The organism is Mesorhizobium sp. (assembly GCF_004963255.1).
In the GTDB taxonomy this organism is placed as follows: domain Bacteria; phylum Pseudomonadota; class Alphaproteobacteria; order Rhizobiales; family Rhizobiaceae; genus Mesorhizobium.
The window spans coordinates 1-46,967 of record NZ_SUGA01000019.1 but is presented as its reverse complement, the minus strand read 5'-3'; the positions used below and the strand labels follow the sequence as shown (position 1 = coordinate 46,967).

Here is a 46,967-nt window from a genome sequence, read left to right as displayed (position 1 = left end):
CGGATAAGGGGAAGGCGGCGAAGTAGGGCGCGGGCGAGGGCGGTTGCGATGGAGGAGATCGCGAGGCGGCAGCGGTTTAGTTGAAAAGATTAGTTGCCCCGAAAAGAGATTAGAAACAGCGCGTGCGGCGGAAGGGTTGTCCGCCAGCCTTTCTACGCGTCCAGCTCTAGCGGGGAATGTTTTGGCTGCTCATGCCAGATAACTTGCCTCAGGTCGCGCCAATCGACCGCTTGGCCGCAGAGGGGACACCTATGAAAATGCTCGGTTTCGCACGTCGGCTGCTTTCCGTGTCGGATACCTATGATCGGCGGCCCAAGGTCCGATAATTTTGTCATACGCATTGAACATTCAATTTATCTAAAATGTTCCGGAACTAAATTAGCCGACGTGCCTTGTGGCATCTGTTGGGGTTCCGCGTATGCGTTTGAAGTTCATCCCGCCTTTGATGCCCACATTGGTCGACCGGCCACCAGAGGGTGAGGCGTGGCTTCACGAAGTGAAGTTTGACGGCTACAGATCGCAGATCGTGCGAGACGATGATGGCGTTCGCATTTTCACCCGTCGTGGCCTCGACTGGAGGGCGAAATACCGCGACCTTGCCAATGCGGCTGCGTCACTCAACGTTGGGAGTGCCATCATCGATGGCGAAGTCATTGTCTTAAACGATGCCGGACTTTCCGACTTTGGCGAGTTGCGCAAGGCTATCACTCGCCGGCAGCATGACCTCTATTTCGTCGCCTTTGATTTGCTGCACCTCAACGGCCACGATTTGCGCGACATGCCGCTTGTGGATCGGCGCGACATTCCTCAAGCCATGATCCCGACTGGAGAGCGCATCCAATTCAGCGAAGCACTGCGCGGCACAGGCGCCGCGGTGTTTCATCTTGTCGAGCAGGCTGGCCTTGAAGGCGTCGTGTCGAAACGCAAGGACAGCGTCTACCGCAGCGGTTCTTCGACAGCCTGGCTAAAGGCGAAATGCTACGCCCTGGATGAGTACGAAATTCTCGGCGTCGAACGTGAGGCCGGCAAGCCGGCATTCGCCTTAATGGCAGAACGCGACACCGGACGATATGTCGGCGCGGCGTTCATCACATTGAATCGGGAAATGCGCGAGCGGCTTTGGCAGCGCGTCCAAGAGCATCCCGGCACAGCTCCCAAGGGCATGAAACGACCCGCAACGCAATGGGTCAAGCCGGGCTTGATCGGCCGCGTCAAGCACATGCGCGGCGAGGAAGATCTCCGTCACGCTTCGTTGCAGGATTTTAGAGAAGACGATTAACAGCTTGCATGCCGACCCCTTGTTTTTAGACATTCGTCGGGCGAGTTTAGCGCGATCGGATGGGAGGGTGGCAAAATGCCGGATGCGAAGGCGAATGCGGGGTCGAAGAAGAAATCATGCTTTGTTGTATGTCCGATTGGTGATGAAGGCAGCACCACACGGCGACACGCCGACTGGCTATTTCACGAGATAATCGAACACGTCCTTGAAGCTCATTTCACCAATCAATTTGAATTGATTCGCGCGGATAAGATCGACCAGCCCGGTATGATCGATGCACAAATCATTAGCCACCTTTTGGACGACGACTTAGTGATCGCCGATATGACGGAGTTGAACCCCAACGTCTTCTATGAAATTGGAATAAGGCACATGAAGGAGTTGCCGATAGTGCACATCGTAAAAAAGGGCGGGATCATCCCATTCGATGTGAAATTATTCAGAGCAATCCCTTATGACTATGCCGATCCGACCGAACTTCGTGCGGCCAGAGGCGACTTGCAGCGGGCCTTAACCGCCGTACTGCAACCCGACTACAAGCCAGACAATCCAGTCATTCGAGCTCGCGGCGTCGTAAAGCTAGCCGAAAGTGCTGCGCCCGAAACCGCCGTTATCCAACAGCAGCTTAGCGAAATTTCGAGACGGTTATCGGCGATCGAGAATGATGATGTGCTTTCCATAGCTAGATACGGACAAACTCGTGCTGATATTGAACTAGAAAAATTCCTTTCAAAAAGGCCACCGGGTGGAACTGCGCTTATTGTAGAAACTATGGATTACATAACGGAGGCACAGCTTAGTTCTCTGAATTCCTATTTAAGAGATGTTTGGCGAGACGCCTCGGAAAACGTCGCGATTTACACATTCGGAAATTTGATCCTAATTAAGTTTAACGACTTTATCTCGGATACCCGCCGCAATTCAATGGTGAGCGCAGTAAAATCGCATCCGCATGTTAAGAACATAAAAATTGTTCCGGCGCAAAACGCGTAAAGAGTTTTTGGCTGGACCTCCCACACTCGGGTGCAGGAACGCAACGCAACTGTTGAGCAGCAAACATTTCAAACGGGCGCTGGATTCACAATTCACAACGAATGGCTGGTCGAAAAGGTTGGTCGTTCTGAAAAGCGATTAAAATTCAAGGACCGGGGCGGAGAATGCCTCCGTTCGTTCAGAATCGGTCAAGGATAGACTTGATACCCGCACCTACGATGATGCCGATCGCTCCAACAATGATCTTTTCTATGTTCCTGCGGAAAAATCCTTCGGACGCTCTATAATAAACTGCCTTCCGGATGTAATGTATATAGCCAGCGTTCAAATATATGATAAATGCTATCGAAAATACTACTGGAACAACTTTCGACGTAAAAAATTCAAAGTAAACATCCATCGATGGTGATTTCTTGTCTGAAAGCTTAATTCCAATAAAACTTGCTAGAACGAACCAGTATGGAATTGTGACAATTTTTTGGTTATCCCTTACATAATCTCCAATCGTCTTTCTTGCTCTAAATTCTGCCTCTATTGCCTTCGCGGCGCTGTAGCTATGTTCAGAATTTCCATAAATATTTATCGATTGACCGAAAAATCCATCGAAGTCAATTCCAATATCATCGCATCTTAGGGTTGGATTGCCAACTAAGAGGGCTTTATTCTTTTTGAGGTCGGCCAAATCATCGAAGGCGATGCTCTTGTTTTTTGCCGATACCTTTGAGAATTGTTGCCCTTCAATAATTTGAATTAATTCATCAACCGATAATGCAACCGACCCAAATTTGATCGAATTCGCTCGGGACGGAATTAAACGGACCATTCTGTTGCCTGTGAATCTTGATTCGGGTTGGCACTGTGATCACAATGAGGCACCTTGCCTGCAATGTGCAATCTCTACAACATCACCACCAGCCAAGACGCCATCCGCGAATGGACAGCGCCGGACGATGCTCTGGTGATAGTCGATAAGCCAGCCGCGCGCAGATCAATTTTCGGCAGGGAGCCGACGCTAGCGGGCAACTGCCATTGCTTTAAGCGCCTAGATCACGGAGGGGGAGGATATGTGGTGCCGTACGGTCTGTTTTGGGTTCGCAATCTGCTTGTTTGGCGCGCCGCCGTCTGCATTTGCAGGGATCGCCGTTGAGGGCGTTGTTGACTGTGGGGAATGGGTCAAATCGAGGGCCGAAGGCCAGTCTGCTGTTCTTGAAGGGTATTTGCTCGGCCTAATTAATGGGCTCGCGCTCGCCTCTGGCACAGAGTTTTGGCGGGCTGCCGGCGCCCCTATTAGTAGGGATCAAGCCTTCCTGTGGATGGACAACTATTGCCGTCAATCTCCGTTGTCAGGAATAGTGACCGGTGCGTATCAACTGATGAATTTGCGGACGGAACACCAATTCCAGCAGAGAATATCGCGGTGAGATTTGTCTGTCATTCGCCGCGCCAGACGGGGCTTTTCCGGATCTTGATCTCAACGAGACGGCGCACGTTCATCCGCTCGCGCTCGGCCGCGACCGGCACGATGACATCGCATTCGATGTTGTCGCTTCGACCGCAGCGCTCGCATTTCATCGCACGGTTGAGGCGCCTCACGTCGACATCGCCGAAGACCTGAATGAGGTCGCCGGGATCGTAGTAGCGCCGGCCATGACGGTCATGGCAGTAGCCGCAATCAACCCACACCAACTGCCCGTGCTGGACGGCGGAACTGAGGAACCAGATGGTTGTTCGGCGCTTTGGCGGCTGTTCGGGCATGGGACACGAATAGGAACAAATTCCTTGCCAAGTCAATTCGAGCTTGACAATTTTGTTCCCATTTTGTTCGCTATGGCATCGACCATTAGGAGTCAATGAAATGGACCGCATTGTCAGGCTCGACAGTCGGCAGGAGGCGGCATTGCAAGCCTCCGCCGACAAATTCATTGCCTTCACAAAAGGCCCCCCTGAAGGCGCTAAAGGAAATGATTGTGCTTAATGGACACCTTCAAGAGCGGCTCGATGCGCTGGTCGGAGCGCGGCAACGCCAGTCACACGAGAGCTTAAGAGTGCGTCGGACACCATCGGCGATAATCGCCGTTCCGCGAGCGCCCAGGCTTATTGATGAGTTAAAGCCGCCACTGTTAAGTAAATGATGCCGCCCGCCGACAGGGAGATGAAAAGGAGAAAAACCACCAAAAATATTTGAAGAAGCATCGGCATTTCTCGCCGTGATCCTGTCAGAATTGGTATCAGAGCATCGCCTATCTGATGGACTATAGCCACCATTCTTATGCATATAAAGGCCGCAAAGCATACCGGGGCAACCAGCGGCAGCAGGCGAATAACTAGGTCGTACCATGAGGTATGTTTTTCGATCGCGTACTTTACACCAACGAAGCACGCAATCGCAAACCCAAGGGCAGTTAGGACCATTCGAGCCAAATCAAACCACGGCTTTTCACGGTCCACTACAACTTGGATTGCTTTAGCAATCGTTGGCGAATCACTTTGCTCCATCCGACCACCATTCTAACGAAACAAAGGGCTGCGCGTTAGTTTCCGGAGCGCCGAAGCGGCGTCATTGGGGCAGTCAAGCGATTGCTGGTTAGTAGATTGGTTAGTCGGTCACTAACCGAAAATCGCCAAACCCCACGGTTTCCAAGACATTTTAGGGGTTGACTGGCGGAGGGAGTGTCCGTCCATCACCCTACACCAAACGGGTAGGAAATTCTCCGCGTCCTTTGGCAGTTCCTGGCTCCAATTGTTCCGGTAGATCATCCGTCGATCGTCACCGCGATCCCGCGGTCGATCTAGGGTTCGATGCCGGGACACTATGCCGCCAGCTTGCAGAATAGCTCCCTGATGGTCCTTGGCCGCGATGTCGCGCCTTGCCTTTACCTCCGTCCACAGCCCTGAGCGATCCCCCAGAGGGAGAATCTCGTCCAAGCCGGACGCCTCCCGTCTCCCCCTTAATCCTCATCCTCCACCACAAACGACAGCGCGATCAGGTCGTCGAGGTCGATGCCGCCATGGCCATTGTCCAGCACGTCAGCGACCTTCTGGAAGGCCAGCATGTCATCCATGCTGAGCTTGGCGGCTTTCAGCCTGTCCTGCAAACCCGCCACCCTGCTTTCCAATGTCGTGGTGAGCATGCTTGCCTCCTTTACTGTCCAACGCCGCGTTCCGGATGCCCGGCGTCAGGCACGAGAACATCCCCGGCCCGGTAAGGGCTGAGCGCTTTGTCGTCAGTTCGCCCACCACCTGGGGGCAGGTGGCGGGCGATCCAGCACTGACGATGAAGGGACTGATCGCTCGTCAGCGCAGCCCTAATGGGATCGCCGGGCTTATGTTTCACGTCAGGGACCAATGCGCCGGCGCGCGGGACCTCAGTCCGTATCAGCGGAACCTAATGTTGCCCGCGCGCTTATGGCCACATGAGCAGGCGCGGTCTCGACTTCTTCGACAAATGGATGGCGGAGCATCTGCCGAACGTGCTGACGGACGATCCGGTCGCAGTGAGCGATCTTGCCGACGAGATGATGAAGGCGGCCGCGCGCGAAGGCATCGCGGCCAGCGAGATCGACGAGGAAGTCGACAGCGTCTTCGAAGTGATCTTCGAGGCGCTGCAGCATCGCGAAGGTAGCCTGGGCGAGAGCGATCAGGCCGTCTTCGAATTGCTGGCAGGGCGCCTGGCAAAGGAAGCCGGCATCACCCAGGAACAGGCCGGCGAGCTGATCGAGACGACCGGAACCGACTGGGAAGCGCTGCTTCGCGAGGCGCATTTTGTGAAAAAGCAGGGCGAATGAGCGAGCGTGGCGCGGCGTTCTTTGGCCGATGGATCAACGACAATGTGATGCGTGGCAAGGTCGGCGCGGACATCGTCTCGGTGGCCGAGCTCACGAGCAAGCTGTTCGCCGATGCCAGGGCGGCAGGTATCTCCGAGGAGGAGATCGAAGAGGAGATCGGAAGCGCATACGAAGCGATCCTGGCGGCGATCGTCGGCTCCGAGAAAAACGACAGAGCCTGAGCGTTGCACGGCCGTCCGTGTCTATCCTTCTGTTGTTGCGCAATTCCGGACGGAAAACCGCTCACACTTTTCCTGGAATTGCGCCAGGCGCGGGCACCCAAGATCGCCGCCGGCCGTCAGGAACATTAGCGCGTCCTGAAGGTTCTCCCGGAGAAGTCCCTCGCATCCTAGGTTGGAGCCATGGCTGAGCTGGTATTTGCTTTCGTGTATTATTCCGGGCTGACCGGGCATGACGTGGTGGGCGCCGTGGTGTCCTTGATGGCTGGCCTGCTGCTCTACAACGTCATGCGCGAAGACCGGCCAACCCGGTAAACGATCCGTCCGGGAGCGGCCCGGCCCGAAAGCGGGGAAGCCCACGAGCCCCGCCTTTGTAGGGCTCCCCGGGGGCGCGCGGATCGGCGAACCCAGCGATGGCGGAGGCCGCTCGCTCGCTCGCTACCCCCCAGCCAACCGCGGCAGCAGAAAAATCTCCGCCCCCTCGGGCAGTTCCTTGCTCCACGTATCGCGATAGATCGTCCCGTCGATCGCCACCGCGATGCCACGGTCGATCCAGGGCTCGATGCCGGGATACTGTTCCGCCAGCTTGCGGAACAGCTCCCTGATGTCCTTGGCCTCGATCTCGTGCCTGGCCTTGCCTCCGGCGACGGCGCTGAGCGAGCCCCAAAGGGTGACCTCGACCATTACCCCAGCCTCCTCATAGAGCGGGGGCGTGAGCTGAAAAGCGCTTCGCGCTTTTCAGCATTAGCCTTCCCGTTCCGCGTCCAGCGCCGCCAGAATCCGCGGCGGCGACATCGGGATGTGGGTCATGCGCACGCCCACCGCGTTGGACACCGCGTTGGCGATCGCCGCCAGCGGCGGCACGATCGAGGTCTCGCCAACGCCGCGCACGCCATAGGGGTGGTTGGGGTTGGGGATTTCCAGGATCTGCGTGTCGATCATCGGCAGGTCGGAGCAGACCGGGATGCGGTAGTCGAGGAAGCCCGCATTCTGCAGCCGCCCGTCCTTGCCGTAGATATACTCCTCGTTGAGCGCCCAGCCGATGCCTTGCGCGGCACCGCCCTGGTACTGGCCCTCGACATAGGTCGGGTGCACCGCCTTGCCGGCATCCTGCACCACCGTGTAGCGGATCACGCGAGTCGAGCCGGTCTCGGGGTCGACCTCGACGTCGCAGATATGCGTGGCGAAGGAGACGCCGGCGCCGTCGGCGACGAGCTCGCTATGGCCGGCGATCGGCCCGCCGGTCTTGCCGGAAGCGGCAGCGATCTCCTTCAGCGACAGCGGCGACAGGTTGCCGTATTTCTCGCCCTTGGCGATGGCGTGGCCCTTTTCCCAGTGCACGTCCTCGACCGGGATGTCCCACGTCTGCGCGGCGCGCTCGCGCAGGATCTTGATCGCGTTGCGCGCGGCCGAGATCGTCGCCATCGAGGAGGAGAAGGTGCCGCGGCTGCCGTCGGTCATGTCGTTGTAGCCGAGCGACGAGGTGTCTGCGACGATCGCCTTGACGTGGCTGTAGTCGATGCCGAGCTCTTCCGCCGCCACCAGCGACAGCGAGGCGCGGGAGCCGCCGACATCCACCGTGCCCACGGCCAGCGACACCGAGCCGTCCATGCCGATATTGAGATCCGTGCAGGTCTGGCCGCCGAAATTGAACCAGAAGCCGCAGGCCATGCCGCGTCCCTGGTTGGCTTTCAGCGGCGCCTTCATGTGCGGATGGTGCTTCACCGCTTCCAGCGTCGGCCCGATGCCGATCGGCCCGTAGACCGGGCCATAGGAGGCGCGCGTGCCTTCCTGCGCGGCATTCTTGATGCGGAAGTCCACCGCATCCATGCCGAGCTCCTTGGCGAGCTCGTCGACAGCGCTTTCCACCGCGAAGGCCGCCATCGGCGCGGAAGGGGCGCGATAGGCCGCCGTCTTCGGCCGGTTGACCAGCACTTCGTAGCCCACGGTCTTGACGTTCTCGAGCTTGTAGCAGGCGAAGGCCGTCATCGCGCCGATCTCGGCCCAGGAGCCGGCATAGGGGCCGGAGCTGTAGCGCAGCGTTGCTTCCGCGGCGGTGATGGTGCCGTCCTTCTTGGCGCCGATCTTCACGTCGATCGAGGTGGCGCTGGTCGGGCCCGACGCGCGGAACACCTCGTCGCGGGTCATCACCAGCTTCACGGGGCGGCCAGCCTTGCGGGAGAGGGCCAGCGCCACCGGCTCGGCCCAGACATGGGTCTTGCCGCCAAAGCCGCCGCCGATCTCCGACGAGGTGACGCGCAGCTTCGAGGCTTCGAGCCCCAGCAGCTGGGCGCAGTGCTGGCGGTAGACGAAATGGCCTTGCGTGCAGACCCAAAGGTCCGCCGTGCCGTCGGCATTGACGCTCGCCACGCAGGCATGCGGCTCGATATAGCCCTGATGCGTCTGCTCGGTCTTGAAGGAGCGCTCGACGACGAAATCGGCCTCGGCGAAACCCTTATGCACGTCGCCATGGCCGAACTGCGTGCGCTTGGTGACATTGGAAGGCTTGGCCGGTTTTTCCTCCAGGCCTTCGGTGAAGACCTGGTCGTTGATCAGCGGCGCGTGGTGGTGCGCGGCCTCGTCGACATCGGTGACATGCGGCAGCACCTCATACTCGACCTCGATCAGCTTCAGCGCCTGGCGGGCGATGCGAGCGTCGATCGCCGCCACCGCGGCCACCGCATGGCCGTCATAGAGCGCCTTCTTGCGCGCCATGCAATTGTCGAGGATGTCGTACATGGCGGCGTCGCCGTCGGTGAGGTCCGGCAGGTCCTTGGCCGTGATCACCGCCTTCACGCCGGCGAGCTTCTCCGCCTTGGACGTGTCGATGCTCTTGATCACCGCGTGGGCGTGCGGGCTGCGCAGCACGCGGCCCACCAGCTGGCCGGCCATGTTGAAGTCGGCGCCGTAGCGGGCGCGGCCCGTCACCTTGTCGATGCCGTCGGGGCGGATCGGGCGCGTGCCGACGGAAGCGAACTGGCGTCCTGAAAAGCGCGGATCGAAATTCATGGATCAGGCTCCCTTCATCACGTTCGCCGCGTCCTGGACGGCGCGCACGATCTTGTCATAGCCGGTGCAGCGGCAGAGATTGCCGGCCAGCCCGAAGCGGATTTCCTCCTCGGTGGGCGAGGGGTTCTTCTCCAGCAGGTCCTTGGCCGCGATCAGGAAGCCCGGCGTGCAGACGCCGCATTGCAGCGCCGCGTGCTCCAGGAACTTCTGCTGCAGCGGATGCAGCTGGTCGCCATGCGCCATGCCTTCGATGGTCTCGACCTTGCGGCCTTCCGCTTCCGCGCCCAGCACCAGGCAGGAGCAGACCAGGCGGCCGTCGACGATGACGCTGCAGGCGCCGCAGTCGCCGGTGCCGCAGCCTTCCTTGGCGCCGGTCAGGCCGAGCCGGTCGCGCAGCACTTCCAGCAGCGTCTCGTCGGGCTGGCAGAGATATTCGACGGCATCGCCGTTGATCGTGGTTGATACAGCTACACCGGCCATTATTTGCCTCCCGCACGCTTGTAGGCGATGGCGGCGGCACGCTGTGCCAGCACGCCCGCAACTTTCCGTCTGAATTCGATTGTGCCGCGCTTGTCGTCGATCGGCCGGCAGGCGCCGGAACATATCTTCGCCAGCCGCTCCAGCGTCGCTTCGTCGAGCTTCGAGCCGACCAGCACCTGGCCTGCTTCCTCGACAAGCAGCACCGTCGGTGCCGCGGCACCGAGCGCCACGCGCGCGGTCTTGATCGCGCCGTGATCGTCCAGCGTCAGGTTCACGCCGGCGCTCACCACCGCGATGTCCATCTCGGTGCGCGGAATGAAGCGCAGATAGGCATCGCCGGCATGCTCAGGGCGCTTGTCGAGCAGGATCGCCTCGATGATCTCGCCCTTGGCGAGAGAGGTGCGGCCAGGCCCGGTGGGAACGGTCTCGACGGCGATCGTGCGCTTGCCCGAAGGCCCGGCGACCACCGCCTTGGCGCCGGCCGCCACCAGTGCCGGCACGCTGTCGGCGGCGGGCGAAGCGTTGCACAGATTGCCGGTGATGGTGCAGCGGCCCTGCACCTGCTTGGAGCCGATCAGGTTCGCCGCCTCGACCACGCCCGGCCAGGCCTTGCGCACGGCTTTATTCTCGCCCAGCACCGCGCAGGGCACCGCGGCGCCGATGCGGAATCCGTCAGCCGTTTCCTTGATGTCGGCCAGGCCGCCTATGCGCTTGATGTCGACGATCAGCTCAGGCTCGATGAAGCCGCCCTTCATCCTCACCAGCAAGTCGCTGCCTCCGGCCAGGATGGCGGCCGGTCCTACCGCCTTGGCGAGCTCGCCAACGGCATCTTCTATTGAAAGCGGACGTATGTAACGCATCGTCTCCCCTTGGTGATCGCTTTGTCAGCGACCGTTATAAAGCGTCTGGTTATAATGGCCATCCCGTTCATGCATGTGCGGGTTGGGCCAGAGCCATGCTCCAGATGCGCCCAGAGGCCGGGCCAGGGCGTCGCGGCCTCTTCCTTCGCCCCGTCTCTGCCGCAAACCGCAAAACTGTTATTCGTCCGATGTCCACACCGGCTCGAACGAGACATTGCGCAATCCGGCCTTGCGCACCCGCTCGACGAACACGTCATTGACGAAGACCGGGGAAGCCCGCATCGGCAGCCTGAACACTTCCGCTGTCTCGATCTTCCTCCCGTCGAAGGCGTAGCGCTCGATCGCAAGGATGTCGCCGCCGTCGAAGCGCACGATCTGCGAGCGCGCCTCGTCCAGCGCGTCGATCACATGGGTGACGTTGAGCAGCCAGACCTCCTCGCCGCGCAGCGCGACAAGCTCGCCATAAGGCCGCAACGCCGCCGCCAGCGCCTCGACAGCCGGCCGGCGCAACAGCGGCGCATGCTCGCCGAGCCAGGGGAAGTCGGAATAGAGCCGCTCGCCTTCCTCGACGCGCCGCATCACCGGCGGCTTCCAGCCCTCGAGCGATCGTCCGTCGAGGCCGAAGAATTCCTCGTAGGCGTCGTCATCGGCCGGCAGCACCCATTCCTGCCCCTCCGACACGGCGAATTGATGGATGGTCGTCATCGCCCGATCGCTCCGCTGGTTTCGTCCGAGGATCGCGGCTCCAGGCGGTTCGCCGAAAGCGCGCGGGGGCAACATGCACCGGCCCCGCGCGCCGTTCAAGGAAGCTCAGCCGCGCAGCAGGCCAAGCCGGATCAGGCTCTCGGCGCAGGATATGATCGCCTCCTCGCGTGAGCGGGGCGTCCAGCCCAGCAGGCGCTCGGCCTTCCTGCCCGTGGCGCTCATGTCGTAATGGAGCAGCGGCACCACGCCCTTGAGCTGCGCGTTGGTTTCGGCGGCGATGCGCACCTGCTCGTCGGGCCACACCTGCGTCGAAACCTTCTCGGCGGCCTTGCCCAGCCGCTGCCGCAGCAGCTCGGCGATCTCGACCATCCCCATGCTCTCGCCGACGGTCGCCAGGAAGCGTTCGCCCTTGGCGGCCGCATCGGTCATGGCGCGCAGATGCAGGTCCGCCACGTCGCGCACGTCGACGCAGCAGGAACTGACATTGAGGCATCCCGGCTGCCCCTCCAGCATGTTGGCGATCAGCCTGATCGAATGCGAATAGTCGGCGCCCAGCACCGGCCCATAGACGGCGACCGGATTGACCGCCGCCAGTTCCAAGCCATTGCCTTCGCGCGCCACGAAATCCCAGGCGGCACGCTCGGAAAGCGTCTTCGACTTCTGGTAGGGCGCGACATTGCCGTTGAGGTCGCTCCAGTCGGTTTCGTCGAAGGGCCGCCGGTGATCCGGCTTGTGGCCGACGCCGATCGCCCCGAAGGCCGATGTCAGCACCACGCGCTTGACGCCGGCGTCGCGCGCGGCCCTGAGCACCCGAAAATTGCCGTTGACGGCGGGCCCGATCCAATCCTCCTCGCGGGTCTGGTCGCCGGAAGGCGTCGGCGAGGCGCCATGCATCACATAGTCGCATCCGGCCACCGCTTCCGCCCATCCGCGGTCGTCGGTGAGATCGGCGAGGACGAAGGAGAGGCGGTCGCCCGCATCGACGCCGCCGACCTCGAGATGCGCGCGCACCTCCGCTTCCCGCCCTGGCGAGCGGATGGTCGTGCGCACGCCGTAGCCCGCGTTCAGCAGGGCCAGCATGCAATATTGCGCGATGAAGCCGGTGCCGCCGGTCACCAGGACGAGTTTGTCGGTCATTTGATGCCTCTGGGTCTGGAATGGAGCGCCGCGCTCTATGGCGGGGGTCGGATGGGCGGTAGGTAGGACGGCGCTATTGAACTGTGAATGCTTGAAAATCCGCATTTCCTGCGCGAGAGTACCGAAATGGCCGTCGATCCCTTCTCCGATGTTCTCACGCTCACCAATGCCGAGGCGGTCGTCACCGGCGGCTTCACCGCCGGCGGCCCGTGGGCGATCAGCTTCCCCGGACGAGACAAGATCAAGTTCTTCGCCGTGGCAAAGGGCAGCTGCTGGGTCACCCTCGAAGGCGAGCCAGAACCCTTCCGCTTCGAAACCGGCGATGTCGGGCTGCTGGCGGCGCGGCGGAGCTTCGTGCTCGCCAGCGACCCAAGCGTTCCACCGGTCGACGCGATGAGCCTGTTCACCGGCGCCGGCCGCACGCTGGTGACGCTGGGCGACGGCTCGGAATTCGCCCATATCGGCGGCCATGTCCTGCTCGATCCGGCGCGCGGTGGGCTGCTGGCGGATCTATTGCCGCCATGGATCCACACGCGGGCGGCGTCACCCCAGGCGGCCATCTTCCGCTGGCTGCTCGACCGGCTGATCGAGGAGAGGGACGCCGGCCAGCCGGGCGCTGAGCTCGCCTCGGCGCAGCTGACGCAACTGCTCTTCATCGAGATCCTGCGCTCGCATCTCGACAGGGCGAGCCTGATGCCCGCCGGCTGGCTCAAGGCGCTGGCCGAGCCGCGCATCGCGCCGGCGCTGCGCCTGATGCATGGCGACCCGGCGCGCGCCTGGCATCTGGAGGAACTGGCGAAAGCCTGCGCCATGTCGCGCACCTCATTCGCCGTCCATTTCAGGACGGTCGCCGGCATCGCGCCGCTGACCTATCTGACCGAATGGCGCATGCGCCTTGCCGAGCGCGCCTTGCGCGAGGAGCGGACGCCCGTGGCCGTCGTCGCCCGCACGCTCGGCTACACCTCCGAAAGCGCCTTCAGCAACGCCTTCAAACGCCTCAACGGCAAGTCGCCGATGGCGTATCGGGCATCGCTGAACGGCGGGAAAGACTTCAGCCAGCCATTGCCGGGCAGGGGCGCCGATACCGTGTCGGCCTGACGGCGTTTGTTCCAGATCTATTCCATGGCCGGGTAGGCACGGGCGCCGTCGGCGCGGGCGGACCAAGCCACGGCTGGCGCCGGCAAATATTGTTATCGCGGCCAGCGGCCTGTAAGAGCGGGCATGACCTCCATTTCCCGTCTCGCCGCGCTCGCCCTCCTGGCTCTCATCACCTTCGCGACGCTGTCGCCGATCCAGCTGCGGCCGCATCTGGGCGACGCCAACATCGAGCGCGCTTTGGCCTACGTCCTGCTGGGTCTGGCCCTGGCGCTCGGCTTCCCATCTCGCGTGACGCAGACCGTGCTGTTCGTTTGCGCGGTGGCCGGCGTTCTCGAGTTCCTGCAGCTGTTCGACCCTGGCCGGCACGCGCGTTTTGTCGATGGCCTGCTCAAGGCGGCGGCGGGCGTCGTAGGGATCATCCTGGGGCGCTTCGTCATCACGTGGGTAAGCCGCGCCGCCGAGCGACGCTAGAGCAACTTCAGGACAGGTGTTGCGACCTCATGCGCGTCGTATTCAGAGGGCTCGCCGCGAGGATTTCCGCATAAGCTGCGGCCGAACGATGGACGATCCCGGAAGCAGATGGCCAAGAAGTTCGCATTTCTCCTGGTGCGCGATTTCACGCTCTCGCCGCTGTCGCTGTTCATCGACACGCTGAGGCTCGCCGGCGACGAGGGCGACCGCAGCCGCCGGGTCGAGTTCGACTGGGAGATCGTCGGCGAGCGCGGCCTGCCGATCCGCGCCAGCTGCGGCGTCGAATTGCTGCCGACGAAGGCGATCGGCAATCCGGAGGATTTCGACAATGTCGTGGTGGTCGGCGGCCTGCTCGACACCAGCCGCGGGCTGAGTTCGGAAAAGGAGGCGTTCCTGATGCGCGCTGCCGAAAAGGGCGTGCCGATCACCGCGCTCTGCACCGGCAGCTTCGTTTTGGCGCGCTACGGCTTGCTCGACGGCTACAGCGCCGCCGTCAGCTGGTTCCACATCAAGGATTTCCGCGCCGAGTTCCCCGATGTGAGCGCGCATGCCGACAGCCTTTATTCCGTCGACAGGGGCCGCGCCACCTGCGCCGGCGGCACCGGTGCGGCCGACCTCGCCGGCTATTTCGTCTCGCAATTCATCGGCCAGAAGGCGGCGGAGAAGGCGGCCAAGATCCTGGTGCTCGACCGTATCCGCTCCAGCCGCGACGTGCAGCCGGTCGGCGATCTCTTCCCCGCGGCCGCCAGCCGCGCGGTGAAGCGGGCGCTGCTTTTGATGGAAAGCAATTTGCAGGAGACGCTCTCGGTCGCCGAGATCGCCGCCAGGATGAACTGCTCGCGTCGCCAGCTCGAGCGCCTGTTCGGCGCCGAGCTCGGCATCGGCCCGATGGCCGCCTATCTGGCGCTGCGGGTGCACTACGCCAAATCGCTGCTGGAAGGCAGCGACCTCGCCATCGGCGAGATCGCCTATCGCTGCGGCTTCCCCAATGCCGGCCATTTCAGCCGCGTCTTCCGCCAGCAGACCGGCATCACGCCGACCCATCTGAGGCACCCGAACCGTGCGGCGGCGAATGACGTCGCCAAGTAGCGGTCCCTGTGCGCGACATCGGCAGGGCGGTCAACTCTGCCGTTGTCCAGGCCAACGGCCGGTTACTACGTTACCGCGATCACCTTTCCCGCCGCATCGAGGCGACAGAGGACTTTCGCTTGCCGCACCTGGATGCCACCTCGGAGCGCATAATTTATCCGCACCTCGATCGGCGCCGCCAGACCGGCTTTGCGTTGGCGCATCGGACCGGCGCTGACCGCGTATACGCGCACGGCCCCAAGCGGCGTCGCGGCCGACGCGATCGCCAAGCGGCACGCGCTCACTACTTTGGGCGGCGTGCCCGGCGTCGCTTTCAGTGATACCAGGGGCGCAAAGGGATAGCCCCCCGTAAACCGCCCAAACTCACCGCCACCTGTGCTGGAAGGCCTGAGGACGGATGGCAGGTTGATCGCGGTTTTTCCGCTTGTCGCAGAGAAAGCGGTGGGGTCGTCGGGGGGCGCGGCGTCCGTGGTGCCTGAGGTGCTGGTCCCTGTCGAAACGCCTGCACTTGCGCTGCCTGGAGCATTGCCCACCGAAACGCCCGCGCCGACCGACCCTGTGTCAGCGTTCGCGGACGCGCCGACACTCGTCCCGCCTGCGCTCACTGAAGCACCAACGCTTGCGCCTCCTGTGCCCGCTGACGCGCCAACACTTGCGCCGACCGAACCGCCGACACTTGCCCCCACCCCTGCGGAAACACCTTGCGATCCGGCGCTCACTCCAGCGCCAACGCCAACGCCGCCGATCTTGCCGCCACCACCGATATCAAGGGCCGCCGCCGGCCCGGAAGCGACTGCGATCATCATGGCGACTGCCACGTATTTGCCCATTTCGGGACCCTCCTGCGGCATGCGTTCGTGTTAACCCAATTGTGTTCCTGGCGATGGTCATTGAGGTGGGAGCGGCAGCAAGGCGTCGGGGAGCCTGATCGTCGTCGCCGCCAGATCCCGTTTCGGTGATCCTGCCATCTTCGCTTTGCTTTTGCCCTGCAAGCCTGTTTGACCGACAAGTTTGCCATCCTGGCCGGTAAGGGAAACTGCGGTGGAACGCGTGCTGGGTGCGCGCTCTATTTGTGCTGTGCGACGCGCACCTTGCGCGTTGACCAGGTCGATCGCCTTTCGCGCAGCGGTAAGGGCAACGGACATATCGATCAGTTTTTGACGCGCTTGCTCCAATGCTGCGCTCAAGTCGGCGGATGCCTGCTTTGCCGCGTCTCGTTCCCGACGGGCACCGTCGAGATCGCTTGCGGCCGAAACCGCGCGGGCACGTTCCAGGTCCAATGCTTCGTTGGCATGCTTTGCGGCAGCGACCGCCAGCTGGAGGTCGGTGGCCCGGTCGGCCACGGCCAAATCTGCGCGTTTCTTTTCAGCATCGGCGGCCTGGCGGACCATGGCGAGTTCTTGCTCGGATTGCTCCACCTTGTGCCGCTCATCGGCGAGCGATTGGTTCGCCTCGGCCAGGGACGCTCCCATGGCGTTGCGCGCTTCGTTCGAGGAAATGGCTTGTGCTTTCAGGCCTTCGATGACGCGCTGCGCCGCCTCCAGATCGAGTTTGAGGGCTTCGTTGCTCTGGTTCGCCTCATTCAAGGCTTTTGCTTGCTCCGCGGAAGTGCCGGCCAACACCTTTGCCTGCGTGCTCGCCGTACGCTCGGCGTGCTGGCTTAGGTCCAACTGGGCCTTTGTCGACGCCAGTTCACTCCGCGCCGCAACGATCTGCTGCTGCATTTCGGCGCCATTGTCTGCGGGAGATATCGCCGCCAGGAGGAGGATGCATACCGGAACGGCGCTCCACCTCCAGTGGCGCATGCTGAAGCGAACCCATGCCGGGCGCGTGTCGAACTCCTCGTAAGATCCATGTGTGAGTGTCACTGGCCAGGGTCCTCTGTTTGCTAGGCACTCCTCGCGGTGCTTAAGAAACACGCCATAGCGACTGCGCGTGCGTGGATTAAGATTTTTCCTTGTAACAGTTTGCCTCAAGTTGAAGTGAATAAACAATCGTGAAAAAATTGCCTTGTTTAGAATTGTTTCGCCCTTCTATACCAGATACGTCTTCCGACGTACGTAGCATCATCCAAATGGACTAGATGTCGAGCGTGGCCGTTCCGATGTGGAACTTGTCGACAGCCGTTGACCAGCGTCGGACGCTCAAAGCGAGATCATGCTTCGCATTCATGCGCTGGTCGGGTCGCATGCCCGGCCTGGCCGATTGCGCCGGCGCGCAAACGAACCGTAGCTTCGTGAAGCGCGGCCATTGCGCCGCTGTTCAACCATCTAAGTCGCCTCGGAGAGCCATGCCGCATTATCCCGACGCCATGCCCGGATCGAAAGCCCTGTTCGAGCGCGCCAGGAAGGTGATGCCAGGCGGCAACACGCGGACCACGGTCTTTGTCGATCCGTTCCCGATCTATGCCGAACGCGGGGAGGGCTGCAGAGTCTGGGATGTCGACGGCAATGCCTATTACGACTGCATCAACAATTTCACCGCGATGATCCATGGCTATGCCCATCCCGACGTCACCGCGGCCGTGGCCGGGCAGCTGCCGCTGGGCACCGCCTTCGGCGCCCCGACGCTGAGCGAGATCGAGCTCGCCGAGCTCCTGGTCGAGCGGCTGCCCTCGGCCGATCAGGTCCGCTTCACCAATTCCGGCACGGAGGGCGTGATGATGGCGATCAAGGCCGCGCGCGCCTTCACCTTGCGGCCGAAGATCGTCAAGATCGAGGGCGCCTATCATGGCTCCTACGATTTCGCCGAAGTGAGCCTGGATTCCTCGCCGGCCAATTGGGGCGACCTGCCGAGGTCGACGCCCTATGCCAGGGGCACGCCGCGCGGCGTGCTGGAGGACGTGATCGCCGTGCCCTTCAACGACGCCGAGGCGTTGCGCGCCGTCTTCGCCGCCGAGGGCGACAGCATCGCGGCCGTGCTGATCGATCCGATGCCCAACCGCGCCGGGCTAATCCCGGCGCGCCGGGATTACCTTCAGGCCATGGTCGAGATCGCCCATGCGGCGGGCGCGCTGGTCATCTTCGACGAGGTCATCTCGTTTCGCCTGGGATGGTCCGGCGCGCAAGGCTTGTGGGGTATCGAGCCCGACCTGACGGCGCTTGGAAAAATCATCGGCGGCGGTTTTCCGGTCGGCGCCGTGGGCGGACGCGCCGATATCATGGCGGTGTTCGATCCAACCTCCGGCAAGCCGGCGCTTCCGCATGGCGGCACCTTCACTGCCAATCCGGTGACGATGCGCGCCGGCCTTGCCTCGATGCGGGCGCTGACGAAGGAGAGCTTCGCCCATCTCGATCGTCTCGGCGCGTTCCTGCGCCAAGGCGTCGCCGCCTCCTTCGAAAGGCGTGGTCTTGCCGGCCAATGTGTCGGCCTGGGCTCGCTGTTCAAGGTTCATTTCACGTCGCACCCCGTCACGGATTACCGGTCCGTCTATCCGGGCCAGGCCGAGCGCGCGAAGTCCGACGCCTTCCACAAGGGCCTGCTCGACCGCGGCGTGCTCTCCGCCAGCTACGGCCTGTTCGCCCTGTCGACGCCGATGACCGAGGCGGATGCCGGCGCCATTCTTCAAGCGATCGACGAGACCCTGGGCGACATCGCCGCGCAATCCTGAGAGCAGGCCACAGATGACAGCTTCTCCTCATGTCGTGGTGATCGGCGCCGGCACGCTTGGCATGTGCACGGCGCTCAATCTCGTCGAGCAGGGCGCGCGCGTCACGGTGCTCGAAGCGCAGTCGATCGCGTCGGGGTCGAGCGGCCGCTCGGTCGGCGTCGTCGGATCGCAGCTGACCGATCCGTTCGAGATCATGCTGCGCGTCCATTCACTGCGCCGCTTCTGCCAATGGGAGGGCGAGGGGCTTCGCTTCAACCATATCGGCTATCTGCGGCTGGCCCGTACGCAAGCGCAGATGGCGCTCTTCGCGAGATCGGTCGAAATCCAGGGCGAGGCAGGTCTGAGGTCGCGCTTGGTCCGCGCCAACGAGCTCCGGGACCTCGTGCCGCACATCAATCCCGACGGCCTCGAAGGCGGGTTGTTCGGGCCCGACAATGGCTTCCTCGATCCGCACGAAATGTGCAATTTCCTGGCCGGCATCGTGCGCGCCAAGGGCGGCGAGATCCGCCAGTATCGCAAGTTGCTCGGCGTGGAACGGCGGCCGGGCGGCTACAGGCTGGAGACCAGTCATGGCCCGATGGATTGCGATGTCGTGGTCAATGCGGGCGGCGCCTGGGCGCCGCAGGTGGCCGCAATTTTCGGCCAGCGCCTGCACATCTGGCCAGAGCGCCACGAGGCCGTCGTTATCCATCTCGACGAGCCGCTCGGCTACACCATGCCGATGGTGATGGACTTGGTGAACGGCGAGGGCAGCGGCCTCAACTTCCGCCACGAAAAGCCAGGCGAGCTGATCGCCGAGATCCACAAGGTGAAGTCGATCGCGCCGGAAGATCCCGACGATTACAACGACCAGTGCGAGGAGCAGTCGAAGGTCGATCTGGCCGAGCTGCTTCTGGAACGCGTGCCCGACCTGCCGGGCGCGCGGCTCGGCCGCGGCTGGGCGGGCCTTTATCCGGTGACGGCCGACCATCGTCCCTTCATTGGGCCGATCGATGCCTCGGAACCCACGCTGATCACCGCCGCCGGCGCCGGCGGCTACGGCATCCAGCTCGCCCCGGTCATCGGCCAGATCGCCGCCGACTGGGTGATTCAGGGCGCGCCGGTTTCGGTACCTGGTTCGCAGAGCCTCGCGCCATCGGCCGAGCGCAACAATCCCGGCCACTGACCGATGTGTTTTGACGAGGCCGAACGTCTAAGATGCGACCGTTCGCGTTAACCATCAATTAACTATCCGGTCGCCTTCAATAGTGTTCTGGAGGATACTGAGTCTTGCCGCGAGCGATGGTCTCGCGACGCCAGATTTATAAAAGAAGCGGCGCATGTCGCCGCCATCTGCCGGGGAGGCGCCCAGCATCTTTGATGAGGAGCGCCGGCATGAACATAGAGGAAGCAGTCACTGCGGCGACGGCGGGGTCGGGAGCGCTTCTCTCCTGTCTTGGCCAGCCGGTCGTGGCCTATCACGTCACGGCCATCATGCGCGAAACCGACAGGAGTCATGCGCGGCAGATGCAACTCGCTTTGCTGCGCCGAAGCATCGAGGCGCTTGTCGACGACGGCCTCGAAGGCACCGAGGCCGAACGCTTCGCATCGCAGTTCAGCGGCCGCGTCGGCTCGGCCTGGGATTCGTTGCACCCGGCCGGTGACACATCGCACTGATCTTTGGATGGTGGTCCTCCATCGCCGGCCATAGGGAACAAGCCCGGGATGAGGTAGACTGCCGCCTACGTCTGGCTGGCGTTCGTCGAACGGGGGCATGCGATGCAGGCGATACCGATAGCGCATCCGGCGGAGCAACCCGCCGCGATACCCTCCCTGGGCGGCTATCCCACCGCCGTCTTGTGCTGGCTGCTTTCGGCCGGCGTCTATATCGCGGCCAAATGGGTGGCACCGGAAATGCCGCCCTGGGGGTTGTGCTTCTGGCGGCTCTTGCTCGCCTGCGCCATCCTGTTGCCGATTGTGCACCGCCATCACGGCGCGATGCTGGCGCTCCTCAAATCCCGGCCGCTGGAGATCGTCGCCGTCGGCGCCATCGGCCTGACGTTTTGCCAGGGCATGATCTACCGTGGCCTGAACGACACCGACGCGACCACGGCCGGCATCATCATGGCGATGTCGCCGATCATGACCATGGTGCTCGCGCGCCTCGTGCTGGGCGAACCGCTCGGCCTCTGGAAGGCGCTCGGCGCGGTTGCGGCACTTGCCGGCATGCTGGTCATCGTCGCGCATGGCAATATCGGCGCGCTGGTGCAACTGCGCTTCAACATCGGCGAATTGTGGATCGTTGGCAGCGCCTTCTGCTGGGCGCTCTACACGGTGCTCCTGCGCCGCTCCAAATTCGGCCTCGAGCTTCTGCCGCTGGTCGTGCTCCTGCTCGGCGCCGGTGCGCTGGTGGCGCTGCCGTTCCACCTCTGGGAAATCTTCAACGACGAGCGCTCCGCCCTGAATGGCAACGGCCTGCTCGCGCTCGCTTATCTGGCCGGCCCCGGCGGCGCGCTGATGTATTATCTCTACAACAAAAGCGTCGAGACGCTGGGCGCCAGCCGCGCAAGCATGCTGCTCTATCTGCAGACATTGTTCGTCGCCATCCTCGCCTATTTGCTGCTAGGCGAGAGCCTGCATGATTACGATCTGATCGGCGCCGCCTTCATTGTCGTCGGTGTCGTGCTGGCAACGGTCATCAAGCCAAGGGTGGTCCCCTCCAAGGCGTGAGCAGGCCCCAAAGCAGCTCGCTTAACATATGTGGATGTCTCCGCCGCCAAGTCGATCTATCGCCTTGGCGGGGCGGAGAGAATCGACATGGACTGCTTCACCAGGCTCGAAGCGTTGATCGACACCGGCAGCGCCGACGCGGTCGAGGAAGCTCGCGCTCTGCTCAAGCATCTCGCTGCCGGCTCACGCGCCACTTTCGACGCGGCCGACGAATTCCTGATCGAGTTGATGACCTTGGCCTTCCTGGTCGAGGCCGGCCTGGAAGCCTTTCACAACCCGGCGCGGCGCCTGGCGCGCCTCAGGCTCTCACGATTGAAGCTGCTGCTGCCTTGAACCGCCAAGCTTTCCTAAATTAGCCATTCTTGCTATTGGCTGCCCTTCGCAGCGGCGGCCTCGGCCGAAGGGGACCATGGCGATCGACAGGCGCGTGAACGCATGAACGGCCCTCAGCACAGGCTGGAGCTGCGCGTGCTTGGCGATTTTCAGGTCACGCGCGACGGCCAGCCGCTGGACCTGCCGCCGTCGCGCAAGACGCGGGCGCTGCTTGCTTACCTCGGCGTCACCGGCAGGCAGCATCAGCGCGAGCGGTTATGCGAGATATTCTGGGACATTCCCGACGACCCGCGCGGCGCCTTGCGCTGGAGCCAGGTGCTGGCCGCCGACGAATCCGCTTTGAGCGCCGACCGCAACGCCGTCGTACTGAACATCGCGACGGACTATGCGCAGCTGGCGCCGCTGGTGAAGGCTGACCTTTCTTCACACTCGACCGACGAGCTCGAAGCCGTCCTGGCCTCGATCCGCGGCGGCTTTCTCGCCGACCTCTCGCTCGAACGATGCTTCGAATACGAGTCCTGGCGGCAGGCGATCGCCAGCGAGGTGGAGATCGTCGAGCTCGGCATCCTGCGCGAGCTGGTCGAGCGTCTGCCAGGTGAGCCGCGACGGGCGCTGCCCTTCGCCCGGCGCTTGCGCCGCCTCCTGCCGGACGACACCGGCCTCGCCGCCGAGACCGAGGCGCTGGAGGAGAAGGTTCGGTCGGCTGCCGCTCAGGCAACTGGCCGCGCGCCGCAGTCTGCTCCCCCCACGCCGCCGCCGTCGAAACCCGCTGCGTTACCGCAGGATCCCGGCCGGGCCGTGCAATTCTGCCGGGCTCTCGACGGCACCAGGCTCGCCTATGCCAGCACCGGCAGCGGCTCGGTGATCCTGCGCGCCGCGCACTGGATGTCGCATCTCACCTTCGATTGGGACAGCCCGATCTGGCGGCACTGGATGCGTGAACTGTCGCGCCACAATCGGCTGGTGCGATATGACGAACGCTGCAACGGCTTGTCGCAGCGGCAGGTCGTCGACATCTCGTTCGAGACCATGGTGTCCGACCTCGAACGCGTGGTCGAGGCGACTGGGCTCGACCGCTTCACATTGCTCGGCCTGTCGCAGAGCTGCGCGGTCTCGATCGCCTACGCCATCCGTCATCCCGAGAAAGTATCGGGCATGATCCTCTATGGCGGTTACGTCAAAGGCTGGCGGGCGCGGGGCGACGCCGGCGAGATCGCGACGCGCGAGGCCGTGGCGACGCTGATGCGCGAGAGCTGGGGCAAGCCGAACCCGATGTTCCGCCAGGCCTTCTGCTCCATGTTCATCCCCGGCGCCACCCACGAGCATTTCGCCTGGATGGACGATCTGATGCTGCGTACTGTCTCGCCCGACGATGCCTGGCGCCTGCAGAGCGCCTTTTCAGTGATCGACGTCAGCGATTTGCTGGAAAAGGTGAAGGTGCCGACGCTGGTGCTGCACGCGCGCGACGACAACGTCGCTCCGGTCGAATCCGGGCGCACCATGGCCGCCGGCATTCCCGGCGCGCGTTTCATCGAGCTCGAGAGCCAGAACCACATCCTGCTCGAAGGCGAACCCGCCTTCGAGGAGTTCATAGACCACGTTCGCGCTTTCATCGCCGAGACGGCGGGCAGGTAAGCGATACGCGAAGTCCTCAACCCTTGGCGAGCGGCACGGTGAACACCGTCGCGGTGCCGGTGAGGCAAAGCTCGCCGGCTTCGTTGCGCACCGATGTCTCCAGCTTGGTGATCGGCTTGTCGGCACGCACTTCCTTGACCTCGACGCGGCCGGTGATCTGTTCGCCGACGCCGACCGCCTTGATGAATTTCCACGACACTTCGAGGAACACCGAGCCGGGGCCGGGAAGGTCCTCCGCCACCACCGCGTTCAGGATGCCGGAGGTGACGCCGCCCTGCACGATGAGCTTGCCGAACACCGAGGCCTCGGCCAGCCCCTTGTCATAGTGCAGCGGGTTACGGTCGCCGGTCATGTCGGCGAAGGCGTCGATATCCTGCGGCTGCGTGCGCCGCGAGCGCTCGGCGAAAGCGCCCACCTTTGGCCGGCCCTTGACGACGCCGACCCAGCCGTCCTGCATCAGATGCCCGTCCTTCATCAACTGCAAAGTCATGGTCTTGCTCCTGTTCGGTTGTGTGAAAGGTCGGCCGGCGGCCTGTCCTGGTTGGCCGGCGCCCGATAGGTCGAGGGCTTCGAGGCGCGGCGGACGGGCATGGGTTGCCCGGCCAGCGCCTGCACCTCAGCCTTCAGCACCGCGCTGAAGCGGCGATGCCGCCCGCCGAGATTGTCGAGCGTCCATTCGAAGCCGGCGATCGCGTCGGTGGTATCCAGGATCTGGTTGGCGATCATGTCGCGCTGCTGCTGCCAGATCGCGAACGCCGCCTCCGAGCCGTCGAGGATGGCGCGCGCCAGGCCCTCGGCGTCGCGCAGCGCATCGGAAATGCCGTGCGAGGTGATCGGGTCGCGGAAGAAGCCGGCGTCGCCCACCAGCGCCCAGCCGGGGCCGTGCGGCTGGCGGATATAGCCCGGCACGCCGCGGAACGCCTGCAGGCGAGTGTCCTTTGGCGCGCGGGCCGCCTGTGCGGCAAGAGCCGGCGAAAGCGCTTCGAGCACATCCATGCGGGCACGCGCGTGGCCGAGGCGGAAGCGCTGGTCGAACAGGCCCGTCGGCACCGAGGCGACAATGCAGGCGAGGCTGTCATTGGTCGGGATGAAGGAGCCGGCGATCCGGTCGCGGAAATACCAGTGATAGCCTGCGCCCGGCTCGACTGGCGCATAGCCGTAGACATGGGCGGCCGACACCGAGCCGCGTCGCAAGATCTGGGCGTCGACGCATTTCGCCACCAGCGAGCCGACGCCGTCGGCGCCGACCACGATATCTGCGCTGACCCGCAGGGACGATCGGCCGGCGGCTCGGATCTCGATGCCGCGCACCCGCCCGCGCGTGTCGGCGAAGAGATCGCCGACCGCGACTTCGTGCAGGATCTCCGCGCCGGCCTTGCGCGCTGCGTCGACCAGGATGCGGTCGAGCACGGTGCGCCGCGGCGCGATCAGGCCGGGAAGCTCCGAACCGGAGGCGAGGGGGATGGTGATCTCGTTGTCGCCATAGTGGAAGGTCGTCGTCTCGATCAGCGGCGTGCCGGCGTTGAGCAGCGGCTCCAGCAGGCCCCAGCGCCATAATTGCAGCACCGCTGGCCGCATCAGCGCATGCGTCGACAGCGTGTCGGAGCCATAGGGCTTGCGGTCGATCGCCAGCACCTTGAGGCCCGCGCGGGCAAGCAGCATCGCGGTCGCGGCACCCGCGCAGCGCGCGCCGACGATGATGGCGTCGTAGTGGCCTCGCCTGGGGGAGGCCATGAGGGAGACGGGATTGCTTGTCATGGTCGTGGTTCCTCAGGCCGCCTTGCGGCCATTGCGGTCGAGATGATGGGAGATTTCGGCGGCGATCGCCTCGGCGTCCGCGCCGACGCCGCCGATGAAGTTGGAATCGCGCTTGCGCAGGAAACGGAAGCCGAGCGCGTAGAGGCCGGGCACGCTGGTGACGCCGCCCTGATGCGCGAGCTCGCCGTCGCCGCCGAGCGCCAGCGGCTCCAGCCAGCCGAACGAGCGCGCATAGCCGGTCGCCCAGATGATGGTGCGGATCGATCCGTCGGTCAGCGACAGCCGCTCGCTCGAGGCCGATGGCAGCGCCACCGGCTCGGGGCGGTAGGGTGTCGGCGTGCCAGCAAAGCGGTTGATTTGGTCGAGCAGGCGTGCCTGCTTCGCTTCGGCTGCCGCGATGTGCTGGCCGAGATCGCTGGCGAAGCCGATCTTGCGATCGCTGACGCCACGTACCCGCCCGGCGAGTTCCACGCCGAGCGCCTGCAGCGTGGCGAGGTCGACATCGGCCCTGTCCGGCCGGCCGGCGAGCTGCAGCGATGGCTGGCGCCGGGCGCCTTCCGGATTGGCCAGGTCTTCCGGGCGCTGCGCCATCAGGCCCATTGCGCAGAGCCAGAAGAAGATGTCCTGGCCGCGCCATGTTCTGGGCAGCCGCGTATGCTTGCCGACCGAAAGCACCACGCGCCGCCCGGCGCGGGCGAGCTCGTCGGCGATCTGCACGCCGGAGGACGAGGCGCCGACGACCAGCACGCCGCCGCCCGGCAGCTCGCCGGGCGAGCGATAGTGCGACGCGTGGATGCTGAGCGGTCCGCGAAGGGTCTCAGTCGAAAAAGGGATGACCGGCCGGTCGCAATGCCCCGTCGCGACGACGACCGCGCGTGCCGACCAGTCGCCTGCGTTCGTGCCCAAGGCGAAGCCGTCGCTGGTTCGCTTGGCGGCGAGTACCTCGACATTGGTCTCGACCGGCGCATGCCATTGCCGGGCGTAGCGCTCCAGGCATTCCACGAAAGCCCCTTTGCTCATGAATCCGTCGGGATCGCCGCCCTTGTAGGGCGAGCCGGGGAGCGCATTCAGCCAGTTCGGCGTGAGCAGCCGAAGCGAGCGCCAGCTCTGCGAGCGCCAACGCTCGCCGATGCGGCCGCGCTCCAGCACGGCGTGGTCGATGCCGGCCTGGCCGAGGCAGTGGCTGAGGGCAAGGCCGGCCTGGCCCGCGCCGATGATGACCACGTCCGCGCGTCTCATGGTTCAGTTCCGTCCGAGGAGAGGGAAGCGGCCCGGATCGGTTCCGGACCGCCTGTCGGCTTACTGGATGCTCTTGATGCCGACGGTGACCGGCACGCCCTTGGTCAGCACGTCGAAGACGGCCGAGCGGGCACGCGACTGCTCGACCAGCTGCTGGAGCTTTTCGGCCGGCGCGTCGCCTTCGATCTCGAACGAAACATGGATGTTCTGGAAGCCGTTGCGGACCTCATCGGAGATGCCGAGGATGCCGCGCAGGTCGATGTCGCCGTCCACCGAGCACTTCACCTTGGTGAGCTTGATGCCGCGCGCGGCGGCGATGTTGGCGACGCCGGCCATCAGGCAGCCAGCCAGCCCGTGCAGAAGCCACTCGACCGGGGTCGGCGCATTGTCGGCGCCGCACAGAATCGCCGGATGGTCGGCGTCGGCATAATGCGGCTTCTCGTGCTTCTGCTCGTTGCCGGCGCCGAAGAAGCCATGCATGACGGTCTTGCTGTGCGTGCCCTCGATCCACTCATTGTGGGCGCGGAACTGGAACTTGGCGAGCTCCGGCTGCCCGGCGACGAAATTGATCGTCGCCATCAGGTTCGGCGTGTCGACGCCATTGAGAGGAAGCCGTGCAGGTTTGGTGTTGGGTTGCATCATCATCTCCAAGGTTGTTTTGCGGCTTGGTTGCCGTGACGGCCTCTGCTTGCCGTTGGAGCGTTTGAACGAGAGTGGATGCGACCGTGGAATTTTTCATACGCCCACCGTGGAAATTGGCATCGACGTATCGTTTGAAACGGACTGGCACACCGCTTGAGCCTATGCGCCGGAATGCAAAAACCCCGGGCGTTCGGAAGAGCCCGGGGCTTTTCGACGGCGTGGCCGCAATCGCTATCCGCGATTAGCCGATGGTGCGGATGTCCATCCCGCCGGTGCCGGAGGCAGCGCGGCGCGTTGAGGTGTAGTAGTCGATTCCCGAACGGGTGATGCCCATGTCCTTGAGCAGATAGTCAGGCATGGCGTGCAAGGCGGCGCGGTCGCTGCGCATCCTCATCGCATGATAGAAAAGCCTGAGCGCTCGGCCGGCAAAGCCGATCGGGCGGTAGCCCGCGGTTCTAAAGGCAGTATGTTCCAAACTCGTCATCGTCGTCTCCATCCTTTGCGGCGCGACCATTTCGCGTCGTCGATGGCAGGACTGTCGCTGACGACCGGGGAAGCCAGCGTTGGAGCGGGCGTCGAAACTGCCGTGGAATCTGGCGATTTCTCGGTTTGAAATCATCCTTTGCCAATGGGCACGGAGCGCGTCCGCGTCGAAGCTGGATGAGGCTGGCGGCTCGCACCCTGGCCGAAACCCATGCAGCAGGCAAACAGCCGCTCGAACCGGTTCAGGAGCGAAACAGGCAGGAGAAGCAACCAGATGCCTGTCCTGGCGTTGAATGGCAGCAGCCGGCTCATGAGGCCGCAAAGCCGTGGGCCGCCGCGAAATGCTCTTTGGGAGCCGCGCTCATGCCTCCACTGGTGCTCTTTGTCGTCAAGAACCTCGCCATCGGGGCGATCATCGGGTTGGCCGTAGCGTGCTGGCTCCTGGCTTTCGGCACGCTCGGCAGCCATCTGTCGTCAGGCGGGGGCGACTATGTGGCTGCCGGGATGATCGCTTATTCGATGGCGTCTTGCTTCGGTATGGGATTCCTGGCCACGGCCCTGATGTTTCTGGAGTAAGCCGTCTGCCTAGCGCCGTTGCCCGGGGACGTATCCGGCACCTGGCCATGAGCCTGCCGCCCACCGCGAATGGCCGCCGGCAACTGTCCTCCGCCCCTACCTTTCCGCAAATGCCCGCGCGAAGGAATCCATCATCGGCCGCACCAGATATTCGAAGAAAGTCCGGTCGCCGGTGCTGATGAAGGTATCGACCGGGGCGCCGGGATAAAGCTGTTCTCGCTTCACGCCGGGCGGCAGGGCATCGGCGATCTTCAGCCTGGCGCGGAAATAGGGCTCGTGGGTGGTTTCGTCGATCAGCCGGTCGGCGGAGATCTCGCTTACCGTGGCCGGCACTTCTGGCGTGAGCCGGGCGTTGAGCGCCGAAAGCCTGAGCTTCGCCTTCTGGCCGACATGCACCTGGTCGATGTCCCTAGGCCTGAGCTTTGCGTCCACCACCAGGCCCGATGACGTGGGCAGGAGCTCCATGATCTTCTCGCCGGGCGCGACCACGCTGCCTTGCGAATTATAGGTGGAGGACACGACGATGCCCGCCGCCGGCGCGGTGATCGTCGTGCGCTTCAGCACGGCTTGCGCGGCGCGCATCTGCTCCTCGATGTCGGCGAGATTGGTGCGCACGTCGTCTAGCTTGGTCAGGGCCTCCTCGACGCGCTGCGTCGTGGCGCGTTCGATCTGCGCCTCGGCCTCCACGATCTGCGTGTTGGCGGAGGCAAGGTACGCCTCCAGCGCGCCGGCCTGGCCGACAAGGTCGGCCTCCGAGCGCAGCAGCTGCGAATATTCGCTGCGGTTGGTGAGGCCCTTGCCGAGAAGGTCGGTCTTGATGCCGAGCTCCTTCTTCACCACCTCGTCCTGCTGCTCGATTGCTGCCTTCTGCGCGTTCAGGCCCTTGACCGACTCGCGATGCATGGCGACCCGCTGCGCCAGGATCGACTGCTCCGAGCGGAAGCGCGCAAGCCTCGCGTCGAACTCCTTCTGCTGTTCGCGGATCAGGTTTTGGAACTCCTGCTGGAAGGGCGCCGGCGCGGGCTCGCTGATCGGCGCCAGCGTGGCGAGCCCGTCGCGCTCGGCCTCCAGCCGCGCGGCATTCGCCTTGAGCGCGATCCACTGGCGGGACAGCCGGTTTAGCTCGGCCTCCGGGGCGGTCCGGTCGAGCAGGATGAGCTCCTGTCCTTCGCGCACGCGGTCGCCCTCGTGCACCAGCAATTGCCTGATGATGCCACCCTCGCGATGCTGGATCAGGATGTTGCCGCCGGTCGCCGCGATCGTGCCTTGCGTGATCACGGCACCCGCCAGCGGGGCGCTCGCTGCCCAGTAGCCGAAGCCGCCGACCAGCAAGGCGATTGCCGCGTAACCGGCTAAGGCCGTGCGCCGGAAATCGGTGCGCGGGCGATCGTCGAAGCTGAGGCTTGGCGCGGACATCGTCTACGACCCGTGGCGGATGGTCTGCGAGGCGCGAATGACCGGAGCGAACGATCCCGTCACCACCGTGCTCCGCTGCGCGCCTTTGCCCTTGTCGACAGTCGACTGGCGCAGCACCTCGGCACTCGGTCCGAACGCCTCGATGACGCCGCCACGCAGGACCATCACGCGGTCGCAGGCCGCGGCTATGGAGGGGCGATGCGTGATCACGATCGTGGTGACGCCCGCGGCGCGCGCGGCCGCCAGCACCGCTTCGAGCGCCGTTTCGCCGGCGCCGTCGAGATGCGTGCTCGGCTCGTCCAGCACCAGGATGCGCGGATTGCCGTAGAAGGCGCGCGCCAGCCCGATCCGTTGCCGCTCGCCGCCCGACAGCGTCCCGGCGACCATCGTCTGGTAGCCGTCGCGCAGCGAAAGGATCAGCTCATGCGCCTCGGCCCGTTTTGCCGCCTCGACGATCGCCGCGTCGTCCGCGCCTGCCTCGAAGCGGGCGATATTCTCGCTGACCGAGCCGGGGAAAAGCTCCACCTCCTGCGCCAGATAGCCGATATGCCGGCCAAGCTGGCTCTCGTCCCAGGTCCTGAGTTCGGCGCCGTCGATCCGGACCGAGCCGCCGCTCGGCTGGGTCGCCCCGACAAGCAGCCGCGCCAGTGTCGATTTGCCGGCGCCGCTCGGGCCGACGATCGCTACAGCTTCGCCGGGCTGAATGGCAAAGCTCAGCCGCTTCAGGATGGGCTCGGCGCCGAACGTCGCATTCGGCCCGATGAAGAAAAGATCCTGCGCGGCCATCGCGCCGGCCGGATCGGGCAAGGTCAGTTTGCTCGGCTGTGCCGGCTGCGCCGCAAGCGCGACCTGCAGCCGCGACCACGCGCGCCTGGCCTCGCCGATCTGCCGCCACGAGCCGATCAGCTGGTCGAGCGGCTGCAGTGCGCGCGACGACACCAGCGAGGAGGCGAAGATCATGCCGGCCGTCATCTCGCCCTTCAGCACCAGCCAGGCGCCGGCGCCGAGGATTGCCAGCTGCAGTATCATGCGCAGCGCCCGGGAAGCGCCGCTGAAGACGGCGTTGGCGCTGGCCGAACGGTCATGCAGCACGAGCGCCTCTGCCACATGCCGTCCCCATGCGCGCGCGGCGTTTTCCACCATGCCCATGGCGCGCAGCGTCCCGGCGTTGCGGGCAAAGGCCTGCTCGGCCCGGCTGGCCAAGGCCGAACGCTCCGCGGACAGCGCATCGTTCCTGCCGATCGCAAGCTGGTTGGCCACGACCAGCACGACCAGCAGCGCGGTGCCGCCGAGCGTCACCCAGAACAGCACCGGATGGATGAGGTAGAGCAGGCCGAGGAAGACCGGCGCGAAGGGCAGGTCGAACAGCACCGAGACGCCGCGCGAGCGGATGAACGCGCAGACCGCGGCGAGGTCGGCGAGCGGCGACGGCCCGCTCCGGTCGCCGAGCGAAGCGGCGAAAACCATCGCGCCCAACCTGTCATTGACGGTGGCGGCGATGCGCTGCGTGTAGACGGCGCGGACGGCGTCGAGGAAGCCGAGGAAGCCGAGCGCCGCGACCGCGATGACCGACAGATAGACCAGCGTTTCGACGCTGGAGGAGGGCAGCACCCGGTCATAGACCTGGAGCAGGTAAAGCGGGACCACCAGCAGCAGCAGGTTGATCAGCAGCGAGAACAGGCCGACATCGCTGACCGCGCGCAGGAACACGCCGCGCAGGGAAACGGGCCGCAAGCTGGTCGGAGGGCGCTCTCGCAACATTGCCCTGGACGCCTAGGCTGTGTGTTCGGCCGTGACGTTCAAATGGCTCTGCTGCAGTTCATCCAGCGTGTAGGCGTGGATATAGTCGATCTTCATCTGGGCCGGCGTGGCGAGATGATCCGGCGGCGCGCCGGCCTGGCCGCCGACCGCGAGATCGACCAGCATGTACATCGGCTTGTTCATGTCCGACGGCGTCGCCGCTTCCGCGACCTGCACGCCGTCATAGGTCCAGACCAGCTTGTCCGGCGTCCACAACAGGCCGTAGGTATGGTAACCAGCGGTATCCATGACGTTCACCGTGGATCCGACCGTCGTGTGCTGGCCCGTCTCGAGGGTATGCGCGGTCATCAGCAGCGAATTCGGCTTCTGGCCATACATCTCCACCACGTCGAGTTCCGGCGGCCACGAACCGTCTTCCGGCAGCAGCCAGAAGGCCGGCCAGGCGCCGGCGTTTTCCGGCAGGTCGGCGCGCATTTCGAAATAACCATAGGTCTGCGAGAACGAGTCATGCGTGGTGAGCAAGCCGGAGGTGTATTCGTAATTGTTAATCAGGGGCTTGATGTCGGCCGGCGCCTGCGCCGCGGTGATGGTGAGCACGCCATTGTCGATGCTGAAGGGATGCACCGAGCTGGTCGGGGCGTAATTGGCGTCGATATACCACTGCAACTCGCCATTGCGGGTCAGCGTGCTGCCGTTCGCCGCGCCCCACCAGAAGTTGGTGTCCCAGGTGCCGCCCTGGCTGGTGTGAAGATTCAGCGTGTTGAACTCGTCGCTGAAGGACAGCGTCATGCCGGACTTGTCGATCGGCAGCTCGAACTGGCTGGGCTGGAACTTGTCGATGGTCGTGTTCTTGAATTCGAGGATCTCGCCCGATCCGAGGTTCAGCACCACATTGGGGCCCGCCTGGATCATGCTGTCGTGGATGGCGGCGAAGGAAGTGAAGCCGTAGCCATCCAGACGCACGGTGTCGTTCGCGGCGAAATTGACGATCGAGTCGCTGCCATTGCCCTTGGCGATGATGAAGGTGTCGGCGCCGCCGCCGCCACCATCGATCAGCACATCGTTGCCCGCGCCGCCGTCCAGGGTCTGGCCGCCGCCCTTGGCGGTGATGATATTGTCCAGCGCATTGCCGAATGCATAGTTGTGGGCGTTGGTGACGACGAGGTTTTCGACATTGTTGGGCAGCGTGTAGCTCATCCATGTGTTGATGGTGTCGACGCCCTGGCCGGCGTACTCGACCACCTTGTTGCTCGCCGAATAGAGGTAATAGATGTCGTCGCCTTGGCCGCCATACATGGTGACGTTGACGCCGCTGGAGGCCCAGATGGAGTCGTTGCCGCTGCTGCCGTTGAACGTCCCGGGCGAGGACGCCGAAAACCAATGGTTGGAAGCGCCGCTATAATAAAGAGGAACGCCTATCGCGTTGACGACGAAGCTCATCGGACACTCCTTCCTCGGTGGTGGCTGATTTTCAGGCCAACCTGCAAAGCCGGCCTATGGTTCCAAGGAATCGCGTAACAGTACAGATAAAAAATTACCGTTCATCGATTAATGATTAGAAATGATTATGATAAGGTGCCTCTAATGCAATTTAAGCGCGATAATTACACCTAGAATTACTCAATTTTACTCAATATTGCGAGGCTCATGCCGAAATATTGGGCATTATGCTGCGCGTGATCGCAATTGACCAGCGCAGCCGCGTGCAATGAGCGACAGCTGAGTCGCCAAGCGCGACGGCGGACATTCGAGCCAGAATCCCGATCGCAGCACCTGCGGGCTGTCCCCGTTACAAAGCGGCCCGGTAGCCGCGGGGCAAAAAATTTGACAGCCTCTGTCGGATCGGCTGGAGGCCGCCCGTCCTTGGGGCATCGATCAACGAAACCAGAGAGGATATCGAGATATGCCGAGCACCATCCACCTGCACCGCGTCCTGGCGACCAAGCCGGAGAAGGTCTATCGCGCATTCGTCGAGGCCGACGCGCTGGCCAAGTGGCTGCCGCCGAACGGCTTCACCTGCACGGTGCATGAGTTCGAGGGCAAGGTCGGGGGCAGCTACAAGATGTCCTTCCGTAACTTCACCACCGGCGGCAGCCATTCCTTCGGCGGCGAGTTCGTCGAGCTGGTCCCGGGCGAGCGTCTGCGCTACACCGACCGCTTCGACGATCCCAACCTTCCGGGCCAGATCGAGGTGACGGTGACCTTGAAGAAAGTTTTGGTCGGCACCGAGATCAACATCACCCAGGCCGGCATCCCGGACGCCATTCCCGCCGAGGCCTGCTATCTCGGCTGGCAGGAATCGCTGCGCAACCTGGCCAAGCTCGTCGAGCCGGAGATCAATCAATAGTTCCCGGGCAACCGCGGTTGCTGTGATCCTCCCGCCTGGAATTGCGTCAAACCGAAAAACGTGGCGGCCGGGTTCCCGGCCGCCGCGTTCCCCAAGGTAAGCAATATTTCACCAAGCGCTGATAAAAGCCGCTGCCATGGATCGCAACAAGAACAATGACCTGTTTGTCCTGATGGCCGCGCTTGCCGCCATCGCGATCTACAACATTGCCTGCGGCATCAAGATGGGCGAAGTCCGGGGCAAGCTGCACTGGGTCGCGCTCTCGGATGATCCGACACGGTTCTGGAACATCGTGGTCGGCAATTCGATCGTCCTGGTGGGCTCGATAGCCTTCCTGTGCGTTCTGTGGGTGATCAATTCTCGCAGGCCGGGATGAGCTGAGGCGCCGTCCTCACCGCCCTCATACCGCCCTTGTAATACCCCCATCCACGCGGATGTTCTGCCCTGTGATGTAGGCGGCCCCATCCGAAGCCAGGAACGAGATCGTCGCGGCGATCTCCTCCGACGTGCCGTAGCGCTTCATAGGCACGCTGTCGCGGCGCTCGTTCGTCGTCGGCAGGCTGTCGATCCAGCCGGGCAGCACATTGTTCATGCGGATGTTGTCGGCCGCATAGGTGTCGGCGAAGATCTTGGTGAAGGCGGCAAGCCCGGCGCGCGCCACGGCCGAGGTCGGGAACATCGGGCTCGGCTCGAACGCCCAGGCGGTCGAGATGTTGATGATGACGCCGGACTTCTGCTTCTGCATCACCGGCGTCACCAGCCGGGTCGGGCGCACGGCGTTGAGGAAATAGGTGTCGATGCCCTTGTGCCAGTCCTCGTCGCTGATCTCGATGATCTGCGCGCGCGGCCCGTGGCCGGCGCTGTTGACCAGCACGTCGATGCGGCCCCAGCGCTCCAGCGCGCCGTCGGCAAGGCGCTTCAGGTCTTCGTTCGACTGGTTGGAGCCGGTGACGCCGAAGCCGCCAAGCTCCTTGCCCAGCGCCTCGCCCTTGCCGGAGGAAGAGAGCACGCCGACCTTGAACCCGTCGGCCGCCAGGCGCCTGGCCGCCGCCGCCCCCATGCCGCTGCCGCCCGCCGTCACCAGAGCCACTTTTTCGCCTGCCATGTCGCTATCCATTGGTTGAGATTGTTGAAAGCGATCCTGTTAGCATGCGCGGGGCAAGTGATGAACCGGATTGGATTGCGCCAACGTATGAGGGCTTAGGTTCCTCGCCCCCGCCAAAGGCGGGGGAGAGGTGTCCGCGAAGCGGACGGAGAGGGGGCTTCGTAGGGCGCTCCCCCTCTCCGTCTCGGCTTCGCCGAGCCACCTCGCCCCCGCCTTTGGCGGAGGCGAGGAACAGCACCTCACACCCTGAACACACCCATCACCGCCTTCGAAACCCTCGCGCAGCGCCCCGCCTTCACATCGCCCGGCTTGAGCGGCGCGCCCTTTCCCCGCGCCACCGCCGGCTGGTACCAGCTCCGCAGCGCCTGGTCGGCGGCGCAATAGCCCCAGTTCACCAGGTCGACCGTCTCTTCGCTACCCAGGAAATGCAGCGAGGTGCCGATATCGGCCGGCGCGGTCGCGGCGGTCTGCACGAAGTTCGGCTCGGTCGCGTCCGGCTTGCTGGCGATCGACCAGAAGACGCCGCGCGTCGCCGCATAGTCGGGCCGGGTCGTGTCTTTGGGCAGGCCGCGATCGTCGGCGTCCTTGGCCGCCTGGAAGCGCGCCACCAGGTCCCGTCGCCTGAGCGAGCGAACCTGGTTGTCGCTGGTGTCCAGCACCCGTTTCAACTGCGAGAACCAGTTCCAGTAGCCGGCATTCGAAGCCCGCCAGGGCGCGCCGGCATCGCTCACCAGCAGCCAGCGGCAGCGCTTCAGCGCCGGCTCGATGCCGTGATTGTCGTAGACGCCGCCATCGGTGAGCACGGCTCGGGAAGGCGGCACCGGCGCGCCGACCGAAGGGTCGAGCTTGTCGTTGGTCCACGCGAAGGGCGTGAGGTCGAGCCGGAGCGGCGACAGGAAAGGCGGGAAGGCCGAGGAGGCGGCTACCGCGAGAGCCACCGGCAGGTCGGCGTTGTACGCGACGCCAATGCGATAGTCGGCCACATAGCGCCGCGACAGGCGAAACAGCGAGCCGGTGCCGAGATTGCTCGAGCAGAACACGAACCAGGGCCTTTCCGGCAGGCTCTTCAGCATCGGCCTGGAGCCGTCGAACAAATTCCGCTCGTAGCAGGCGGCAACTTCGCGCGCGGCGCTGGAAAACGGGTTGAGCAGGCCCTTGAAGATCGACGGCGCGTCGAGGAAGACCTGCGAGAACTTCAATATCCTGTCGAGATAGATATCGAAATTGCTGGCGACGCCGCCCGCGAAGACGAAGCGTGGCCAGAGCACCGCCAAGAGCCCGGCCGCAATCGAGCCGCCCGAAACCGAGCTCACCATGTCGAGCTTCTGGAGCAGTCCCGCCTCGTTGAGGCGGCAGAGCGCGCCCGCATGAAACAGCATGGCGCGATAGCCACCGCCCGAGAGGCAGAGGCCGAGGCCGTAGCGCTCGGCCTTGCTGTCGATGCTGGCGGCGGCTCCTGGCGCGGCCCCGGTATCCGGCGCTGCCGTCTCACTGGCCATGAATGACTCCGATCGGTCGGGCGCGGCTGTTCCGGCGCCTAATCCAGCCCAGCGCGGCCGTTCTGGCAAGCGGCGGAATCGCGGAATTTAGGGGGGTGTGCTGATGATTGGCGAAAATGCCGGAAGCTGCTGATCTTCGCCGCAAGGGGGAGATTAAGCACTCCGTCCTCTACAGCTCCTTCTCCGCCAACTCCCGGAATCCATCCGGCACCGAGCGCGGGCCTTCCAGCGCCACCGTGCCGTAGCCGACGGCTTCCTTGCCGAAGCGCTGGCGGATCTTGTCGATGGCGCGGTCGGCGCCGAAGCGGGCGAGGCCCTTGCGGCTGCCGGGCTTGCGCTTCTCATCCATCAGGCCAAGCGGCAGTTCGAGCTGCAGCTCGGCATGCTCCTCCAGATGCGAGACCGAAATGGCGAGCAGCGATATGTCGCGTTCGCCCGGATGGGCGGCCAGCACGCCGCGCACCAACTCCTCGGCGATCTCGGCCAGCATCACTGTCGCCTGGATCGGCTGCTCCAGCGTCACCGAGCGGGTGACGGCGCGCAGATCGGCGAAGCGCACCCGCACCGTCACCGTGCGGCCGGGCCGGTCCTTGGCGCGCAGGCGGCTCGCCACGCGGTCGGCCAGATGCAGCAGCGTCGGCACGAAGACGCGCGGCACCGCCGGCTTCCTGCCAAGCGCCGATTGCGCGCCGGCCGAAATCGCGCGGCGATGCGTCTCGAGCTTGCGCGGGTCGCGGTTCCAGGCGAGCGCGGCGAGCTTCTGGCCGGCGGCGTGGCCGATCAGCCGCTCCAGCGCGCCGCTATGCGTGCGCGCCAGCTGGCCGATGGTCTCGACGCCGATCTCGGCCAGCCTCGCCTTGGTCGCCGGGCCGACGCCCCACATCAGCGTGACGGGCAGGTCGTGGAGGAAGGCGAGCTCGGTGCCGGGCTCGACCACCACCAGACCGTCGGGCTTGGCCACCTGCGAAGCGATCTTGGCGAGATGCTTTGTCCGCGCCACGCCGATCGAGATCGGCAGGCCGAGCTCGGCCATCACGCGCTCGCGGATTTTCCGCGCGATCTCCTGCGGCGGCCCGAACAGATGCGTGCAGCCGGCGACGTCGGCGAAGGCCTCGTCGATCGAGATGCGCTCGACCACCGGCGTGAAATCGTCGAGCACCTTGATCGCGGCGTCGCCGAGGCGCTGGTACTCGGAAAAACGGCCGCCGACGAAGATGAGCTGCGGGCAGAGTTCGCGCGCCTTGCGGCCGGGCATGCCGCCGCGCACGCCAAACACCTTGGCCTCATAGGAAGCCGCCAGCACCACGCCGCCGCCGACGGCGATCGGCTTGCCGCGCAGCGACGGATCGAGCAGCTGCTCGACAGACGCGTAGAAGGCGTCGAGGTCGGCATGGAGAATGGTGGCGGCCGCGGCTTCATTCGTGGCGGCCATCGCGCGCTCCCATGGCCATTTGTGTGGCGTTGCAGCATTAGCTGCGTCTTTTGTAAGGGGAATTAATAGAACATAAAGAGAACAAAAGAAGCTCGCTGTCAAGCCGCCACGCTTGAGCGTGCAAGTTTCCACAACCTGAAGCCACAGATGCGGATAGAGCTCAGCTTGCACGATCACCCGTGAAGGAGATCGTGCAAACTTCACAGGAACGCCCACGGCGCCCGTTTCCCGCTGCCGAAATGAGGCGACGGTCCGCGCTATGCCGGCTTGGCGTATTGTTCGGCGCTCAGCACCTCGATGCACTGGAACGGCTGGTTGCCTTCCACCCAGGCGTCATGGCCGGCCGGGATGGTGTAGGAGGTGCCGGCCTCGAAGGTCTTTTGCGTGCCGTCGGTCATCCGCACGGTGATCGATCCGGACACGACATAGCCGACATGCGAGACTTGGCAGCTGTCGGTCCTGACCACCGGCTTGACGCATTCGGACCACTTCCAGCCCGGCTGCATGTTCATCCGCCCCAGCGTGTAGCCCGGCAGCCGCACGATCTCGACACGCGTCTTGGCGGGCGCGCGGACCTCGTCGGGATTGTTGTGCGATTTGGATTCGAGTTTCGTCACCTGCATTGCAACTTCGGCCATGGTTTCCTCCCATGTGAAGCGGCGCCTGACGTTGCGATCGTCGGCGACCGCAACCGGATTCATACACCTTCTTGTGAGGGGCCGCTAATAATTGAGCGCTCCCGGCGCTCGAAGAATTTGAAAGATTTTTTTGGCGCCTTATCGGAAGTTAATGCGGAACCTGCTCGCCGCTGCTTTCCTGTTCTTGCGCTGGCACGGCGGTGGTTGAGGGACCATCCATTTTCGCCCGTTAGGGAGAATTCGATGCGACCCTCGGCAACAATCAAGGCGATATCATCGCAGCCTCGCGCGTTCCCCCATCGGCATCATATGGAACCTGCTACAGCGCTGGCCGAGGGCCGCGGCGGCACGACATGCCGGCTAGGGGAGGAAGCTTTGGGCGGGGATAATCAACAATCACCAGGAGGAAACCATGCTTGATCAAGCCGTCAAAGCCTATTCGCGTCCGCCGGTCACTGCCGCTCGCCGTGGGGCGCCGGCGCTTCGCCAATGCTGCGACAGCTACATCTGTCCGGTCTGTACGCAGGTCGTCGAATTGACGGATTATCGCCAGGTGCTTTGGCACCAGCAGCCCGGCCATCAGCCGATGGACCTCGAGGCCTAATTCTACCTTGAATTTGGAAGGAGCAGTTGGAACGGCCAGTCAAAAAGGCGGACCCGTCAGCAGGCCGTGTTTTTTCTCTTTTCGCCGATTTTGATGGCCGGGCAACGACAGCCGAAAGCAATTGTCCGGCCCTTGGGCGACGGTCCGAGGCCGTTTTCAGACTGAAGTCTCAGCCGCCGAACGCAGAGGCCCGAGCCGCCGGTTTTCAAGAAACAACAGCGCCATCAATGCATTTGGTTAGCAAGCCGCCGGACAAAGTCCCTTCATCGGCGGTCGACCGAAGCGTGCCCGCCATTCCTGCGATATGACGGGCACGCCTTTCCCTTCAATCGCTCCTGGAGTTGTTGGCCGTGCAACCCGGCAATATGATCGCGAACCTGTTTGCGGCGCTGCTCCTGGCGGTGTTGATCGGCGGCGTCTTCCTTCTCTTCGGCAGGCCGTTCTGGCCGCAACGCCATGCTCAGATGATAGTCCTTCTTCCAATCGACAGCATGGCAACCGGATCGGTGCGCAAGGCCTGTGTCGAGCCATGCCTGCCGGCCCGCTTCGACCTCAAGCTCGCGCCGGCAAGGCCGCAGGGATGAAGCCGGCCTGGGAACCAGTCCGCGCCACACGCCGTTGACAGGGCGAAGGGATGGCCGCAGCGGAGGCCGCCATGGATCATTTCGAACTCATCGATCTTCTGTGCGTCATCGACGCATGCGTGAGCGACCGTTCGGCCGGGCGCGTGGTGCCGATGTCGAGGGCCGTTGAGGAACTGCGCGTGCTGACCGGCGATTTCGTCTCGTCGGACGAGGATGCGACCAGCGCCTTGACGCAGGTTGCGCTTGAGCGCGGCTGCGCGGTGCTCTTCGACGAGCAGCCGGGCGCCGACATCATCTCGTAATTCGGCGCGGCGGCCTGGCCGCCGGTTCCCGCCAGGGAGACCGGTCATCGCGGCCCTTGCGAGCCGCTGCCGCTTTCCGTCTTACTTCGCCAGGGTGATCATGCGGCCCGCATACATTTCCCGGTTCCCCAGTTCGGCCGTGCAGTCCGACTTCACCGCCGAGTTTCCCGTCATCGTCACGGTGTCGCCCACCAGCCGCAGGCAACTGCCCTGGGCGCTCATGTCCGAATTTCCGGTATAGGTGATGGCGGCGTCCGGAGCGTAGATGAAACCGCTGATCAGCGAGCCGGATCCGCCGTTCAGCGTCAGCGCCTGTGTGTTGCCATGCGCCTGGTAGATGGTGATGCCGGCATAGGGGCCGATCGTAGGCGGCGAGAGGTTCACCTGCTCGTTGGCATTGATGTAGAGCTGCGAGTTCTCCATCAGGAAGATCGTCACGCCCTGGCCGCTCAGGCTGCCATTGCCGCCCGGCTTTATGACGACGTTGCGCATGATGTAGGTGCCCGGATTGAGGGTGATCTTTCCCGACAGGGTCTTGTCGCAATAGGTACCCGGCGAGAGCGTTATTGTCTTGCCGTTGGGCACCGGCAGGCAGAGCGTGAAGGCGGGCGGAACGACGTCGGCCAGCGGATCGAACGAGGCGTACTGGTTCTCATGCGGCGTGCCGCAGGAAAGTGTGGCGCTGGGCGGCGTCAACCCTTGCGTGGCGCCGACCGTCGAAACGCAGCCGGCGCTGACGACCGCCGAGCCGCCGCGGTTGACGGAGTCGGCGGCGTCCGAATTGGCCGCGATCACGCAGCCGGCCATCGCCACATTGGTCGAGCCCTGCAGGTTGACCGCGTTGTCGGCATGCTGATTGAGCGCCAGCACGCAGGCCTGCGCGCCGGGCTTTATCTTGACCGAGGCGGTCCGCGTCGCCTGCCAGGCCGGCATGGCGGCGAGGAAGGCCGGCCGGCTGATGCTCGACGATGCCGTGATGAAGTAGGCGCCCGGATCGCCGCTGGCGGCAGCCTGGAAGGCGGCGAGGCTGCCCGACAGCTCCTGCGCGTCGGCGGCGCTCATATTGGCCGTGAAGAAGGTCTGGCCGAGTTGCCGCAGGTCGGCCACCGACATGCCCGGCTGGTATTTGGTGCCCATCGCGATGCTGGCGGCGTCGAGCGAATTCTGCAGCTGGGCGGCGTCGTCGCTGGTGCCGATCAGGTCGATCGAAGCTGCCACACCAAGCATCAGCGGCACCATGGCAATCGCGGTCGCGACCGCGAAGTTGCCGCGCTTCGAAACCCAAAACCGTCCAAGCATGGCGCCCGCCCCTGTCGTATTTCACAGAGTGATATGCGTGCCGTCTCTACGGGCGATTTCCAAAAAAGTTAAAATGCAGAAAGTGCTAAAATATTAGGTTCTACCGATAGTTACACCTTAAGTCCTAAGGTGGATAAGCCTTAAGTCTGAGGACGGGCGGCGTAAGTTGGAGGCGGCGTCCCGCTGCGGTCCTACCGGCTCAACTCGACCGAAATAATTAGGCATTCGTTCATACGGCAATGATTGACGTGATGGCTGGGATATCTTGGGCGCGCTCGGCCATGGCCTCTTCAGGTCGGTTCTTGAAACATCTGTTTTTCCGGCGCTTCATTCGACGCTTTTGCGAAGGCAAGGGCGGCAATGTCGCGACCATCTTCGCGTTCACCCTGCCGATCGTCGTCGGCGGCGCGGGGCTCGGTGTCGAGACGTCCTACTGGTATTATTCGAGTCTGAAGCTGCAGGCGATCGCGGACGCGGCCGCCTATGCGGGCGCGCTGGAAAAGATCCAGGGATCCGACACGGCGACCATCACCGCGGCCGCCACCTCGTCGGCGACCTCGAACGGGCTGGGCGGCGGCACCATCGTCGTCAACACACCGCCCAGCTCTGGCCCAAACACGGCCAATAAGGCAGTGGAGGTGATCCTCAGCCAGAATCTCGACCGGATATTCACCTCCATCTTCACCCAGACGAAGGTGCCGGAACAGGCGAGGGCGGTCGCGCTGATCACCGACGCTTCGAAGGCCTGCGTGCTGGCGCTCAATCCCTCGGCCTCGCAGGCGGCGCTGTTTTCCGGCAGCACGAGCGTCAAGTTTACCGGCTGTTCGGTCATGTCGGATTCGATCGCCAGTGACTCCATCAAGGTGCAGGGCTCGGCAGGGCTGCAGACCGATTGCCTGATTACTGCCGGTGGCGTTGTGCTGAACAATGTGGTGACCATGGACCCTACGGTCTGCAAATCGCCTATCACCCAGGCCCTGCCGGCGTCCGATCCCTTCTCCAGCGTGCCGGCGCCCGCGGCCACCAACCCATGCAAGAACGTCAACGGCAACAAGACAGCGCAGACGCTGCAGCCCGGCACCTATTGCAGCGGCATGAGCCTCAACGGCGTTGTCACACTTTCTCCCGGGGTCTATGTCGTTCAGGGCAATATGAAGATCAACGCCAACGCCGTCGTTGTTGGCAGCGGGGTCACCATCTTCATGTCCGGCAGCAACACCGTCAGCATGAATGGCAACGCCACGGTGACATTGAGCGCGCCGACCTCCGGCACCTATTCGGGCTTGCTGTTCTACGGCGACAGGACGGGCACTGCGGCGCAGAGCACTTTCAACGGCACCGCGGACTCGTTGTTGACCGGCGCCATCTATTTTCCAAAGCAGCAGGTCAATTATCTTGGCAATTTCTCGGGCGTGAACGGCTGCACCCAGGTCGTCGCCGATACCATCCAGTGGTCGGGCAATTCGACAATCAACCAGGACTGCTCGAGTCTCGGAATGAAGGACATTCCGGCGGCGCAGTCGGTTGCGGTCGTCGAGTAGCGGTCATGGGGCTGCCGATAACCCGTTTCGGTAAAGACCGCGACGGCATCGCCGCGGTGGAGCTCGCTTTAGTCTTGCCGGTCCTCTGCGCGGCGTTGCTTGGTACCTTTGACGGCTGGTCCTATGTCACCAGCTCGATGTCGATGCGCGCCGGCGTGAAGACGGCCGCCAACCTCGTGATGGCCGGATCCTCCGACGACACGGCGATCCAGGCCGCCGCGCTGGCGAGCTGGGAAAACAAGCCTTCCGATGCCCAGGTCGTTATCAGCCGCATCTACCAATGTGGAACGACCATCGTCGATGCTTCAACCCTGTGCAGCGGCTCGAAAGCGCCGTCTGTCTATGTCCAGATCCAGGCGACCGGCACCTGGATCCCACCCTTCACCTTCGGCCCTTACCCGGACAACACCACGCTCGGTCATTTGCAGGTGGTCCGTGTCCGCTAGGGCAGTTTCAGGAGAAGCGCGCGGCGGTGGGACCCGGCGGCCCTGGGCATTCGCCGGCGACGTGTCGGGCGGAAGCGGCATTGAATTCGCGCTGATCGCGCCTGTCCTGATCATGCTCTTGTTCGGAATCTTCGCCTTCGGCTGGTCGATGAACACCACCTCCAGCGTGCGCTATGCGCTGGAGGCCTCGGCGCGCTCGCTGCAGCTCAACAACACACTGACGCAGGCCGACATCCAGGCGGTCGCCACGCAGAAGCTGAAGGCGCTTGGCCTTCAGAATGTAAACGTCACCATCGTCACGGATCCGGCGAGCGGCGGCTTCCGCATGGCCCATGTCAACGCCAGCTACGCCTTCGTCATCAACTTCCCCTATTTCAGCGATTATCCGATCAACTACACGACATCCGTGACCGTGCCGCTGGTCGGCGGCTAGAACGGCACAGGCAAACCGGAGATAGAACCGTCGCCGGGTGGTGACGGGCCGGCGGCATAAGTGCCGTCCCATCCGCTCCGGCCGGTCGACGCATCATCTTAGCAATCGCTAAAGTCGCAAGCTTCACGCCAGCCAGGAATGCTAGCGATTTGCCGTCGTCCTATCAGGAGCGCAGCAATGACCTCCCCCGTCGGAAGCCAGCATTCCGCTGGCGTCGTGCATCATTCGAGCAAACCTCAGGGATCGTCGGAAACCTTCCCCGGCAAGAGCGCGGAAAGCGTCGGCCACCTTGCAAAGGCCTCGGTCTCCGGGACGGATGCGGACGAGCCGAACGCGCAAGGAAAAGCCGCGTCCCGCATCGCCCGCATGGACCTGACGGTGCTCTCTCCAAGCGGCTCGGGTGGGGAATCGGATACCGTGACCGAGGCGCCGGACACCGCCGGCGACGTGGAAGCCGCGTGAAACGGCTTTCCGTCGCACTTGCGTCAAGACAAAGAGCCAAGCCGTTTCACCCTTTCCGTGAAACGGTGAACTAGCAGCCTTGCGTCGTCGTCTTCATCTGGCCGGGAGCGTTCGATTTGGCGCTGGTGTCCTGTTGTCCAGGGGCCGCCTGCTTCGCGGTTCCGGTCGTCTGTTGTCCGGGGGCGCAATCCTTCGCCGAGTTTGAATTGGTCGAGTTCGTTTTGGTCTGATCCGTGTCCTGGGTGCTGGGCATCGTCGTCGTGGATGAAGAACCCGACGAAGTGCCCGACTGCGCTGTCGCCAGACCCCCCGATAGAGCAAGCATGGCGGCGGCAAGAAGAATTCGTTTCATGGCGATTGGTCCTTTCGGGCAGCGTCCCTTCAGTCATTTAATCCCGGCGGGGCAGGAGTGTTCCAACGGTCGGAACGTGCTCGATCTGCGGGACTTTTCGTGTACCCAAATGACCCCTGGGACCATGGTCCGGCGAGACAAGGGCCCTCATTGTTCCAAACGGCCCAAACACGCTCGGCCCTTTGTATTTCTGTTTCATTTCAATAAGTTAGTGTGGCTTTTTGCGAAAAATGCAACGCAATGGCCGCAATGCTCTCATTTGGCGACCGCAATTGCCTAAAGTTTATCCGACGCCGTTAGGAAATTCTCATATGAGGCTGCCTAGCGGTTGGGCCCTGTGAAGATTCATCTGCGGAGAAGCACAATGACATTGCGTAAGACACTTCTGGCGTCCCTTGCCATTCTGGCGCTGGCGGCGGCCCCGGCGCTCGCCGGCAACGGCCATGGCGGCGGCAATGGCGGCAACCACGGCGGCAATGGCAATGGCGGCAATGGAAACGGCGGCGGCAATGCCGGTGGCAACGGCAAGAGCAGCGCAGAGCACGGCAAGTCGGCTTCTGCCCACGGCCACAACAAGGGCGCCGACGACAGCTCGACCGACGACACGACGACGGCCGCCACGCCGAAGGAAAAGAACCTTCACGCCAAGCTCGGCCGGCTGAACTCCCTGCAGCGCAACATTAACGCCTACATGAATTCCAAGAGCAAGAAGTTCGCCGGCATCCAGGCCTATGTGACAGCGGCAGCGGCAGCTCAGAACGCGCAGGCCAAGCTCGACGCGGCAAACGCCAAGCTGGCCGCCGACCAGACCCAGCTCGACGCGCTCAATCAGCAGCTTGCCGACCTGAATGCGATCGACCAATCCAGCATGACGGACGAGGAGAAGGCGGCCCTGGCCGCGCAGATCGCCGACGTCAACGCGCAGATCGGCACCCAGAACACGGCCATCGCCGATGACACTCAGGCGGTCGCGGATGCCCAGACCGAGGTTGACAATGCGCCTGCCCCCGACGACGCCTCGCTCGACGCAGCCCTGCAGGACATGGCCAACAAGCCGGTCGACCAGCAAGTGACGGACTGGGCCAAGGGCGTGCTTGCCGACAAGATCGACCAGGCCGCCGCAGCGACGACGACGCCGTAAGTCCAAACGAACCGACCAGAGGTGGACGAAACGCCGCCGGGCCTCGCCCGGCGGCTTTTTTGCCCGCCACCGCCTCGGCGTGAAGCCGTTCTCTTCGGCGCGCCCGGCCGGGCCTATTTCGGCCGCGTGTCAGACCTCAGTCGTCTTGTCTTCGGCGACGCACAGCGCGTATGTCATCGTTGCGCTCCCTGTTCTTGCCCTCCATGGCGCATGGTTCGGGCTCCGCTCCCCCCGCGGAACCGAGCCCAGATATGGGGAGTTCAGGAGACGACAGTCGATTCCCCCCGGGATGTAGCTGCTCCTTCATCGAGCCCGCCACTGGTTCAGGCACCAGTCGGCGGGCTTTTGATGCCGGACGGAGCCGGCCGAAGTCAGTTCCAGTGAACGGTCGGGCCCGGCGGCTTCGCCGCAACCTTCGGCCTTGTTCGATTGAACAGATGCAGCGTTTCGTCTTTTCCCTGAAACGGTGAAACGCCCTAATCGGCGTGATCGAGCAGGCGGGTGGCGTCCGGGCGGTCCCGGCCTTGTTTGCTCCCGGCGTGGTCGATGCCCTCGACCGTGATGGCGAACGTCCCGTTCTCGGTCCTGCCGATGAAGCCCTTCGCCTTGAGGTACCACAGGTGGAATTCGAGGTGCTCGCGCGGGCAGCCCGACAGGCGTTCGAGCTCATCGTCGCCGATGCCCGGATTGTTGACGTCGCGCCGGCGCCGCACATAGAGAAGCGACAGCAAATTGGCCTGGATGGCGGCATCCCTGGCGATGCCGCCGCCGTCCCGCGCGCCATCCGTGAGTTCCTGGCGAAGGCCCAGATGCTCGCGGTAGAGAATGTCGTACTGGGCCCGCTTGACTGGATCCCGCAGCGTATTGTGGGCCTCGACGATCTCGCTGAAGCGCGATTCATTGCCTGTTTCCCGATTATCGGGATGATAGCGCATAGCAAAATAGCGGAAAATCCGCTCGATTGTCTCAGAATTGGCGTTCGGGCTTATTTCCAGAACTTCGTAGTAGTCAGTGAACATGTAATCGTGCTTCCGAAATTACGGAAACCACTCCCCGAATCCGAGCATTGCCCAAATGCCGCGCGCTTGCAAGGCGCCACCGGCCGGTTCCGAACGGGCGCAAATGCCCGCCGCAACTGCGCGAACTCGAGCCGCATTCGGGACGCTGAAGCGCATTGCTTTCGGCGCACTGGTTCGTGGGCGCCCGATCGGCGAAAGGGCCTGCTCTGCTGTGCGGATTCGAAGCTTGCGGGACTGATCGGCGATCGCGGTGGCATAAATTCCGCACTCTGCTACGTTAACCATGTCTGAAATTCAGGTGGCAACCTGGATGGGGGCCGACCTCAAGCCCGGCTCCCTTTTTGGCTCGCCTCGAAAGAGGCGAGCCATTTTTTCGCGAAGCCGCCTCGCGGGCTTTCGTCCGAAGGTTTCACCGACCTAGATGTGAGCTTTCGAGAGGTTGTCCATTCGGACCGGACCGAGGAGACTGGAGTTACC

The 46,967-nt window shown here is 63.7% G+C and carries 51 protein-coding genes; 25 read left to right on the top strand and 26 right to left on the bottom strand.

All coding sequences use genetic code 11. The annotated features are described in order from the left end of the window. Positions 1-418: 418 nt before the first annotated feature. Together E5X34_RS19665 and E5X34_RS19660 are read left to right on the top strand one after the other, a co-directional pair. Positions 419-1,279 carry an ATP-dependent DNA ligase gene (locus E5X34_RS19665; protein ID WP_292568036.1) on the top strand — a complete coding sequence of 287 codons (861 nt, stop codon included), beginning with the start codon at positions 419-421 and terminating at the stop codon, positions 1,277-1,279. Between the two features lie 75 nt (positions 1,280-1,354). After that, positions 1,355-2,272, top strand: a complete 918-nt coding sequence (locus E5X34_RS19660) for a hypothetical protein (RefSeq protein ID WP_292568035.1) — start codon at positions 1,355-1,357, stop codon at positions 2,270-2,272. Between the two features lie 178 nt (positions 2,273-2,450). Here the strand turns inward: E5X34_RS19660 and E5X34_RS19655 are convergent, their stop codons facing one another. From E5X34_RS19655 to E5X34_RS19640, 4 genes are all read right to left on the bottom strand, one after another. Then, positions 2,451-3,095: a hypothetical protein gene (locus E5X34_RS19655; RefSeq protein ID WP_292568034.1), complete on the bottom strand. Its 645-nt coding sequence runs from the start codon at positions 3,093-3,095 to the stop codon at positions 2,451-2,453. 608 nt (positions 3,096-3,703) lie between these two features. After that, a complete protein-coding gene (locus E5X34_RS19650; protein WP_292568032.1) occupies positions 3,704-4,027 on the bottom strand; it encodes a hypothetical protein in 324 nt (107 codons plus the stop codon). Positions 4,028-4,366: 339 nt separating this feature from the next. Next, positions 4,367-4,768, bottom strand: a complete 402-nt coding sequence (locus E5X34_RS19645; protein ID WP_292568030.1) for a hypothetical protein — start codon at positions 4,766-4,768, stop codon at positions 4,367-4,369. A 452-nt stretch (positions 4,769-5,220) separates the two neighbouring features. Continuing rightward, complete coding sequence (locus E5X34_RS19640) at positions 5,221-5,403, bottom strand: hypothetical protein (protein ID WP_292568028.1); 183 nt, start codon at positions 5,401-5,403, stop codon at positions 5,221-5,223. Positions 5,404-5,685: 282 nt separating this feature from the next. Between E5X34_RS19640 and E5X34_RS19635 the strand changes: the two genes are divergently transcribed. The 3 genes from E5X34_RS19635 (at position 5,686) to E5X34_RS19625 (ending at position 6,590) form a co-directional block, all read left to right on the top strand. After that, a complete protein-coding gene (locus tag E5X34_RS19635) occupies positions 5,686-6,057 on the top strand; it encodes a hypothetical protein (RefSeq protein ID WP_292568026.1) in 372 nt (123 codons plus the stop codon). Continuing rightward, positions 6,054-6,278 carry a hypothetical protein gene (locus E5X34_RS19630; protein WP_292568024.1) on the top strand — a complete coding sequence of 75 codons (225 nt, stop codon included), beginning with the start codon at positions 6,054-6,056 and terminating at the stop codon, positions 6,276-6,278. The genes E5X34_RS19635 and E5X34_RS19630 overlap by 4 nt, the downstream gene beginning before the upstream one ends. Positions 6,279-6,458: 180 nt before the next feature. After that, positions 6,459-6,590: a hypothetical protein gene (locus E5X34_RS19625; RefSeq protein ID WP_292568022.1), complete on the top strand. Its 132-nt coding sequence runs from the start codon at positions 6,459-6,461 to the stop codon at positions 6,588-6,590. 123 nt (positions 6,591-6,713) lie between these two features. Here E5X34_RS19625 and E5X34_RS19620 read toward each other — a convergent pair whose 3' ends face one another. From E5X34_RS19620 to E5X34_RS19595, 6 genes are all read right to left on the bottom strand, one after another. Beyond that, positions 6,714-6,959 carry a MoaD/ThiS family protein gene (locus tag E5X34_RS19620; protein ID WP_042639658.1) on the bottom strand — a complete coding sequence of 82 codons (246 nt, stop codon included), beginning with the start codon at positions 6,957-6,959 and terminating at the stop codon, positions 6,714-6,716. Positions 6,960-7,019: 60 nt separating this feature from the next. Then, positions 7,020-9,284: a xanthine dehydrogenase family protein molybdopterin-binding subunit gene (locus E5X34_RS19615; RefSeq protein ID WP_292568020.1), complete on the bottom strand. Its 2,265-nt coding sequence runs from the start codon at positions 9,282-9,284 to the stop codon at positions 7,020-7,022. A 3-nt stretch (positions 9,285-9,287) separates the two neighbouring features. Further along, positions 9,288-9,764 (bottom strand): (2Fe-2S)-binding protein, encoded by a 477-nt coding sequence (locus E5X34_RS19610; RefSeq protein ID WP_042639662.1) that lies wholly within the window; start codon positions 9,762-9,764, stop codon positions 9,288-9,290. Further along, positions 9,764-10,624, bottom strand: coding sequence for a xanthine dehydrogenase family protein subunit M (locus E5X34_RS19605; RefSeq protein ID WP_292568018.1), 861 nt, complete (start codon positions 10,622-10,624; stop codon positions 9,764-9,766). The genes E5X34_RS19610 and E5X34_RS19605 overlap by 1 nt, the downstream gene beginning before the upstream one ends. 177 nt (positions 10,625-10,801) lie before the next feature. Further along, positions 10,802-11,329: a DUF1629 domain-containing protein gene (locus E5X34_RS19600; RefSeq protein WP_292568016.1), complete on the bottom strand. Its 528-nt coding sequence runs from the start codon at positions 11,327-11,329 to the stop codon at positions 10,802-10,804. Positions 11,330-11,434: 105 nt separating this feature from the next. Beyond that, positions 11,435-12,466, bottom strand: a complete 1,032-nt coding sequence (locus E5X34_RS19595) for an aldehyde reductase (RefSeq protein ID WP_292568014.1) — start codon at positions 12,464-12,466, stop codon at positions 11,435-11,437. 126 nt (positions 12,467-12,592) lie between these two features. Between E5X34_RS19595 and E5X34_RS19590 the strand changes: the two genes are divergently transcribed. The 3 genes from E5X34_RS19590 to E5X34_RS19580 all read left to right on the top strand — a co-directional run bounded on the left by E5X34_RS19590 (position 12,593) and on the right by E5X34_RS19580 (position 15,124). Continuing rightward, positions 12,593-13,564 carry an AraC family transcriptional regulator gene (locus tag E5X34_RS19590; protein ID WP_292568175.1) on the top strand — a complete coding sequence of 324 codons (972 nt, stop codon included), beginning with the start codon at positions 12,593-12,595 and terminating at the stop codon, positions 13,562-13,564. Between the two features lie 123 nt (positions 13,565-13,687). Beyond that, entirely contained in the window at positions 13,688-14,035 is a 348-nt protein-coding gene (locus tag E5X34_RS19585) for a VanZ family protein (RefSeq protein WP_292568012.1), read from the top strand. Between the two features lie 108 nt (positions 14,036-14,143). Then, positions 14,144-15,124 carry a GlxA family transcriptional regulator gene (locus E5X34_RS19580; RefSeq protein ID WP_292568009.1) on the top strand — a complete coding sequence of 327 codons (981 nt, stop codon included), beginning with the start codon at positions 14,144-14,146 and terminating at the stop codon, positions 15,122-15,124. Positions 15,125-15,189: 65 nt separating this feature from the next. Here E5X34_RS19580 and E5X34_RS19575 read toward each other — a convergent pair whose 3' ends face one another. Beyond that, the gene (locus tag E5X34_RS19575; protein WP_292568007.1) at positions 15,190-15,954 is read right to left on the bottom strand and encodes a hypothetical protein; all 765 of its coding nucleotides are present in this window, start codon (positions 15,952-15,954) and stop codon (positions 15,190-15,192) included. 57 nt (positions 15,955-16,011) lie between these two features. Further along, complete coding sequence (locus E5X34_RS19570; RefSeq protein ID WP_292568005.1) at positions 16,012-16,848, bottom strand: hypothetical protein; 837 nt, start codon at positions 16,846-16,848, stop codon at positions 16,012-16,014. Positions 16,849-17,414: 566 nt separating this feature from the next. Between E5X34_RS19570 and E5X34_RS19565 the strand changes: the two genes are divergently transcribed. The 6 genes from E5X34_RS19565 to E5X34_RS19540 all read left to right on the top strand — a co-directional run bounded on the left by E5X34_RS19565 (position 17,415) and on the right by E5X34_RS19540 (position 23,411). Continuing rightward, the gene (locus E5X34_RS19565) at positions 17,415-18,734 is read left to right on the top strand and encodes an aspartate aminotransferase family protein (RefSeq protein ID WP_292568003.1); all 1,320 of its coding nucleotides are present in this window, start codon (positions 17,415-17,417) and stop codon (positions 18,732-18,734) included. 13 nt (positions 18,735-18,747) lie between these two features. Further along, positions 18,748-19,899, top strand: coding sequence for an FAD-binding oxidoreductase (locus tag E5X34_RS19560; protein WP_292568001.1), 1,152 nt, complete (start codon positions 18,748-18,750; stop codon positions 19,897-19,899). A 209-nt stretch (positions 19,900-20,108) separates the two neighbouring features. After that, positions 20,109-20,390: a hypothetical protein gene (locus E5X34_RS19555; protein WP_292567999.1), complete on the top strand. Its 282-nt coding sequence runs from the start codon at positions 20,109-20,111 to the stop codon at positions 20,388-20,390. 102 nt (positions 20,391-20,492) lie between these two features. Next, positions 20,493-21,443, top strand: a complete 951-nt coding sequence (locus tag E5X34_RS19550; protein ID WP_292567997.1) for an EamA family transporter — start codon at positions 20,493-20,495, stop codon at positions 21,441-21,443. 87 nt (positions 21,444-21,530) lie between these two features. Next, positions 21,531-21,776 (top strand): hypothetical protein, encoded by a 246-nt coding sequence (locus E5X34_RS19545; RefSeq protein ID WP_127249940.1) that lies wholly within the window; start codon positions 21,531-21,533, stop codon positions 21,774-21,776. A gap of 102 nt (positions 21,777-21,878) precedes the next feature. Continuing rightward, positions 21,879-23,411, top strand: a complete 1,533-nt coding sequence (locus tag E5X34_RS19540) for an alpha/beta fold hydrolase (RefSeq protein WP_292567995.1) — start codon at positions 21,879-21,881, stop codon at positions 23,409-23,411. Positions 23,412-23,427: 16 nt separating this feature from the next. On the opposite strand, the gene E5X34_RS19535 is transcribed toward E5X34_RS19540, so the two are convergent. The 5 genes from E5X34_RS19535 to E5X34_RS19515 form a co-directional block, all read right to left on the bottom strand. Beyond that, positions 23,428-23,901 carry a MaoC family dehydratase gene (locus E5X34_RS19535; protein WP_292567993.1) on the bottom strand — a complete coding sequence of 158 codons (474 nt, stop codon included), beginning with the start codon at positions 23,899-23,901 and terminating at the stop codon, positions 23,428-23,430. Continuing rightward, positions 23,898-25,169, bottom strand: a complete 1,272-nt coding sequence (locus tag E5X34_RS19530; protein ID WP_292567991.1) for an NAD(P)/FAD-dependent oxidoreductase — start codon at positions 25,167-25,169, stop codon at positions 23,898-23,900. The genes E5X34_RS19535 and E5X34_RS19530 overlap by 4 nt, the downstream gene beginning before the upstream one ends. 12 nt (positions 25,170-25,181) lie before the next feature. After that, positions 25,182-26,408, bottom strand: a complete 1,227-nt coding sequence (locus tag E5X34_RS19525; protein ID WP_292567989.1) for an NAD(P)/FAD-dependent oxidoreductase — start codon at positions 26,406-26,408, stop codon at positions 25,182-25,184. A 60-nt stretch (positions 26,409-26,468) separates the two neighbouring features. Then, positions 26,469-27,047, bottom strand: a complete 579-nt coding sequence (locus E5X34_RS19520; RefSeq protein ID WP_245456530.1) for an OsmC family protein — start codon at positions 27,045-27,047, stop codon at positions 26,469-26,471. 244 nt (positions 27,048-27,291) lie between these two features. Continuing rightward, the gene (locus E5X34_RS19515) at positions 27,292-27,534 is read right to left on the bottom strand and encodes a DUF1127 domain-containing protein (protein WP_292567987.1); all 243 of its coding nucleotides are present in this window, start codon (positions 27,532-27,534) and stop codon (positions 27,292-27,294) included. A gap of 176 nt (positions 27,535-27,710) precedes the next feature. Between E5X34_RS19515 and E5X34_RS19510 the strand changes: the two genes are divergently transcribed. Beyond that, entirely contained in the window at positions 27,711-28,109 is a 399-nt protein-coding gene (locus E5X34_RS19510; RefSeq protein WP_292567985.1) for a hypothetical protein, read from the top strand. A gap of 96 nt (positions 28,110-28,205) precedes the next feature. On the opposite strand, the gene E5X34_RS19505 is transcribed toward E5X34_RS19510, so the two are convergent. From E5X34_RS19505 to E5X34_RS19495, 3 genes are read right to left on the bottom strand one after another with little or no spacing between them, the layout of a single operon-like run. Then, on the bottom strand, positions 28,206-29,525 hold the full coding sequence (locus tag E5X34_RS19505) for an HlyD family type I secretion periplasmic adaptor subunit (RefSeq protein ID WP_292567983.1): 1,320 nt from the start codon (positions 29,523-29,525) through the stop codon (positions 28,206-28,208). A gap of 3 nt (positions 29,526-29,528) precedes the next feature. After that, positions 29,529-31,259, bottom strand: a complete 1,731-nt coding sequence (locus E5X34_RS19500; protein ID WP_292567981.1) for a type I secretion system permease/ATPase — start codon at positions 31,257-31,259, stop codon at positions 29,529-29,531. 39 nt (positions 31,260-31,298) lie between these two features. Beyond that, positions 31,299-32,726: a family 16 glycosylhydrolase gene (locus tag E5X34_RS19495; protein ID WP_292567979.1), complete on the bottom strand. Its 1,428-nt coding sequence runs from the start codon at positions 32,724-32,726 to the stop codon at positions 31,299-31,301. 463 nt (positions 32,727-33,189) lie between these two features. On the opposite strand from E5X34_RS19495, the gene E5X34_RS19490 reads away from it, so the two are divergent. Next, the gene (locus tag E5X34_RS19490; protein WP_112125363.1) at positions 33,190-33,633 is read left to right on the top strand and encodes an SRPBCC family protein; all 444 of its coding nucleotides are present in this window, start codon (positions 33,190-33,192) and stop codon (positions 33,631-33,633) included. 136 nt (positions 33,634-33,769) lie between these two features. After that, complete coding sequence (locus E5X34_RS19485) at positions 33,770-34,009, top strand: hypothetical protein (RefSeq protein ID WP_292332244.1); 240 nt, start codon at positions 33,770-33,772, stop codon at positions 34,007-34,009. A gap of 24 nt (positions 34,010-34,033) precedes the next feature. Here the strand turns inward: E5X34_RS19485 and E5X34_RS19480 are convergent, their stop codons facing one another. From E5X34_RS19480 to E5X34_RS19465, 4 genes are all read right to left on the bottom strand, one after another. Beyond that, positions 34,034-34,738, bottom strand: a complete 705-nt coding sequence (locus E5X34_RS19480) for an SDR family oxidoreductase (protein ID WP_292567976.1) — start codon at positions 34,736-34,738, stop codon at positions 34,034-34,036. A 239-nt stretch (positions 34,739-34,977) separates the two neighbouring features. Next, positions 34,978-36,237 (bottom strand): patatin-like phospholipase family protein, encoded by a 1,260-nt coding sequence (locus E5X34_RS19475; RefSeq protein WP_292567974.1) that lies wholly within the window; start codon positions 36,235-36,237, stop codon positions 34,978-34,980. 169 nt (positions 36,238-36,406) lie between these two features. After that, the gene (gene dinB, locus E5X34_RS19470; RefSeq protein WP_292567972.1) at positions 36,407-37,669 is read right to left on the bottom strand and encodes a DNA polymerase IV; all 1,263 of its coding nucleotides are present in this window, start codon (positions 37,667-37,669) and stop codon (positions 36,407-36,409) included. Between the two features lie 257 nt (positions 37,670-37,926). Further along, complete coding sequence (locus E5X34_RS19465) at positions 37,927-38,307, bottom strand: cupin domain-containing protein (protein WP_292567970.1); 381 nt, start codon at positions 38,305-38,307, stop codon at positions 37,927-37,929. Between the two features lie 412 nt (positions 38,308-38,719). Here E5X34_RS19465 and E5X34_RS19460 point away from each other — a divergent pair, with 412 nt between their 5' ends. The 3 genes from E5X34_RS19460 to E5X34_RS19450 all read left to right on the top strand — a co-directional run bounded on the left by E5X34_RS19460 (position 38,720) and on the right by E5X34_RS19450 (position 39,797). Then, complete coding sequence (locus tag E5X34_RS19460; RefSeq protein ID WP_292079509.1) at positions 38,720-38,911, top strand: hypothetical protein; 192 nt, start codon at positions 38,720-38,722, stop codon at positions 38,909-38,911. A gap of 350 nt (positions 38,912-39,261) precedes the next feature. Continuing rightward, the gene (locus E5X34_RS19455; RefSeq protein WP_292567967.1) at positions 39,262-39,495 is read left to right on the top strand and encodes a polymerase; all 234 of its coding nucleotides are present in this window, start codon (positions 39,262-39,264) and stop codon (positions 39,493-39,495) included. 71 nt (positions 39,496-39,566) lie between these two features. Beyond that, positions 39,567-39,797 carry a hypothetical protein gene (locus E5X34_RS19450; RefSeq protein WP_292567965.1) on the top strand — a complete coding sequence of 77 codons (231 nt, stop codon included), beginning with the start codon at positions 39,567-39,569 and terminating at the stop codon, positions 39,795-39,797. Positions 39,798-39,878: 81 nt separating this feature from the next. On the opposite strand, the gene E5X34_RS19445 is transcribed toward E5X34_RS19450, so the two are convergent. Further along, positions 39,879-41,096, bottom strand: a complete 1,218-nt coding sequence (locus E5X34_RS19445) for a pilus assembly protein TadG-related protein (protein WP_292567963.1) — start codon at positions 41,094-41,096, stop codon at positions 39,879-39,881. 302 nt (positions 41,097-41,398) lie between these two features. On the opposite strand from E5X34_RS19445, the gene E5X34_RS19440 reads away from it, so the two are divergent. The 5 genes from E5X34_RS19440 (at position 41,399) to E5X34_RS19420 (ending at position 45,471) form a co-directional block, all read left to right on the top strand. Continuing rightward, the gene (locus E5X34_RS19440; RefSeq protein WP_292567961.1) at positions 41,399-42,637 is read left to right on the top strand and encodes a pilus assembly protein TadG-related protein; all 1,239 of its coding nucleotides are present in this window, start codon (positions 41,399-41,401) and stop codon (positions 42,635-42,637) included. A gap of 5 nt (positions 42,638-42,642) precedes the next feature. Next, positions 42,643-43,083 (top strand): TadE/TadG family type IV pilus assembly protein, encoded by a 441-nt coding sequence (locus E5X34_RS19435; RefSeq protein ID WP_292567960.1) that lies wholly within the window; start codon positions 42,643-42,645, stop codon positions 43,081-43,083. Then, positions 43,073-43,516, top strand: coding sequence for a TadE/TadG family type IV pilus assembly protein (locus tag E5X34_RS19430; protein ID WP_292567959.1), 444 nt, complete (start codon positions 43,073-43,075; stop codon positions 43,514-43,516). The genes E5X34_RS19435 and E5X34_RS19430 overlap by 11 nt, the downstream gene beginning before the upstream one ends. 177 nt (positions 43,517-43,693) lie before the next feature. Further along, a complete protein-coding gene (locus tag E5X34_RS19425; protein ID WP_292567957.1) occupies positions 43,694-43,978 on the top strand; it encodes a hypothetical protein in 285 nt (94 codons plus the stop codon). A gap of 716 nt (positions 43,979-44,694) precedes the next feature. Beyond that, the gene (locus E5X34_RS19420; RefSeq protein WP_292567955.1) at positions 44,695-45,471 is read left to right on the top strand and encodes a hypothetical protein; all 777 of its coding nucleotides are present in this window, start codon (positions 44,695-44,697) and stop codon (positions 45,469-45,471) included. 476 nt (positions 45,472-45,947) lie between these two features. Here the strand turns inward: E5X34_RS19420 and E5X34_RS19415 are convergent, their stop codons facing one another. Then, positions 45,948-46,490: a J domain-containing protein gene (locus E5X34_RS19415; protein WP_292567952.1), complete on the bottom strand. Its 543-nt coding sequence runs from the start codon at positions 46,488-46,490 to the stop codon at positions 45,948-45,950. Between the last annotated feature and the right edge of the window lie 477 nt (positions 46,491-46,967).

Excerpts from the sequence above, each read along its gene's own strand:
- E5X34_RS19665 (WP_292568036.1), top strand. The coding sequence starts at position 419 with ATGCGTTTGAAGTTCATCCCGCCTTTGATGCCCACATTGGTCGACCGG.
- E5X34_RS19660 (WP_292568035.1), top strand. The coding sequence starts at position 1,355 with ATGCCGGATGCGAAGGCGAATGCGGGGTCGAAGAAGAAATCATGCTTT.
- E5X34_RS19655 (WP_292568034.1), bottom strand. The coding sequence starts at position 3,095 with ATGGTCCGTTTAATTCCGTCCCGAGCGAATTCGATCAAATTTGGGTCG.
- E5X34_RS19650 (WP_292568032.1), bottom strand. The coding sequence starts at position 4,027 with ATGCCCGAACAGCCGCCAAAGCGCCGAACAACCATCTGGTTCCTCAGT.
- E5X34_RS19645 (WP_292568030.1), bottom strand. The coding sequence starts at position 4,768 with ATGGAGCAAAGTGATTCGCCAACGATTGCTAAAGCAATCCAAGTTGTA.
- E5X34_RS19640 (WP_292568028.1), bottom strand. The coding sequence starts at position 5,403 with ATGCTCACCACGACATTGGAAAGCAGGGTGGCGGGTTTGCAGGACAGG.
- E5X34_RS19635 (WP_292568026.1), top strand. The coding sequence starts at position 5,686 with ATGAGCAGGCGCGGTCTCGACTTCTTCGACAAATGGATGGCGGAGCAT.
- E5X34_RS19630 (WP_292568024.1), top strand. The coding sequence starts at position 6,054 with ATGAGCGAGCGTGGCGCGGCGTTCTTTGGCCGATGGATCAACGACAAT.
- E5X34_RS19625 (WP_292568022.1), top strand. The coding sequence starts at position 6,459 with ATGGCTGAGCTGGTATTTGCTTTCGTGTATTATTCCGGGCTGACCGGG.
- E5X34_RS19620 (WP_042639658.1), bottom strand. The coding sequence starts at position 6,959 with ATGGTCGAGGTCACCCTTTGGGGCTCGCTCAGCGCCGTCGCCGGAGGC.
- E5X34_RS19615 (WP_292568020.1), bottom strand. The coding sequence starts at position 9,284 with ATGAATTTCGATCCGCGCTTTTCAGGACGCCAGTTCGCTTCCGTCGGC.
- E5X34_RS19610 (WP_042639662.1), bottom strand. The coding sequence starts at position 9,764 with ATGGCCGGTGTAGCTGTATCAACCACGATCAACGGCGATGCCGTCGAA.
- E5X34_RS19605 (WP_292568018.1), bottom strand. The coding sequence starts at position 10,624 with ATGCGTTACATACGTCCGCTTTCAATAGAAGATGCCGTTGGCGAGCTC.
- E5X34_RS19600 (WP_292568016.1), bottom strand. The coding sequence starts at position 11,329 with ATGACGACCATCCATCAATTCGCCGTGTCGGAGGGGCAGGAATGGGTG.
- E5X34_RS19595 (WP_292568014.1), bottom strand. The coding sequence starts at position 12,466 with ATGACCGACAAACTCGTCCTGGTGACCGGCGGCACCGGCTTCATCGCG.
- E5X34_RS19590 (WP_292568175.1), top strand. The coding sequence starts at position 12,593 with ATGGCCGTCGATCCCTTCTCCGATGTTCTCACGCTCACCAATGCCGAG.
- E5X34_RS19585 (WP_292568012.1), top strand. The coding sequence starts at position 13,688 with ATGACCTCCATTTCCCGTCTCGCCGCGCTCGCCCTCCTGGCTCTCATC.
- E5X34_RS19580 (WP_292568009.1), top strand. The coding sequence starts at position 14,144 with ATGGCCAAGAAGTTCGCATTTCTCCTGGTGCGCGATTTCACGCTCTCG.
- E5X34_RS19575 (WP_292568007.1), bottom strand. The coding sequence starts at position 15,954 with ATGGGCAAATACGTGGCAGTCGCCATGATGATCGCAGTCGCTTCCGGG.
- E5X34_RS19570 (WP_292568005.1), bottom strand. The coding sequence starts at position 16,848 with ATGCAGCAGCAGATCGTTGCGGCGCGGAGTGAACTGGCGTCGACAAAG.
- E5X34_RS19565 (WP_292568003.1), top strand. The coding sequence starts at position 17,415 with ATGCCGCATTATCCCGACGCCATGCCCGGATCGAAAGCCCTGTTCGAG.
- E5X34_RS19560 (WP_292568001.1), top strand. The coding sequence starts at position 18,748 with ATGACAGCTTCTCCTCATGTCGTGGTGATCGGCGCCGGCACGCTTGGC.
- E5X34_RS19555 (WP_292567999.1), top strand. The coding sequence starts at position 20,109 with ATGAACATAGAGGAAGCAGTCACTGCGGCGACGGCGGGGTCGGGAGCG.
- E5X34_RS19550 (WP_292567997.1), top strand. The coding sequence starts at position 20,493 with ATGCAGGCGATACCGATAGCGCATCCGGCGGAGCAACCCGCCGCGATA.
- E5X34_RS19545 (WP_127249940.1), top strand. The coding sequence starts at position 21,531 with ATGGACTGCTTCACCAGGCTCGAAGCGTTGATCGACACCGGCAGCGCC.
- E5X34_RS19540 (WP_292567995.1), top strand. The coding sequence starts at position 21,879 with ATGAACGGCCCTCAGCACAGGCTGGAGCTGCGCGTGCTTGGCGATTTT.
- E5X34_RS19535 (WP_292567993.1), bottom strand. The coding sequence starts at position 23,901 with ATGACTTTGCAGTTGATGAAGGACGGGCATCTGATGCAGGACGGCTGG.
- E5X34_RS19530 (WP_292567991.1), bottom strand. The coding sequence starts at position 25,169 with ATGACAAGCAATCCCGTCTCCCTCATGGCCTCCCCCAGGCGAGGCCAC.
- E5X34_RS19525 (WP_292567989.1), bottom strand. The coding sequence starts at position 26,408 with ATGAGACGCGCGGACGTGGTCATCATCGGCGCGGGCCAGGCCGGCCTT.
- E5X34_RS19520 (WP_245456530.1), bottom strand. The coding sequence starts at position 27,047 with ATGCAACCCAACACCAAACCTGCACGGCTTCCTCTCAATGGCGTCGAC.
- E5X34_RS19515 (WP_292567987.1), bottom strand. The coding sequence starts at position 27,534 with ATGACGAGTTTGGAACATACTGCCTTTAGAACCGCGGGCTACCGCCCG.
- E5X34_RS19510 (WP_292567985.1), top strand. The coding sequence starts at position 27,711 with ATGAGGCTGGCGGCTCGCACCCTGGCCGAAACCCATGCAGCAGGCAAA.
- E5X34_RS19505 (WP_292567983.1), bottom strand. The coding sequence starts at position 29,525 with ATGTCCGCGCCAAGCCTCAGCTTCGACGATCGCCCGCGCACCGATTTC.
- E5X34_RS19495 (WP_292567979.1), bottom strand. The coding sequence starts at position 32,726 with ATGAGCTTCGTCGTCAACGCGATAGGCGTTCCTCTTTATTATAGCGGC.
- E5X34_RS19490 (WP_112125363.1), top strand. The coding sequence starts at position 33,190 with ATGCCGAGCACCATCCACCTGCACCGCGTCCTGGCGACCAAGCCGGAG.
- E5X34_RS19485 (WP_292332244.1), top strand. The coding sequence starts at position 33,770 with ATGGATCGCAACAAGAACAATGACCTGTTTGTCCTGATGGCCGCGCTT.
- E5X34_RS19480 (WP_292567976.1), bottom strand. The coding sequence starts at position 34,738 with ATGGCAGGCGAAAAAGTGGCTCTGGTGACGGCGGGCGGCAGCGGCATG.
- E5X34_RS19475 (WP_292567974.1), bottom strand. The coding sequence starts at position 36,237 with ATGGCCAGTGAGACGGCAGCGCCGGATACCGGGGCCGCGCCAGGAGCC.
- dinB (WP_292567972.1), bottom strand. The coding sequence starts at position 37,669 with ATGGCCGCCACGAATGAAGCCGCGGCCGCCACCATTCTCCATGCCGAC.
- E5X34_RS19465 (WP_292567970.1), bottom strand. The coding sequence starts at position 38,307 with ATGGCCGAAGTTGCAATGCAGGTGACGAAACTCGAATCCAAATCGCAC.
- E5X34_RS19460 (WP_292079509.1), top strand. The coding sequence starts at position 38,720 with ATGCTTGATCAAGCCGTCAAAGCCTATTCGCGTCCGCCGGTCACTGCC.
- E5X34_RS19450 (WP_292567965.1), top strand. The coding sequence starts at position 39,567 with ATGGATCATTTCGAACTCATCGATCTTCTGTGCGTCATCGACGCATGC.
- E5X34_RS19445 (WP_292567963.1), bottom strand. The coding sequence starts at position 41,096 with ATGCTTGGACGGTTTTGGGTTTCGAAGCGCGGCAACTTCGCGGTCGCG.
- E5X34_RS19435 (WP_292567960.1), top strand. The coding sequence starts at position 42,643 with ATGGGGCTGCCGATAACCCGTTTCGGTAAAGACCGCGACGGCATCGCC.
- E5X34_RS19425 (WP_292567957.1), top strand. The coding sequence starts at position 43,694 with ATGACCTCCCCCGTCGGAAGCCAGCATTCCGCTGGCGTCGTGCATCAT.
- E5X34_RS19420 (WP_292567955.1), top strand. The coding sequence starts at position 44,695 with ATGACATTGCGTAAGACACTTCTGGCGTCCCTTGCCATTCTGGCGCTG.
- E5X34_RS19415 (WP_292567952.1), bottom strand. The coding sequence starts at position 46,490 with ATGTTCACTGACTACTACGAAGTTCTGGAAATAAGCCCGAACGCCAAT.